A 56,421-nucleotide genomic window follows, 5' to 3' on the forward strand; every position below is an offset into this window, starting at 1 on the left:
GACAGGTCGCTTTTGCCAAAATGGCGGCGCTTGAGCTTGCTCAGTACAAAATTCGCGTAAACGTCATATGCCCCGGCGCGATCGAAACAAATATCGAGGAAAACACCGAGCGAACGCCGGAGCTGGATCGGGTAACGATCCCCGTGGAATACCCTGAGGGGGATCATCCGCTTGAGGACGGTCCCGGCAGCGCCGCACAAGTGGCCAATCTGGCTTTGTTTCTTGCTTCCGAAGATTCCAGTCACATTTCGGGCACAACCGTGTACATCGACGGCGCGGAATCCTTGCTGCGCGGATAAAGCCAGCACTTTTAAATTCCAATATCCGAAATAAAAAGGAGCGGGAGCCCATGTTCAAAGAATGCATGCATCACTCATCCGATTTAAAATGGGCCTATGCCTATGATTGCGATACCTTTCATCTCAGGCTCCGCACCAAAAGAGATGACGTCGAGGAAGCCGTTGCAGTAACCGGAGACAAATACGACTGGGAAAAACATTCGCTTGATATCCAAATGGAAAAAATCGCGGCAGATTCCTTATATGATTACTGGGAGGCTGTCATTAAGCCGGAGTTTCATCGTTTCTCTTACGGATTTCGCGTACGCAGCGGGGATGAAACCTTGTGGCTGATCGAAAATGGTATCTTTGATAAGCAGCCGACCCCAGCGGGCGGCTACTTTGAAGTCCCTTTTATCCATGCCGTCGATTTGTTTGACGCGCCTGAATGGGCAAAGTCCGCTATCTTCTATCAGATTATGCCTGATCGCTTCGCTAATGGAGACCCAAGCAACGATCCGGAAGGCATTCGTCCTTGGGGCGAAACGCCGGGCGGTGAAGACCATTTCGGCGGCGATCTGCAAGGGATCATCGATAAGCTGCAGCATCTAACCGATTTGGGCATCAATGCGATTTATTTGACGCCGCTCTTCACGGCACCGTCCAACCACAAATACGACACGATCGATTACAAGCAAATCGATCCGCAGTTCGGTGATGCCGAGCTTCTTAAGAAACTGGTAAAGGCATGCCACGAGCTAGACACTCGTGTTGTTCTGGACGCTGTCTTTAATCATACGAGCGAGCAATTCCCACCCTTCCAGGATGTCCTTCAAAACGGAGAAAACTCCAAGTACAAGGATTGGTTCCATCTGAACGGCTTCCCTGTCGAAGTTAAAGATGGCGCTGCAAATTATGCTACCTTCGGCTTTTACGGCAATATGCCTAAACTGAACACCGCGAATCCTGAAGTAAAGCAATACCTGCTCGATATTGCGGTATTTTGGATGAAAGAAGCCGACATCGACGGCTGGCGGCTCGATGTCGCTAATGAAATCGACCACGCATTTTGGCGCGAGTTCCGCACGGCGGTCAAAAGCGAAAAATCCGATGCCTTTATTATCGGCGAGGTATGGGGCAATTCCTTAAACTGGCTGCATGGGGATGAATTTGATTCGGTCATGAATTATCCGTTCACGAATCAGGTAACCGAATTTTTCACTTCCTCCGAAAGCGTTGGTTCGATTTTCGCCGATCAAATTAATCGTCTGCTCATGCGTTATCCGCAGCAAACCAATGAGGCCTTATTCAATCTCCTATCCAGCCATGACATCCCGCGTGCGGCAACAAGGTTTGGCGGCAGCAAAGAACGTCTCAAGCTTGCCATTGTATTCATGCTAACCTCGATGGGTATTCCCTGCATTTATTACGGGGATGAGATCGGCATCGACGGCGGCGATGATCCGGACTGCCGCAAATGCATGGAATGGGATACCGAAAAGCAGGACCGTGAGCTGTTTGATTTTTATCAGCTTTTAATCGCCCTTCGCAAAGAGCATACCGTGCTCCGTGACGGAAGATTCCGATTCCTGCATGCAGATAACGAGAGGGGTACGCTTCTCTTCGAACGATTGAATGGCAAGCAGCATTTTACCATTTGGATGAACAACACAGAGGAAACGGTAACACTTAAACATCCGATGAACGCTGACGATTGGCGCGATGCCTTAACGAATGATGAGGTCATAACCATCGATGATCAGCTTCAAATTGAGCTTGCCCCGCTTGACTTCAGAATTCTATATCGGAACATTTAAATGCATAAGGGCTCTTATCTTGTCATATTGACAAGGTATGAGCCCTTTCTTCGATTTGCTCCCTAGCGTAAAAACCTTCGTGAGATCTCCGCCTTTTTTTTCAAACAACAGTTTCAAACTCGTTTTTGAAGGTTAAAGATATTCAATATAATGAACGCATCTATCCAACATTAACCACACACTTATCGGACAGGGGGAAATTGAATTGAATAGTCATACTGAATGCATTGCCATGTTATTAGCAGGTGGAGAAGGACGTCGTTTAGCGCCGCTAACAAGTCAGACCGCCAAGCCCATCATCCCCTTCGGTGACCGCTATCGGATGATCGATTTTCCACTGAATAACTGTGCAAACTCAAATATCAAAACGATTGGCGTACTTACACAGTACTGTGCCGATAGTGTCCATAAATATATAATGACAAACAATAATGAACATCAAGTAAAAAATACGCCAAGCGGCGTTTCCATTCTTCCATCTTCGCGCAAATGCGCGGACGGGTATGCAGGTACCGCGGATGCCATTTACCAAAACATGGATTTTATTGATCAGCATAACCCCGAGCATGTGCTTATTCTCTCAGGCGACCATATTTACGAAATGGATTATACGCCGATGCTCGAATTCCATAAAAACCAAAGAGCTGCCGTAACCATTGCTGTCAAACAAGTAGCTTGGCGGGAAGCAAGCCGCTTCGGTATCCTCAAAACGGATGAGCAGTATCGCGTTAGCTCGTTTCATGAGAAGCCTGCAGAACCAAACAGCAATTTAGCTTCAATGGGCATCTACTTGTTCCGCTGGACGGAGCTGAAAAAATATCTTTTGGAGGATGCCGGTAACCCGAATTCCAATCATGATTTTGGCAAAGATGTTATCCCTGCGATACTTTCCTCCAAAGCAAATATGGTCGCTTATCCTTACGAAGGCTATTGGCGCGATGTCGGTACGATCGACAGCTTATGGGAAGCAAACATGGACCTCTTGGACGGCGAACTGAAACTAACCAGCCGTGACTGGAGAGCACAAACAGGTGTACATACAATCAGGGAGAAGCCTTACCTAAGCCCGAAAGCTGAGGTTACGGATTCCCTTCTTCATCCGGCCTGCATAGTGGAGGCAGATGTAACGCGTTCTGTCATTTGCACCGGCGTAACGATCGGCGCAGACAGCGAGGTTTACGAAAGCATTATCATGCCCGGGGCTAGAATTGGAAGAAATGTCACTATCCATCGGGCGATTATCGGTGAGGGAGCAGTCATTCACGACGGCGCGTTTATCGGGAAATTAAATGATGAGATATCGGTTGTTGGCCCAGGCGAAGCGATTACCGCTGTCGCTTCAACCTTGAACGACTACAATATGAAGCCGTTAGCCAGCTTGCTGAGCTCTGTCCCAAACCGGGTGCATAGCAACATCCTCGGATAAATCGTCGTTGAAAAAAATAAGGCAAACCGCGGGAGCCTCAGCTCCAGTCGGTTTGCCTTATTTTTAAGCCCTTCCAAAAGCTCTCTCTGCCGCATTTTTTTTATTCCAGCAGTTAGTTCTTCGACTAAAGCTCTTTCGACACAGCTGCCTCTGTCTCTCCCGCTTCGATAGCGCTCACGGCTTCGTCACTGCCTGCTGCAGGCAAGGTTTCAATTACCAGTTCATCAACTGCTTCCGTCTCTTCAGTGCCTTTGCTGCGAGCTCTCACGGTGCTCACGACATGACTTGCCGCTTGTTTCGTCTTATCCGCAATCTGAATGGCTTGATTACCGATTTGTTTGGCAATGCGTCCAGTCGTATCCCCCACTTGGCCAGCTACCTTAACCGTTGTGTCGCCTACCTTCTGAGCGCCGACTGAAATATCCTGACGCAGCTCCTTGCCCGGCTTTGGTGCCAATAACAATGCCGTAATCGATCCCACGACGCCTCCTGCTAATGCGCCAAGAAAAAATCCTTTAGTTTGTTTACGTGTTGACATTATTTTTGCTCCTTTCGTGTTTAGCGCGCTATTCGTTCGTCACAATTTGACTAGGTTTCCGATTCGAATACAGAGTCATGTTCATCCTCAGCAGTTGTTCCTGCCTTTCGGCTAGTTTGCCACAGCTGCCACGCAGCCATTCCTAGTTCAGCCCATTCAAGCGCTTCACCAACCTGCCGCTTCGTACTATAGCGCTTCGCGTGCTGCTCAGCCGATTCCGATAGTACGGACGTTATACGCTCGGCTGCCGATGTCGTATGCGCGATCGCCCCGCCAACCTGACCCGCTGCCTCAAACAGCTTGCTTGCCGCTTGGAGCTGACGATGTGCGGCACGGATCGTTTCCTCCGCCGGCTGTATAAGCCCGCCAAGCTCTTGGCTCAGTTTATGCAAATCCTGCCGCATCGCTTCTGCCTCTGCCTGCACTTGGCCTAGCCTCCTCAGTGCTGTCCGTAATGCTATGAGTATCCCTGCCACTAAAATGACAAATGCTCCCACAGCAATTCCCGCGATCCACGTCATGACCATGCCCGTATCCCTCCTCCTCCGTCAATTGCAGGGCCTTACGTTATAAAGCTCCTAGACGAATGCCCACTTGCGTAATGACAGTATAAGCAGCATGGGCTTGTCATGACACAACCGTGAATGAAAAATCATAATCGGAACGTGTAGATCGCAATCGGGGAGTTTCGGGAAACATTCGTGCAAAATACAAAAAGGCCGTCTTCGCAAATCTCATCCGATTTGCAAAGACGGCCTATATTCAGCTTAGTTCATTCGTTATCCAATACGGTAGCTGCACTTTCCTCCACCCTTAGCCAAGCACTCTGTCCGCTCAACGGGGACGTCAAGCAGAGACTTGAACAAGGAAAGCTCACAGGTGCAAGCTTGAAGGTATTTGCCGGCAACCTGTGCAATCGGACAATTATATTCATAAAGCATGTAGCTGCCGTCGGTCTGTGTTTCCACTTCCGCCATATAGCCTCCAGCATTTTGAATCGCAACAAGCTCGCTAACCTTTTGTTCCAAGCTCTTGCCCGCCATTCGCGGCTCATAGCGATCCAGCAGCTTTTTCTTGCGTCCTTCGAACATCCGGTCAATAAGCACTGCGGTATCCGGGTCATCCGCCAGCTCATCAAGCAAATCCAGCGCAAGCAAATGATAATTTTTCGGAAAAAGCTCATCCGCTTCAGCCGTCAGCTCATATGCATGGAGCGGTCTGCCCATGGCTTGACGCACAGACACAATTAAAACACTGCCTTCGCTCTCCAGCGCATACATATGGCGCCGTATCGCCATTTCCGTTAATCCCAATTCGCTGGACAAGTCGCCCGCATGCATTCTACCGCCCGTCTTCAGCAGCATCAATATGCGCTCACGCGTAGATTGATCTCCCCGCGATGCCGCTTTAACGACCGCATCGCTTGACATTTTCATCAGCTTCAACCCTTCACCACCTTCACAGGCTTGATAGCGTCATTGTAACGTATTTTAACTTTTTCGTAAATCAACTATACGCAAACTGCTGTCGCCGTCCTCTGCGGGATCTGCGGGATTATCAGTCGTTTCGCTTAGATAAATAAGGCCATTAATAGTGATAACGTATAAATTCTTATGCACCAAGCGTAAACGGCTGTCGCCGTCCTCTGTGGCAAAAGCTGTCGTTTCGCGGAAATATATAAGCTCATTTATAAGTGAAAACTTATAAATTCTTATATACCAAAAAAAACGGCTGCAGCCGTTAAATTGCGGCTGCAGCTCGCTTTGCTCGGAAAAAAGTAAAAACCGTTACAACTCGCGTTCCAAATAATCCTCAATCGCCTGCTTATAGGCAGGCAATAGCGTTGAGAGCGTCTGAGTGAGCGGATGAAGCACCGTTCTCTCCCAGACGTAATACTCCTGTACCAGCGGCTTGCGCAGCTTTACGAGCGTAATCAGTGTATCCTGCATATCAGCTGGAAATGCTCCTGCTTCGCCCGTAATTTCAATGATGTCCTCATAGCTGCTCGCATCACGCAAAATAAACCCGTCAATGAGGAAGCTTCCAACATCCGTCACCGTTTCAACGGCTAGATGCAGCGCTCTCTCCTGCGCCAAGCCCTCAAGCAGCGTGGCCTGCCAGTTAGAGGCAAGCATGTGAAGCGCAGATGCGATTTCGGTAATCGATTGGAGCCGTACTGCAATCTGTTCTCGATTCACATAATACATTAATCAGTCGCCCGCTTTCAGCCTTGTTTCTTTTTTTTCGACTTGCGTTTAAGCCATGCTACCATTATGATGCTGCTAAAAATAATAACCAGCAAATAGGTCATTATTTCATAAACGTCTCTCATGTCGCTCATTAATCGTTACCCTGCCTCTCAGCTTTCAAAATCAACGCTGACGGAAGCTTCGCGAACCTGCATCATATGCTCGATAACCTTTTTATGAACGGGATGCACCTGGTAAACCTCCAACGCTTCCAATGAATCGAATTTCGTAATAAGCGCTATGTCATAAGAGCGCTCAGAATGCAAAACATCGATCCCCACTTCAATGGATTTCAGCACTTCTATTTTGCCTTCCATATCTCTAAGCACCTGAGCGGTGCGCGCGACGCTTTCTTCGCTGCCATCCTTCAATTTAAAGAAAACAATATGTGTTAGCATTTGTTGTTCCTCCTCTGATCTCACTGTATAAATTTCAACCGTTTGTCACATAATAACCTATGCAGTCGCATTACGGCAATCTTTAACACGAAGGAGATCGGTACGTTATGCGCTATAGGGTTACGATTATCGCTACTTTGATTGGACTTGCCATTTGCTTGTTTAACTACACCGGCTACGACCCTCACAATTTTATTTTCTTCATGTTCAGCATCCCCTCATGGGTCGTCGATTTATTTGTCGACGTGCACGAGGTTAGCGTTCTGCTCATGTATGCACTTACCATTGTGACCTGGGCTTTGCTCGGCTTTATCGCCGATGTTCTCATTGCGCGCGGCCGTGAGAACGAACGTTATCCAAGGTCGGCGCGGTAGCTTCAAACCAACAAAAAGGAGCCTTTCGGCTCCTTTCGCGTTTTTACAGCACATTCATCAATGGGACATTAAGCAGCTTCAACGATAAGCGTAGATTCCATCGTTGTGTGTCCTTGCCCGCATGGAATGGAGCAATAGATCTTGTAAGTGCCTGGCTCCGTAAATTCCAAATCCGTTTCCGGATGATCGTTATCCAAAACTACTTTTAGCTCGTCAATATGTAGCCCGTGAATACCGCTTTTATTCGACAGTTTCAGTCTAACCTTGTCTCCAACCTTGACTTTGTACTCTTCTTGATCGAATACGAAATCGTTAGAAGCGACTACTTTCAGTAAACTCATACCCTCTGGCAGCGAGGCAGCCTCGTCAACCGGTTTAGCGGGCAGGGCGAATGTGAGCAAATATAAGCCCAGCAACGACGCCGCTGTAAATAACGTAAACATAATCCACTTGTGCATTGCTATGTGCTCCCCTTTGCGTTCATAATGTCTACCTCTTATATTACATAAGATTGTCCGAAGTTCTCAACCTTAAACTGCGGAAAGAGGAAAAGTTTTTTCGTTATTTTGACAAAACCATGAACAATTTCAAAATTAGCTGGACAAATACTGTTTTAATAACCGCTCAGACTCCGCCTTGACGAAACCCCACAGCATAAAAAAACGATGATGGTATCCTCTGCAGACATATTCGGCATGCAGACCGTCCGCCTGGCGCCTCTCCTCATAAACTTTGATGCCCGTCTCCCGAAACTGCCGTTTGATTGCGGCAAGGTCAAGCAGCACCCTGTCCTGCATGCCGCGCATCATAGATTCATAAAACCGCGGGAGCTTTATGGCCGATGTGCCGATCACACGTATATCATGATCCAAAATACGCATGACGATTCCCAGCAGCACAAAACGCTTTACAAGCTCAAGCTCCTCTTCGGTTTGTATCGGCGGACGTGCTGCCGTTTTAACTTTGCCGCGGGTTTCTTCCTCATTAGCGGCCATTGCTACCCCTCCAGATAAGAACATTTGTTCTTATTATAGCGATTTGCCATGATTTCATGCAAGCTAATTTAGTTTTATCCAAAAGTTACCGTTTTTCCTTTAGTACCGCGATAATCTTCCGGAGCTGTTCCGGGAGCGGAAAGCCGAGCCTGCCGTAATTTTCCGTAATGGAAATCAGCTCATTCGCCAAATAGAAATAAATGGCAGCGCCCATGGTCACATTATTGGTCTCCAACAATATATCTATTCGATGGGCGAGTAAAATAACAAGCAGCGACAACCCTTTGCGTGTCAGCCCCCACGATCCGATCACGCTGTTTAAACCTTTTCCTTCTTTAATGGCTGCGGCGACTCCCGAAACATAATCAATGCCCATTGCCACTACCAATAATGTAAGAGATTCCTGCCAGCTGCCGAAAGCAAACGTAAGGATAGAGCCCATGAGACCACAAATCGAGCATAACCAGATCAAGGACAATTTTCGCCACCTCTCCTTCATTTCCATGTATAATACTATATGCACAAAAACGAGTGGCTGTCCGTCCTCCCATGGCTCAGAGACCGTTTTCTATGAAAAAGGCTCTCATCTATTCTGTTTGCCATATTGGAAAATGCTAGAAAAGATAGTATTGTGTAAAAAGCAATATATCGAATGAGGGTGACAAGCATGCATTTCATTTTGAAACTTACCGATAGGCTTCTTCGTCTAAACAATTACTTTGTTTTCCTGCTTACGTTATTGCTTGTATTTATCAGCTCAACCATCGCTTTCCTGCTGGAGCCGGTCACCTTCGGACATTGGTTTAATGCTTTTTGGTGGGTCATGACGACGGTGGCGACGGTCGGCTACGGCGATTTTTTCCCCAAGACGATTCCCGGCAAGATACTCGCTATGCTGCTCTACGTGTTCGGTATTGGTTTGCTCAGCTTATTAATTGGTAAGATTATCGATTCCATAGCTGAACTCCAGCGAAGAAGAGAAGGTGGAAAATTGAAATTTCAAGGTCAGGACCACATCATCGTTATTAATTGGAGCAAAAAAGCGCAGCTGGCCGTAGAGGATTTGCTCGACTCGGATAACGGTATTGCGATAATTATCATTGATGACAGCGATAAGCATCCCTTTGACATACCTCGGGTGCATTTTGTAAGCGGCGATCCGACATCGGCCGAGGTGCTTGAGATGGCCGGCATTCGAAGCGCTCGTTCGGCGATTATTTTTGCCGATCCCCGCATTGAGGATACCTCGCTTATCGATGGAAAATCACTGCTCATCGCTTCCAGCATTGAGCAGGCCGCTCCCGCGGTTCATACGACGGTGGAAATCGTGCTGGAGAAGCATATTCTCAATTTCCGCCACGTACAAGTAAATGATTTTATTTTATCGCATGATGCCGTTTCCAGGCTGGCGGTAAGATCCGCATTAAAGGAAGGCAACGTCGATATCTTTATGCAGCTGCTTAGCAGAAAATATGGCGAGGACGTATTTGAAGTTTCCGTTGACCCCCGTTGGGGGACATATGGCGATGCCTTCCAAGCGCTGCTCAGCAAAGGGGCTACGCTCATTGCGGATCGCACCGATATGGGCATTAACCGCAAGCTTGAAGAAAAGATCCCGAACGCTGCCCGCTTGTTCGTGATCTCCAATGACGAGACCATCACCAAGATTAGATCAGAAAGGCGGTAATTGTAGTGAATAACCTGCTGACTTACCTGGAATGGTCCGAGCAGGATCAACGCGTCGAACGAACCATTACCGAAGCAGCCGTAACGCGAGATGATATTTTTGTACGCAAGCTGGTTAATGCGACCGTGTTCCGCAATGCTCTGTTCGAGCATACGGCCAATGAATGCGAGGACGGTAAGCGCCATCATATTTATGCGAAGCCCTACAATGAATTTGACGACACGGTATACGGTCAAGCCATTCGAAATGCCCTGCATGAGTATGTCACCGTCTCGCCTTATATGGAAGTCGAATATTTGCTTTGGAACGGTTACCGCTTTAATCCTTGCGCCCTGCCGCTTCTTGAACCAGCCAGCCCTTTGGAGTTTGCTCAGCTTCTGCTCGATCATTATATTGTGAGCGAACAGAAAACCTATGAAACGGTCTATACCGTCTATGATATGGACCGAAGCAAAATCGTTGTTTTTTTGAAAGGAGTGAACCTCTAGATGTTCGATGAGAAAGCAATGGCAGCCGGAGCCAAATTAAAAGCGAGGGGTCAGAAGGCGCTTGCCTTCGCTCTGATGCTCACTGTTCCCGTTGCGCTGAGCGGCTGCAATACGTCGAGCTCGCGTGTGTGCGTGGATAACGATAATGACGGCTATTGCGATGATGACGGCTCAAGCCGCGGCAGCACCTATATCTCAAACGGCAAAACATATAAAAAATCTTCAAGCTACAAATCCAGCTCCTCGAAGGGTTTCGGCAGCTCCGGCTTGAAGAGCAGCAGCGGGGGCTGATCTATGAAGCGTGTCATTCCGCTTTCATTAACGCATGGAGAATTGTTTCAAGGCGAGCTAGCCGAGCGAATCCCTTACCATCGTATGTATGGCAAGCAATACTGCCTGCCATCGGTAACAGGGTATACAACGGATGAATACGAGGAGCTCCAAGCCGCCTCTGAGCTAGTAGACCGCATTTACTGGAAAGCGCTGCGGTTTGTTCAGCGGCATTTGCCAGATGAGTTTTTAAAAGAACAATTAGGTATTCATCCCTCCCTTATTCAAGCGGCGCGCATCGAAACGCCTTGGCACGGGGTATCCAGGCAGGACTGGATCCTATCGGCGCAGGGCATGAAATGTATAGAAAATAATACCGATACACCGACCGGCATTCCGGAAACCGCCTTTTTGGGCAACGAGATCATTAGCCGCCACACCGCGCACCGCTCCGCTTCCACGGGAATGGACGAAGCGCTGGAGAAAGCTTTCCTGAGTCTGATTAATCATTATCAAAACGCAGGCTTAACCGGAACGATCGCCTGCACTTGCTATGATTGGCATGTCGAGGACAAATGCAATACGGAATATATCATGAATATAATCTCCAAACTTGGCTTTTCCGTTATTTTTGTCCCTCTGGACCAGCTCGTGATCGTGGAGGGTGACGGACTGTATGGAAACGGCGAACGCATCGACATTTTATACCGTCTTTATCCGCTTGAGTATTTGATTCATGATACCGAAGAAGAAACGGGACTGCCTGTCGGTGAAGCGCTTATAGCGCTTGTCGAGCAAGGCCGGCTGGCGCTGATCAACCCGCCGCAGAGCATCCTCACGCAAAGCAAAGGCTTCATAGCGCTTATTTGGGCGCTATATGAGAGAAACGAGCAATCCGCAGAGCTGCTTGGCCATCGGCTTTTTGGCGTGGAGGAACTGGAGACCATTCAAAAGTATCTCCTCCCCACCTATTTCGAGAATACCGTATTCGTACAGCAGCATATCCCTTATGTCGCCAAAAGCTACTGGGGACGCGAAGGAAAGGGAACTACTCTCTTCGCAGGTGACGGGACGCTTGAAAGCGAGGAATGGGGTAATCAGGAGGATGAGGACGAAGCAGAGGAAATCAAACAGTACTACGGCGAGCAGCAAAAAATTTATCAACAGCGCGTTATGATGGAGGAAGTCGAGGCACATACCGAAGCCGGCCTCCAGCAGGGGTACTTATTAACCGGAGCCTACGTCATTGGCGGCACTTTCGCAGGCCTGCTGCCTCGGGTCGGCTCCAAGATTACGGGTGACATGGCGTACTATTGCCCCGCCGCCATCGTGGAATAACAGTATGCTTTCGAAGCGAGTTTTGCTTCACAAAACTTTAAGCGTTTGCTTTCGAAGCGAGTTTTGCTTCACAAAACTTTAAGCGTATGCTTTCGAAGCGAGTTTTGCTTCACAAAACTTTAAGGAGGGTCAACAATGAATGAATTTTTGAAAAATGCCGGCAATGTCGGAATCGGACTTGTTCTCCTGCTCGTCATTTTAGGTGTCGGCGCATTTGTATTCAGTAAATTAACCCGTTACAACGATTCCGAAGAAATCAACAAAGGCAATCAGGCCGCAGGCATGTATATGGGCAGCAAGCTGCTTGGATTGTGTATCATCGTGGCGATGGTATCGTACAGCTCCGATTCTTGGGTTTCCATGTTGATTTGGTCCGCTATAGGCATCGTCATTTTATGCATCGTCTATGTTTTATTCGATTTCCTTACGCCGCGTTTTAAAGTGTGCGAGCAAATCGAGCAGGGTAACCTCGCAGTCGCACAGCTTCTTCGTTCCATCATCATTGGGGTATCGATTGTTATCGGTACGTTCTTAATGTAATTTGCGCTAATGAAAAAAAGGCAGCCACAAAGCAGTTTTCACTGCTGGACGGCTGCCCTTTTTTCATTTTCAAAACGTAAAACCCTTTACCCAGCCTCACCATACCTCTTTTCCCCCTTATAAATACAAAAGGAACCATCGCTGTAACTCGCGTGATTCCTTCGGTATTTCTTATTTAGTTTCGCTTGCTTCTCTTGTAAAGTGGGTGTTCGTTTTATCGTCGGATTGACGCCCTGCCAGCTGCCTCGCAGCGCATCCGGCGTCATGCGTCCTTGCTGCGCCAGCTTTTGCCTTGCTTTCTTTGCCTTGCTGATGGACATAGTTGTTACCTCCTAGAAGTTTGATTTTCGGTTTTGCGAATCAAAAACCGCTTTCCTCCTATTATACGCTGTAAGCCTTCTTTGCGAAAGGCGTTACAGCATATGGAAGAGTCTATATTCCTTTCGCAGCATGGAAAACCGCAGGATCTCCACGACATGCCCCTCCTCTAGCTCATATTCCCCCAGCTCGCTGTCTTGCTTAAAGCCCAGCTTTGCCAGCAGGCCGATGGAGGCCATATTAGCAGGGTCTACCTTTGCTTCGATGCAGTGTAATTTCATGCATTCAAATCCAAAAGCAAGAATCGGCGATGCTGCTTCGCTCATGACCCCTTTGCGCCAATAGCCGGGAGCCAGGTCATAGCCTATTTCGGTCCGGGCATATTCCTTTACGTAATGAAGAAATCCGCAGGTTCCGATGACCTTGCCGGAAAACTTATCCTCGATCAACCACCGAATGCCTACCTGCTGCGCGAAAATTTCAAGATGCCAATTCATTTCTTGCCAAGCTTCGTCATGATCTGAAAGCGGCAGCAGCGGCGTATATCTCACGACCTCTGGATCCGAATAAAGCTCATAAAGATCTGCGACATCCCGTTCCTCCGACTTTCGCAAAATAAACCGTTCGGTTTCCAGCCGAGGAAAAGTCTGAAATGAAAACGTCAATGCCATTCATCCAGCCCCTTTTTACGTTTGCAGCTGTCACCAGCTTTCTGCTGTGCTGCTGAATGCCGAAGCGACTCTTCTTGATCAGATACCGTAACACAAAACAAGGGGGAATGAAACATAATCTTGCTTCCACATCAAAGCTTCTACGATGAGCCTGCACAAAAAAACAGAACGGCACTCAGTCATGCCGTCCTGTTGTCATATGCTCATAAACGGTCGTTTGGTTTCTCCCTGCCGTTTTGGATTGATAAAGCGCTTTGTCTGCCATCTCAATCATTTCTTTAGCTCCCTCTGCCTTCCCGGCCGATACGGAAACACCGATAGAAACGAAGATCGGGCTGCCAGTCGGGCTCGCTTCGGAAGCTAGGGCCTTCCGCAAGCCTTCTGCCATTTGAACTGCCGCCGGAATCGTGCCGAACTTTATCAACACGCCGAACTCCTCGCCTCCGTATCGAAAGCATAGATCATGGGTTCCGGCAAAGTCTCTTATTTTCGAGGCTGTATAAGTCAAAACCTCATCGCCAATGAGATGGCCAAACTGATCGTTGATTTTTTTGAAATGATCAATATCAAGTAAAATTAACGCAAAAGGAATCGCGTCCGAAAGCCATTCCGTAATCGTCAAGTCAAAGGTCTTTCGATTCGCAAGGCCTGTTAATCCATCCAAACGAATCTCCTTGTTCAACAGGTTAAAATGGTTGTTTATGCTTTGGTCGAGCTGCCTTACTTCGTAAATATATGAGTTCGTTTTTGGCATTTTGGAGCGAATTGCCTTTGTGGACAAAATCGCTTCCTCTGAACTATCGTACAATGAAAATATAGACAGAGAAAAATATTCCCTTTGGAGGTTGTATGAGAAACACTGCCGCAGTTACCGCTCCACCTTTAATATCCGAGGAACGTCCTGCCTTTCGAGACAGTCTCGTCATTCCTCTTTTAGGCTTAACGATCATTATTGTCATCATGAACACGATGATGTTCAATTTGGCATTGCCTCAAGTAACGGCAGAATTCATGCTTTCTTCTTCAGCCGCTTCTTGGATTATAACCGGCTATTCGATCGTCTTTACCATATCATCCATTACCTTCAGCCGTTTATCCGATTTTGTGCCCATCCGGCTTTTGCTGACCATTGGGTTAATCGCGATGGGCGGAGCGTCTGTGCTCGGTTTTTTTAGTCACCATTATGTGCTGCTTCTTGTAGCCCGGCTCTTTCAAGCCTCAGGTGCCGGCTCAGTGCTCAGCTTAACCATTGTGCTCATCACACGTTTTATCCCGCTTACGAGACGCGGAAAAGCAATGGCGCTCATTACCTCGGCCGCTTCGCTTGGACTAGGGCTTGGTCCTGTAATCGGCGGCGCAATTACCCAGTACTTCGGCTGGAACGACCTGTTCATCGTAACCGGCATCTCGCTGCTTCTGATCCCGGTATTCTATCGTCTCCTGCCGGATGAGGCTTCAAACAAGGGATCCTTCGATGTCATTGGCGCAGCCCTAGTCGGCATCGGCTCCACGGGAGTTCTGCTCTTTATAACCAATCATTTTTGGCTTGCGCTTATCGTTGGAGTTACCGCACTTATCTTGTTTTGGATTCGAATCAATCGCGCTTTGAATCCGTTCGTCCAACCTACTTTATTCCGCAACAAGAGATATATCCGTTTGATTTCGCTCGGCATTATCTCGTATATTAATAACTTTGCAACGCTGTTCTTGCTGCCGCAGGTGCTCATTCACTTATTCAAGCTCACGCCCGGCCAAGCCGGCCTCATTATTTTTCCGGGAGCGCTTGTAGCCATGCTGGCCTCGGGCCGCATAGGTAAAATCATTGATCGTTACGGCAACAGTCTGCTGCTTCGTGTAGCGCCATGGCCTTTGCTCATAGCAGCCGTGTCCTTTGCCCTTTTCGCAGATCTCTCCATCTATGCTGTCATGGCCATTTATATTTTGATGAGCGTTGGCTTCTCCGCTTTAAATTCAGGCGTGTCCAACGAGCTGTCGAGAATATTGCCAGGCGAGCATGTAGGCGCAGGCATGGGCTTGTTCCAGCTGTCCCAATTCATTAGCGGTGCTTTTAGCGTCGCGATTAGCGGTATCATTCTATCCGCACGGAGCGAGCTGCCGCTAAGCCGTGCTTTCGCGAACATCTTCTGGGGAATGGGGATTATTGCCGTATTCGCCATCGCAGCCTCTTGGCTGTATTATGCTTCGACGAAGCAGCAGCTTGGTCAGCATAAACGGCTATAAGCCGGAAAAATGCTTCAAAGCCTCTTTCTTGCTGAGCGGCGAGAGCGAAGTTTCTTTCACAAACCGTTGCACGCAGGCAGCATCGGTTTTTGCATATTCACGAAGCGACCAGCCGATCGCTTTGCGTATAAAAAATTCACTTTCATCTTTCGTAAGACGTACATAATCGAATAAACGCTCCGTGTCAGTATGATGCTTGTATCTCAGTTGAAACAATAAAGCAGTGCGGCGCAGCCACATATTTTCCGATACAATCCATCTCTCCGTGTACGCTTCGATTAATTCCGGGTATTTCGAGAGTTGATAGCCGACTAAATGGGAAGCCACAAAATCGACCGTGTCCCACCAAGAATGCGTCGTTATCCAGCGCTCCAGCCGATCAATATGTGAAGGCAAGGACTCCTTGCCGTATTTCTCCAGCAAGCCCATCGCTGCGTAATGAAACTCACGCTCGGGCAGCTGCCACAAATACTCCGCTGTTTCAAGCAGCTCTTCTCCCTTCGGCTTGTCGTACTGCTTCCAAAATGCTCGCTGCAGCGCTGTCCTCTCCGGCGTTTTAATACCAAGAAATACGAATTGGCCGCGCATGTACGCCTCCATCGACAAAGCTTTTTCCGGATCGGCGTGCTCCCTAAAAAGAGCTTCTAAGGCTTTGGCAATAATCGTCATGAAAGCGGCCTCCTTTTCCTTGAACGATAACATAAAGCAGCCCCGGCCATCAATATCGGCCGGGGCTGTTTATCATTATTTTAAAATGCGTTCAATTAAGCCGCTTCATCATGCAAATATCTGTAGAACGGCTTATCAACCCAAAATTGCTTCGGTGTAACAACCACATTAGGATCAATCGCCTTAAAGCCCGCCACTACCTTAGCAGAATCCTCATTCAGGGAGAACGGATTCACGGTATAAGGGCTGTCTGGATCTGTAATGAAGTTATTCGTTATGATTTCATAATCCTTCAGCTCGGTTTGCGAGTAGTAAAGCGGCTGCCACCAGGATGCGGCAATCAGACCCGCTTGGCCCTCCTCGTTTTTCTTCGCATACGTCAATATAACGTTTTGGAACGCTTCTTTATCTGCCGCATTCGCAAATTCAAATTCAAGGTCATATTCTTTATCGTAATTAATGAAATTGCCGTTTTCAATTTGCACGACGTTTGGTCCCGGCGTACCCCATTCAGCTAAAAAGATAAATGCGGATGTTTTTGGCTCGAATTGCACCTTGGCGTTCAAGCCTTCGCTGCGGAGCAGGCCGATAAGCTGAATTGCGTGGTTAAAATCGGAATGCCCGTAGATAAGGGACAGGGAGTCAATGAAATTAGCATCGAAACGGGAGTCTTTGATATTGTAACCCGTAATTAAATCTTGCTTTAGCGCGGTATTGACAATGTTTTGCAGCTTAGGAGCGTTAATAATATCGGAAGTTGCGTACGCTGTGCTCAGCTTTGCATAAATATCGCTGTCGTTCACATAACCGAGATACTTTTTGTACAAACCTTTCGTAATTAACACTTTGCCGAGCATAGTATGGATCAATTGCTCGGTGGCTGCATTTTTTGGCTTAAAGCCGGAATATAAATCAGCAGTCAGCAGCCCTGTGTCCACTGCGGCTGCCACCTCTTGCGCGCCTTTCGTGCCAAGCGCGCTGCTTTTTACATTTAGCTTCGTTAATGCTTTATTCACCTTTGCGGCGGGGTATGTATACGCAAGCTCCTTCAGGTCTGCCGCCCTTACCGCGATCGCAACCGCTACGGCATTCGTAAGCACTTGCTCGCCTTGAATAGACGGTCCGGATAAAATTCCTTTTTCATACAATGCTGCAGCCGGTGCATATAGCTCGCTGCCAGGCTGCACATCAGAAAATGTTACCGCTTTGCCTGAGGGCTCGTAACCAAGAATGTCCGCCACTGCTTCAATGAACTCGCCTTTCGTCACTTTGCCGGATAAGCCGACATCAAATTTCTCCTTTAAAAACTGTTTGTACTGCGCTGCGCCGTCTTCTTGTGAAGCTAAAGCCGGTGCTGCCGCAGCTGCCGATGCCGCAAAGGCAGTGGATTGCGCAACAAGAATAGAAAAGGACAAGAGGAGTGCTGCCAGCAGTTTCGTGTAGGAAACTTGTGTTTTTCTCATGAACATGACCTCCGTGTTTTTATAATTCCGATGGATTTAATCGGGAATAGGTAATGTTCCATAGTATACCAACAGAAAAACATAAGTGTCAATGAATATATTCAGTGCTCCGAATACAAATGGTCATCGTCTGCGATGCTTTGAATGTCCTCTGAGCTGATGCTGATATAGCCGTAGCCCTCTGCCTGCTGCTTCTTTAATGCTTTTTCTTTAAAAAACTTCGGGCTGCCCTCGCCTGCATCCTCATCGTAAACGAGCAAAATGCCGTCCGTTTTGCGGAACAGAAGCTCGTCCCTGGCTGTAAACTGCCATATGCCATTGTAGGGCTGGTTGCTGACCGACGCGTAATAATCGACTCCTCTTAAAACCTGCTGATAAAATTCCTTTTTATCGTCTTTCCACTTCTCTTCCGGATTGCTATAAGCTGAAATAATAGAAAGCCTCAAATGAGGATAGATGTCCTTGAGTGCGATTACCACCTCGCAAGCCCACAAATCGACCCCGTATTGGCCGGGCGTAATCACCCATTCCAGACCGTCCTCAACAAGGGGAACCAGCTTGCCCATCAGCGCTTTTTTAATATAAACGATGCCCTCATGCTTTTGGCTAAAAATATTAAGCTCATGGGCGCGATAGCCTGTAATGAGTAAATTTTTCATTTTATTCAACGCCTTTTCGGATAATTATGGTTTACATCTCTCCAGTGTATGCTATAGTAGAAAAAATACAAATTGAATATCGACCTAATTAATTCACTAGGGGAGTCTAACGGCTGAGATGGAGCACATGCTCCGGACCCTTGGAACCTGATCTGGATCATTCCAGCGGAGGGAAGTGGAGCAGAAGCATTCATTCATGCGCGCAAGCCTTGTTGAACGTCAGACCCGCTCATTTTCCTTCGGAAATGGGTGGGTCTTTATTGGTTTACGGGGGGAATGCGTATTACCGCGATATTATCGCTTCATCAGTTAAGCTACTCGTTCACTTCAACCTCAGAGAAACCGATCTTAACCAATTTGTCACTAGAAGCCTATCCGGGGGAATTCGTATCGATTATCGGCGCGAGCGGCTCAGGCAAAAGCACCCTCTTCAAGCTGGTTGCCGGATTGCTGCAGCCTGGGCATGGCGAAATCAGGCTGCACGGCGAGCCTGCGCCGGATCGGCTGGGCAAGATCGCCTATATGCCGCAGCAGGATCTGCTTCTTCCATGGAGAACCGTACTTGAGAATTGCCTGCTTCCGCTTGAGCTGGCACGGGGGAAGCAGCCAATTAGCATCACCCGCATCACGGAGCTGCTGGATCACTTCGGACTCGCAGGCTATGAACAAGCTTATCCGGGCGAGCTGTCCGGGGGCATGCGGCAGAGGGTTGCTTTCCTGAGGACCCTCGTGACCGGTCAGGAACTGCTGCTGCTCGATGAGCCTTTCGGAGCGCTGGATGCCATGACCAAACGCGGCATGCATAAGTGGCTGCTTGAGCTTTGGGGCAGTCTGCAAAAGACAGTCCTCTTCATAACGCATGATCTAGAGGAAGCTATTTTGCTCAGTGACCGCATTTATTTACTTTCCGAGAATGAACCTCAGGGCGTTCAGGAAATCATCGTCAAGCTGCCGAGACCAAGACATTATGAGCAAAATTACGAGCCGGAATTCGTAATGCTGCGACAAGATTTGGAGCGAAGGCTGCATGCGCAAACATCTTTTTAAAAAATGGCTGAGCGATTACGGCCTCTTTATCCTGCTGCTTGCCAGTCTGCTCATGGCTTGGCAATGGATTGTGCGCCTAGGCTTTGTTCCGGCCTTCATCCTTCCTTCTCCGACCTCCATCGGCGGGGCATTGATCGACGACAGCGAACTTCTGCTCGGTCGGCATATGCTCGCTACGCTGCGGGAAGTCGCGTTAGGTTTTCTCTTATCGGTCTTTGGCGGCATCCTCCTCGCTTCAGGCATGCATGCGTTCCGAACGCTGGAGAAGGCGCTGTATCCGTTCATTGTCATCAGCCAGACGATTCCGCTCATCGCTCTTTCTCCGATTTTCATCATGTGGTTCGGATACACGGTTTGGAGCAAGGTCGCCGTCGTTTTCTTAACGGCCTTCTTCCCGATCGTTGTCAGCACGTATGACGGGCTTAGGAAAGGCGACAGAGAATACCGGGAATTGCTGCTGACGATGGGCGCGACGCGCTGGGATATTTTCCGAATAATTCAGATCCCGATCGCACTGCCCTCTTTTTTTTCGGGACTGAAGCTGTCGATCGTCTATTGCGTCGTTGGCGCTACGATAGGTGAGTGGCTTGGAGGCAATGAAGGACTTGGCTATTATAGCCGCAGAATGTCGGGCAATTTGAACGCCGACTCGATGTTCGCTGCGGTATTCCTGTTATCCCTGATCGGCATCGTTTTATTTGCTGCCATCGTGCTTTTGGAAAAATCGATAGTAAAGAAAAGAGGAAAAAAGAAATGATCGCAATAACAAAATTGAAAGCGGCGGCTCCGCTATTATTAGCGGCACTCTTGTTCATCAGCGGCTGCGGCGGCGAAGCTGCCACAAACAATATGGAAACCTCTGCGTCTCCCGCCCCCGCTGCTGAAACGAAGCTAGAGAAAATCAGCATTATGCTCGACTGGTACCCGAATGCCGTTCATTCCTTCCTATATGCCGCGCAGAAGAATGGCTATTTCGAGCAGCAAGGGCTTGAGGTGGATATTCAGATGCCTGCTGATACAAACGATGCGTTGAAGCTCGTAGCGGCTGGTAAAATCGATTTGGCCCTCAGCTACCAGCCGCAGGTGTTAATGGCTCGCGGCGAGGATATTCCTGTAAAATCGATCGCTGCAATCGTCCGGCATCCGCTCAATCATCTTATGGTGCCGGAAGGCGGAGATATCAAATCGCCCAAGGATCTGGTCGGCAAAAAAGTCGGCTATTCCTCCATTCCGCTATACGAAGCCATGATGCGCACAATGATCAAACAGGATGGCGGAGATCCGCAGAATGTCGATTTGATCGATGTAGGCTTTGACTTTATTCCGGCTATTGCCACTAATAATGTGGATGCCATCATAGGCGGATTCATCAATCATGAGCAATTGCTGCTGGCCAAGGAAGGTCATGTCATGACGGCAATCAACCCTACCGATTTCGGCGTGCCTGACTATTACGAGCTTGTGCTCGTTGCCAGCGATCAAGGACTTAGCGAAAAGCAAGCGCTGTTCCAAAAATTTCTAGCCGCGATAACTGAAGGACAGCAATACGTTTCCGAGCATACCGAGCAAGCGCTGGCCATCTTGTTCGAGCATGAAGACCAAACGTCTCCGCTCGATAAAGAAATTGAAACGAAGAGCTTGGACATCCTGCTGCCGCTTATGGATGCGGGAGATCAGGCGTTCGGATACCAGGATCCCGCTTCGTGGGCCAATGTCAAGGATTGGTTAAGCGAGAATGAGCTGCTGCCGCCAGACATAAAGGCTGAGGATGCATTTACAAATTTATAAACGAGGAGATGAGTCGATGAAACGATATAAAGCGCTAACGATTGCAGGCTCGGACAGCGGCGGCGGCGCAGGCATCCAAGCCGATCTAAAAACCTTTCAGGAGCTCGGTACGTATGGGATGTCCGTCATTACCGCTGTTACTGCCCAGAATACACTTGGCGTTCAGGGCGTTTATCCGATGGAAGCCGCAGCCATTCGAAGGCAGCTTGATTCCATTGGCGAAGACCTCACGCCCTCAGCCCTTAAGACAGGCATGCTGTTCAGCAGTGAGATCATCGAGATCGTGGCCGCCAAAATCAAGCATTACGGTTGGCAAAACTTGATCATCGATCCTGTTATGGTAGCTAAAGGCGGCTCCCCGCTGCTTCAGCAGGAGGCCGTACGAACGCTGATTAAGCATCTGCTGCCGCTCGCGCTTGTGACAACGCCTAACATTCCGGAAGCAGAGCTGCTCGCCAAAATGCCGATAAGAACACTCAGCGACCGTGAGGAAGCCGCCAAGATTTTGTTTCAAATGGGCTCCCGAAATGTTGTCATCAAGGGCGGTCACAGCTCCGCTAACGAGCGGCTCGTTGACCTGCTTTTTGACGGAGACCGATTCGTCTATTTAGAGAGCAAACGCATCGATACCCGCCATACTCATGGGACCGGCTGCACTTTCTCTGCGGCGGTAACCGCCGAGATTGCGCAAGGCAAATCAGTGCCCGAGGCGATTAGGACCGCCAAATCCTTTATACAAGCAGCCATCGAAGATCAGCTGGGCTTCGGTGACGGGCATGGGCCTACGAATCATTTTGCCTATCGAAGCCATCTTACGAGCTCACGAAACGCGTAATCCCCATAAACATAGCAGACGCCGCTTCCCTACTCGGAAAGCGGCGTCCATTTTTTATTAGCGAAGTCGCATGATTGAACCTTCATCTCCGTATTTCTCAATCGAAGATTCAATGAATCGATCTATTTGGACATACTTAGCTTGCTCCGACTCGTCCTCGGCTGCATACACTCGTTCAGGCACCACGCCATAACTCGACAACGCCGCGGCAATCGTAAAAAGCAATACTGACATACATAACACGTTTCGAATCATCGAATGTCCACTCATTTGCTCACCTGCTCTTTTTCTTTAATAAAAATAAGTATAGGTGATTTCATTCCGAATGAAATGGACTTCGGGAAGGACATGACACTGGACTTTAGGCTGGCAAGAAGAGCCTATAGCTAGCGATTATCCACTTTTTCCGGGTATAAGTCATGATTCATGAGGCGATGCTCTGCCATTTGCTCATATTTGGTGCCTGATTTGCCCCAGTTGCAATACGGATCAATGGAGATGCCGCCGCGCGGCGTGAATTTACCCCATACTTCAATGTATCTTGGATTCATAAGCGCGATCAAATCATTCATAATGATGTTCATGCAATCCTCGTGAAAATCACCGTGGTTGCGGAAGCTGAACAGGTACAGCTTCAACGACTTGCTCTCTACCATTTTGTGATCCGGAATATAGGAGATGTAGATAGTCGCAAAATCCGGCTGCCCCGTCATCGGACAAAGGCTCGTAAATTCCGGACAATTAAACTTAACGAAATAATCCCGGTTCGGATGTTTATTATCAAACGCCTCCAAAATATCCGGGGTATAATTGAACGCGTATTGTGTTCCTTGGTTGCCTAGCAGCGTTACGCCGCTCAGCTCCTCCTTGCTTCTTCCTTCCATGATCCCTTCCGCCCTTCCTGCTTATTTAGATTAAACGCCCTTCTTATTGCCCCATACCCAGGTATGCAGCTGCGGGAGCACATGGACCCGCTTCAGCTCCGCATTTCCCATCACCTGTTCGATCAGCCATTCATAACGCTCTAACAAATATGGAAGCATCCGAACGGGTTCCGTTTCCTGCAGCTGGCCGTTCCCTGCTTGCAAATAAAAAGGGACCAGCGGGTAACGCTGATGGACTGTGGTAGCGTATTCGAGATCCGCTTCGTCAAATACGACTGTTTTCAAAGAAAAGCTTGTTTTTCCCGCTGTTAGCTTGGATACGATGTCATCAAGCACCGCCCAATCCGTTTGCATCCCTGAGCTAGGCGGCTTTGGCGACAAGGTCAGCTCGTCGATCGACCAAAACCAATCCTGCCAGCGGCTGCCCTGTGTCTCCAGCGCAACGCTTATCCCCTGCTCATGGAGCGCATCAATCAAAACGTTCAGCTGCGGCAGCAAAGCAGGATTTCCGCCGGAAATCGTCACATGCTCAAAGACGTCTCCTCCGGTATGCTTCAATTGCTCTATAATTTCATTTGCCGTCAGCATGCGTATATCTGCTTTGGCACTGCCATCCCACGTAAATGCCGAATCGCACCAGGAGCAGCTGTAATCGCAGCCTGCGGTGCGGACGAACATCGTTTTTCGGCCAATGACCATGCCTTCCCCTTGAACGGTTGGCCCGAACACTTCTAGAACGGGAATCCGCTTGTTAGCTGCCATCATTACCCGCCTTTCTCTTCGGACGGTAAATGCAATAGCTCGTCGGCGTTTCCCGCAAATAAACCTGAATACACTGAGGCTTATTCATCGTGCCGTCCAAATGCCGCTGCACGATTTCGGAAATCGTTCGCGCCACCACTTCCGTCGTCGGAAACCGATCGGGCTGATCCTCGCTGAAGCTCTCCTTGTCGTTATTAAGCAGCGAATGATCGAACCGATCATGAATAAGCCGCTTAATAATCGCAAAGTTGACCAGAAACCCTGCCGAATCAAGCTCATCGCCCGCAATCGTTACGTTCGCGTAATACGTATGTCCATGGAGCTGCTGGCATTTACCCGCTTCCTCGGCCGGCACGAAATGGGCAGCGGCAAAATGAAAATCTTTGTTCAGCTCATAGCAATAGGGGTGCTGGGCTGCTGGATAGACCTGCTGCAGCATCATGATTGTACTCCCTGTATGCGCTTGGCCAGATAATCATCCAGTCCTTTTCTCCGAAGCTGGCACGCTGGGCATTCCCCGCAGCCGTCAGCTATAACGCCGTTGTAGCAGGTCAATGTCCGCGAACGTACAAATTCGAAAGCGCCAAGCTCATCTGCAAGCTCCCAAGTTTCAGCTTTATTCAGCCACATCAGCGGCGTATCGATAACAAATGGATAATCCATCGATAAATTTAGTGTCACATTCAGTGATTTCACGAATACATCCCTGCAATCCGGATATCCGCTAAAATCCGTTTCACATACGCCCGTCACGATATGCTTCGCGCCAAGCTGCTTGGCAAGGACAGCCGCAAAGGTAAGAAATAAGAGATTTCGTCCGTCAACAAAGGTGGACGGAAGCTCCCCTTCCTTATGCTCAATCGCGATATCATTTCTTGTAAGCGCATTGGGCGCCAATTGATTAAGAAGGGACATATCCAGAACGTGATGCTTAATATTGAGCTCCTTGGCAATATCCGCCGCGCAATCCAGTTCCTGCTTATGCCGCTGCCCGTAATTAAACGTAACGGCCTCTACCTCCGAGAACCGTTCCATTGCCCAGAACAAGCAAGTGGTGCTGTCTTGGCCGCCGCTAAACACGACAACCGCCTTTTCTTTTTTCATGCTGCATCTCCCTCTCTGGTTTGAGAAGATCGAGATCGCCTGACATCCTTCATCGCTGGCTAAAAAACTAAAGAAACAGCGCGAAGCGGCTCGAACCGGTTCACGCCGAACGCAAAAACGACGATGTCACCTGACGGGACAATCGTTTCGCATAGTTTTTTATAGAGGGAGTTCGCGAACCTCTCCCGGCTGCTAATCTCATCAATGGACATAGCCCCGGAGTTTCTTCTTTAGTTGGTTATTCTCAAGTACTATAGCATAGCTTTGGTTATATGAATACAGACAGTATTTTACTGGGAAAATCAAGAAAATATTAATTTCCCCAAATCTGCTTATCCCGCAGCCTCATCCAGCTTCATTAACGTTTGCAGCATATGCTTAATCAGCTCGGGAATGTCATCCATTTGGTCCTCGCTAATTTTCCTGTTAAAGCTTAGCTCGATTACATTCGAATAGATCGGCGTTTCTGTGCCGTATACGTAACTGATCGTCTGTGTAGGAATCGTATCTGGCTCCCATATGCGCTGCATGATTTGCTCGACCTGCTTACATTGCCCGTCAATGTCATGCATCTTCATATAGAAACGCAAACGCAGCGCACATGACGGCGTCTCCCCTTTCAGCTCCAAAATTTCGGCTGCCAATTCCTTCAGGGAGGCCGTAAGCTGAATTTCTGCCGACACGGTAAAGCGCTCCGCAAGTTTGAATTGAAGCGCAAATTCCCGTGACATAACGGCCAGCTCCAAACGGTCTATCCGATTAATAATATCAATCTTCCGATCAAGCGTGTCCAAATCGTATAGCTGGTTTTCAAAGGCTACTTTTAAGTTCTCGAATACGGTTGGATCAAACATCTCTGCTTCCTCTTTTCACCTGCAATATAACTCTTTGCTATTGTAGTTCAAATTCTACGTCGAATCGAGCCTTCTGACGTTTTTTTTCATAATTATGCTATACCAGGACGTTTAAATGTAATATTATTACAGGATGAAAGGTGGGTGCCGCGGCGATGAAAATAGCTTTTATTTTATTTGATGGCGTTACTTTTTTGGATTTTGTCGGCTTTTATGATGGGATAACACGCTTAAAGTATTTCGAAGCGACGAAAGATTTCACCTGGGATATTTGCGCTCTTCAAGATGAGGTTACGGATGAGCTTGGCATGACGATAAAAATAAATAAAATCAAACCTGCGTTAGCTGAATACGATATTATATTCATCCCGGGCGGGTTTGGGACGAGGGCGCTCCGCTATGATGAATCATTTATGGCTTGGATCAAAGAAGCAAAGGATGCGCAGTATCTCATCTCCGTTTGCACAGGCTCCTTACTTTTAGGCGCAGCCGGATTTTTGGAAAATAAAAAAGCAACGACGCACCCTTACGCTTATGATTTATTAACGCCTTATTGCCAGGAGGTAGTCCATGCCCGCATAGTAAAGGACGGCAACGTGATTACCGGCGGCGGCGTAGCCACTTCCATCGATTTGGCTCTTTACGTCAACCGCTTATTCCTCAGTGAGCAAGACTTGCAAAACATAAAAAAACAAATGGATTACCCTTATGACATGCAGAATATGATAACCTTTTAAATAATCCATCACGCATGCAGCGAAAAACAAAAAAAGAGACCGATCTGTAAAACCAGACCGGTCTCTTTTTCTGCTCGACTTATCTTAAATATAACTGAAGCGGTGACAAGCCGAGCTCCCGTACGCCTTCAGCAACCAAACCGGCAATTTGGATGCCGCCGAGCTCTTGGAAATGCGTATCATCCTGCGCACCGTTTGGAAAATGAATAAATTCGCCCGGGTACGCCCACATGAACAACGCCTTCGAGGGCTCATCGCCTAGCTGCTCATATAAAGCTTTGCTCTTGGCAGCCAAATCGATGAGCGGAACGTCCAGCTCTGCCGCAAGCTGCTTCATTCCAAGCAAATAATCGCCATGCGTATCGATAATCCGGCCTTCTCCGTCAAACTTGCGGCGATGCATCGGCGTGATAAGCACCGGGATTGCGCCGCGGGCTCTAGCTTCTTCCACATAGACAGCCAGCATCTCCTTATAGCTGCCAAACGGCTCCGTTGCACGCTCCTCGTCCGGTTTCTCGTCATTATGACCAAATTGAATCCACAAATAATCGCCGGGCTTGATTTGTTCCAATATAGCAGCCAGCCGCCCTTCATTAATGAAGCTTCTTGAGCTTCTGCCCGATTTGGCATGGTTGTCAATCGCAACATCCGTCTTAAAATATAGCGGCAGCATCTGCCCCCAACCCGCATAAGGAAAAGTATCCTGATCGGTCACGGTTGAATCGCCTGCCAAATAAATGGTCGTTGCCTGCTTGGCTTCAACAATCTGCAGCGCATTAATACGCGGCGCAATGCCGGAGAACGCAAGCCGCAGGCAGCCGTCTGTCACTTTAACCGTGAAGCTGTGTACCGCGTACTGTCCAGCCGAAGTAACCGCCTTATTGAGCACGATGCGTCCAACGCCATATTTTAAAGTCGTTGAAGTCGGAGCGATCGCATCGCCCATTGTGGCAGTAATCGTGTATAAGCTATTGGGGAGATCAATCCTAAACACCGTATCAAGCGGAATGCAGAATGCACCTCTCAGGCGGTCCTGCTCATCGCGGTTACGTGAGGTGACATGCTCATTCGACTCAAAACCATAGCCTGGAACCTCGCTGTAAACCGAGCCGGGCAGCACCTGTATATGCGGGGAAGCCGGCGCGCTGCCGATTCCGAAATCAAATTTGAACGAAATAGTCATGAATACACCATCCTATACGATTATTGTCCTATTGCTAGAATAACAAAACATGCGAAAATAGGAAGTCAATAATTCGGCTATATTGTGCAAAATTCAGATCCGCTGCAAATCGAAGACTGGCGGCGAGCACATGCCGCTCTTCTACCGACGCAAATGGCAGCGTGTAACCGGATACGACAAATGAACGCTAGAATACGTCAAAATTTGCGTTAACCGCGGAATTCCGTATACTAATAGATAGGAATCATATAGGAGCTACTTACTAATTGAGGTGACACGAGTGGACGAGTTAAAACAAGCCTATGCAACGATGGGGCTGCCAGAGCTTGCTGCCAAAGAGGAAGTGGAGAAGCGTTATACGACGCTTATGCGCCAAGCCCGCTCCAGAACGCAGAAGTTGAAGGACAACGCAGAAGGCTCGGAGGATTCTTTTGCAAAGATTACGCAGGCGTACCGGCTTATTTTGGAGTATGAGGATCGCAAGCTGACCGATGCTTTCAATGAGCAGGAATACGGCAAATACAAAAAGATGGCTGGACAAGCCCAAAAAATGGATCATTTTTGGCGCTATTACAAATTCCACACGCTCGGAGCTATCGCAGCAGTCGCACTTATTATTTACGGGGTTATCAGCTTTATGAACTATCGCGAGGAACAGGAACGGCTCGCCAATCTGCCGCCTGTCGATTTGAATGTCTCCTTTATGGGCAATTATATGCTGAAGGAGGATGCGCCGAAAGAAGAGCCGATTGAGACCGCGCTTTTGACAGCGTTTCCCGAATGGAAGAGATTCGTAGCAAGCGTTACCATGGTTCCTTCAGATGAGCAGGCACAATATGCCTATATGCAAAAGGCCGTACTCGTCTTAGCGACCGAGCATCCGGATGTTTATATCATGGACAAGAATATTTTTGAATGGGTAGGCATGCAAGGCGTCCTTATGAATCTTGATGATGCTGTGAACGGCGATCTCGGGCCTCTTATGAAGGACGGCGTCGCGAAAAAGCTGAAAACCGACGAAGATACCGAAGAGCATGTATACGGCATCGATCTTAGCAGCAGCGCGCTCGTGGATCAAGTGCCGCTTTATAAAGAGAGCATGATTATCGGCATCCGGCTTGACAGCAAAAACCCAAACAAAGCAAAGGAATTTATTAAAAAGTATTTAGCTACGATAAAATAAAAATAGCACTCGAAAGCCCGAATACGGTACTCATTGTCATGATGAATACTGCGTTCGGGCTTATTTATTTTTTAAAAATAAGAGAGGCTTCAGCCGGTATTTTTTGGTAGAATAATGATGTAGCGATGTTTCTGAATATATTAAACATGCAGAGGAGATTGCCCCGGATGGAAGCGAATGGAAAACGTTTGGAAATAGAAATGGCCGATATTTCCGGCTCCAAATTTCATATGGTGAACGCGGAAGCTTCGGTTTTTGACGATGTCAATTTAGCCAAAACGCAAATACATAACGTCAACATGAGCAGCATGGTTTTGGATGATGTCAACATGTCCCATATCAGCATTTCGAATGCGAATTTATCCGGTTTAGAACTTAAAAATGCGAATCTGAGCCATGCCGTGTTTGATCATATTCATTTATTCGGAACCGAATTTCGAAATGTAGTCCTTCCAAGTGAAGAATTTGGTAACTATAGCCCTGACGGGGTATACAAACCGGTCGTTTTCCAGCAATCCGATTTGAGCAACGCGCAGTTTATAAATTGCAATTTATCCAACCTGGATCTTCGTGACTGCAATATCGACGGGTTGAGGATCAATGGAGTATTGCTTGAGGATTTAATCAAGGCACAGCAATAATCAAAGGTTCGATCTGAATACAAAAAGGCTGACATCGTAGGGCTTCCAGCCTTCTGTGTCAGCCTTCTATTATGATGTCACCTTAAAGCTGCCGCTAATTTAGCTTTCGCCCAAGTGTTTCAAGACAATCCGCTCAATATGCTGCAAATGCTGCTTCATCCGTTCCGCTGCGAGCTCTGAATCCCGCTGCACAATCGCCTCAAAAATCGCAGAATGCTCCTTATAAAGGCGTTCCGCGACAGCTGTGCTTGCATACAGCTCCACCCGCCGAATATCGTGGATCGCCGTTTCGATATGATTCATGATCGACTCAAACAGACGCACCATGATCGAGTTATGCGTAGCCCTCGCGAGCGTCAGATGGAATTGCAGATCCAGCCGTTCACCTTCCGCCTCATTGCCTGCGCTGCGCTCCATTTCCTCGATGAGTGCTCTGAGATGATGACTATCCGCCTCCGTATGCTTAACCGCTGCAATAGCCGCGTTCGATACTTCAAGCGATTCGCGAGCCTCTAACAGCTCCAGCACCGTCTTACGGTTCATGCGAAGCGACTCCAGCTCAGGCAGCTCCATATCCGCCGGAACGCTGCGAATGACGCGACAGCCGCCGCCTTGGCGAATTTCAATCAATCCCATCGCTTTAAGAGCACTTAACGCCTCCCGGGTTGTCGAGCGGCCAACGCCGAATTGCTCGGACATTTGCTTGGTTGAGGGAAGCTTATCTCCCACCTTCAGCTTGCCCTCTATAATAAGCCGTTTAACCTGTTCGGTAATTTCCTCGTAATGATTTCGTTTCGACAGCTTCTCTACTTCTAATGGCGGCATAGCCTGTCACCTCCTAAGCGTCAACGGCCGACTTAGCCCTCATGCAGATAAAAAGTCCGTTTCGCACCGTCATACTTCTCCACCCATGCGTTTACCCAACTAGCAGCGCATACACGATTCCCGGCCCGTGAACGCCGATCGTTAGATCATTTTCAATATCAGAGGAACGGCTCGGTCCGGAAATAAAGTGAATGCCTGCCGGAAGCTGCTCTCTGCCTGCTTCATCAAAAGTAACGAGCACCTCGCCGAGTCTGGTTTTCAATCGTTCAATCGGGATAATGATAATGAGTACGGTTGGCAGCAGACTGACCGAACGCCCTTTATTCGGAGCCGATAATACGGTAACCGAACCTGTATAAGCGACGGCATGATCCGCAACGACGATGCCAAAATCCGCTTCAGCCGCGCGCGCTCGCCAATATTGCTCATCATCCGTATTCCACGTCGAGACCTTTGCTTCGGTCAGCGAGTCTTCCAATGCTAGCGCATCCAGTTCCGGCTGGTTCTGGCGAATGACATATTTGGCACTCATCTCTTCCGCCTTTTGAACGATAAACGCCTTTGCCTCTTCCATCGATGGAAGACGGGCTATATGACCGCCTACCGATAGGAAATTGTCCGTAAAGGCTTGGATTCGCTCCTCTTCCGACCATTCGAACGCGTTCCAGAAATCAGGCGCTCCGCGGAACGGATGCTGCGGCTTCTCGTACATTCTCGGATGTCTCAGCTTAGCGGCTATGCCGTTCATAAACTGTTCCTGCTTCGCTTTCGATTCCGCTTCAAGCTTCTCAAGCCACTGCTTATGCGTATCAGCCATGACCGTGTCCTCCTTTGCCCTGCTTCTCATCCAGCTCGCGCTTTCGCACTAGCTCCTCCATCCGGTTTTGCATGGACGGCTCCATCTGCTTAAGTCCTTGCTTCAGCTCTTGGTCAAGCGTCCCCCAGCGATCGCGGAACGATTCCTTAGGCAGGCTAGGCGTCACGCGATAGGTGTTCCAGCCTTTAAGCGGTCCAAGCTTTGTCTTGATGACTCCGCTGCGCACGACTAGCTTTTGACCGAGTTTCCCTAATCGCAGCACACCGCCAAGACGCGAGGAATTTCCCATAATAGTGGCAAAGCCCTGCATGCCGATCGATTCCATTTTGCTGCCGTTACCGCTTTCTACCTTACGTCTGCGCAAATAAACGAGCATATCGTGAAGCGGTATTTTGACCGGACAAGCCTCATAACAAGCACCGCATAAGCTGGAAGCGTTAGCGACATCATCCCATTCGGCAATATTTTTATTCAAAGAAGGCGTCAACACGGCTCCAATCGGGCCGCTGTAGGTGCTGCCGTAAGCATGGCCGCCAATATGGCGATAAACCGGGCAAGCATTTAAGCATGCGCCGCAGCGGATGCAATTCAGCAGCTCTTGAAATTCAGGGTCGCCTAGCTGGAGCGAGCGTCCGTTGTCGATGATGATGATATGCATTTCATCAGGTCCGTCAGCATCCTCGGAGCGGCGCGGCCCGGTAATGCCGGACATATACATCGTCAGCTTTTGGCCAGTCGCCGAACGGGGCAGCAAGGTCGCCATCACCTCGAGATCAGACCAGGAAGGGATGATGCGCTCCATGCCCATCAGCGTAATTTGTGTTTTTGGAACCGTGCTAACCATGCGCGCATTGCCTTCGTTTTCAAAAAGAACCATCGATCCGGTCTCCGCAATCGCGAAGTTGCAGCCGGTCATGCCAATCTCAGCATCGAGGAACTTCTCGCGCAGCTTCTTGCGTACAAAGCCCGCAAGGGCCGTCGTATCAGGTGGAAGCGTGTAGCCCGCTTCTTTGGAGAGCAAGTCGGCGATTTGGTAACGATTTTTGTGAATAGCCGGAATAACGATATGGGAAGGCATTTCTCCCGCAAGCTGAATGATATATTCACCCAAGTCGGTTTCTACCGCTTCTACGCCGATGGATTCAAGCGCCTGATTGAGATGCAGCTCCTCGGACACCATCGATTTTGATTTTACGACTGATTTGGCGCCCGCATGCTCAGCAATATCCAGCGTTAGCTTAACGGCCTCCTCCGTCGTATTCGCAAAATGCACATGCACCCCGTTCGCCCGCGCATTGTTTACAAACAAATTCAAATAATAATCCAAGTGCGCAATGGTATGAAGACGGATCTGCTTGCCGCGTTCCCGCCACTCCTCCCAATTTCCATGCTCTTCTGTCGCTTTTTTCTTCCCATTGCGCAGCCGCTCAGTTGTAAACCGCACTGCTTTGCGTAAAAATTCGTCATTGAGGGCGAGATCCGCTCTTGCTTTTACGGTAGCCTCTGTTTTTGCACCAGCCATGCTTATTTCACCCCTTCGTATAGAAGCTCTGCCAAATGCATAACGCGAACGGGCTCGTTGCGATAGCGCAGATTGCCGGCAATATTAAGCAAGCATGCCATATCCAGCCCTACTAATACCTCTGCTTCCGTCTCAAGAACGTGATCAACCTTCTCTGTCACCATTGCACCGGAGATATCGGCCATTTTGACCGCGAACGTTCCGCCAAAGCCGCAGCAATCCTCTGCGAAAGGCAGCGGTACGAGCTCCAGCCCTTTCACATTTTGAATGAGCGCGAGCGGTTCATCCTTTACGCCCAGAATCCTGCTTCCGTGGCAGGATGGATGATAGGTCACTTTATGCGGAAACGCCGCGCCTACGTCCGTGACGCCCAGCACCTGCACCAAAAACTGAGTAAATTCAAATGATTTGCTCTCCAGCTTATTTGCGCGCTTCAGCATGACCGGATCATCTTCGAACAGCTTCGGATAATGATGAATCATTCCCGTACAGGAGCCGGATGGTGAAATAACGAAATCGCTGTCCTCAAAAGCATCCAAAATCGTTTTCGCGGATTCCCTCGCTTCCTTCCAATAGCCGCTGTTAAATGCAGGCTGCCCGCAGCAGGTTTGGACCGTAGGGAACTCCAATGAAACCCCATACTTCGCGAGCAAGCGCACCATCGCTTCACCGACCCTTGGATATAGCGCATCGCTTAAGCAAGTAATAAATAATGAGACCTTCACACCCGCACCCCTCTCGTAATTCTTACACTTATTTTATCAGGTTGTCAGACAAGTTTGAATAAAAAAATTACTAATTGATGTGCTGCGTATCCTATCCATTAGATTGGAAAGCTCTTTATTCCGCATGATGTACCAATGAACAACGGCGCTGCGCTTCTGCTGAAGCCAGCGCCGTCTATGCTCTAAACTGTTGTCACGGTAATTTGCTTGTCACTAAGCTGGGTGAGCAGCTCGGGTGACAGGCGTCCGTCAGTAATGATTGTGTTGACATCGCTCAAATCAGCGACATGCGTAAACGCTTGAACGCCGAATTTGCTGGAGTCGGCGAGCAGAATCACCTGATCTGCCATGCCGACCATTTTGTGCTTAATGCGTGCTTGGAGCTCGTTCGACTCGCTGATGCCGCGCTCCAAATGAACGCCCTTGCACGAGAAGAAAGCCTTATCCACATGATACGCATCGAGGGAACGCTCTGCTAACGGACCGACATAGGACAAAGAACGCGAGGCTAAAATACCGCCAGTCGAGATCACTTCGATCTTTTCCTTGCTGCTCAGCTCCATCGCTACTTTAATCGAGTTAGTTAGCACCGTAAGCGGAATATCCGGCATGCTTGCCGCCATATACCACGCTGTCGTGCTGGCATCGAGCAGAATACGATCTTTGGGCTGAATCAGCTTAATCGCTTCCTTAGCAATCCTCTTCTTCTCGTCCGCTTGCGCAATCTCCCGCTCAAAATAAGGAATTTCCGGCTGCTGATCCTTCACGCTAACCGCACCGCCATGGGAGCGGCGCAAACGACCGGCTTGCTCCAAGCGGTCGAGATCACGCCGGATCGTTTCCTCGGTCACCTGACATAGCTCGCTCAGCTCCGTCACCCGAATGCTGCCTCTCTCATTAACCAGCTGTACAATTTTGTCGTATCGTTCCTGGGCCAGCATAGCGTACCTCTTTCACACTTATATTTGAATTCGCCCGTTAAGCGATTCCTGTCTTGTCTTTAAATAATACGTAAGCCTGCTCCCAAGCTTCTTTTTGCTCAGGCTCGTAAACGTCAACCGGGAAGGACTCCCTAATGGCCTTGCGCGCTTCCCAGATATCCGCAAGCTCGCCGCTGGCAATCCACTGTACGACCATGTTGCCGATCGCGCTTCCTTCGACAGGGCCTGCCCATACCGGCTTGCCGATTGCATTTGCCGTCCACTTGCACAGCAGCGTATTCTGAATGCCGCCGCCCACCATATGCAGACCGCCAAAGGTTTGCCCGGACAATTGCTCGGTTAGCTCAAGCACATTACGATATTTCAATGCTAAGCTCTCCAAAATACAGCGAACAATCGCTCCTGCATCCGAAGGTGCCGTTTGCCCCGTACGCAAGCAATATTCCGTTATTCGAGCCGGCATATCGCCAGGATGAAGAAACAAAGGATCATCCGGATCGATGAATGCCGCGAACGGAGCCGCCTCATCAGCTAGCCTTACTAATTCGGGGAAGGTATACGAAATTCCTGCACGCTCCCACGAACGTCTGCATTCCTGCAAGATCCATAAGCCCATAATGTTCTTCAGCAGGCGATAAGTGCCGTAAACGCCGCCTTCGTTGGTGAAATTCAGCTGCTGGGCTTGCTCATTGATAACAGGAGCATCAACCTCCGTACCCATTAGCGACCAAGTGCCGCAGCTCAAGTACGCGAAAGACCGGTCAAGCGCAGGCACCGCCGCTACCGCTGATCCGGTATCATGCTCCGCCGCCGCATAGACAGGAATGGATTCAATACTCAGCTCCTCGCAAAGAGAGGCCCGCAGGCTCCCAACCCTTGCGCCAGGCTGAACCACCTTGCCGAACAAGTCCGGCGATATGCCGATTGCGCGGATCAGATCTTCATCCCAGCTGCCCGTTACTGGATTATACAGCTGGGTTGTCGTCGCATTCGAGAACTCGTTGTACATTTCGCCGGTTAGGAAATAGCGGAGTAAATCCGGAATCATTAGGAAATGCTTCGCATCTCTTAGCAAGGGCGAATCCGCCTTCTTCAAAGCTGCCAGCTGATAAATCGTATTGAAGGAAAGAAATTGAATGCCCGTCTTCTCGAAAATATCGGATGCCGTCAGCTCGCCCACAACCTGCTCCATCACGCCGTCCGTGTGATGATCGCGGTAATGATAAGGATTGCCAAGCAGCTCGCCGTTGCTTCCGATCAAACCGAAATCGACTGCCCAGGAATCAATCGCGACGCTGTCCAGCTTAATCTCGCGATGCTTTACTTTAAGCAGCCCCTGCTTGAGCTCATGCAGCAGCCGTAAAATATCCCACTGCAGCCGATCTCCGACCTGAACCGGATCGTTAGGGAAACGGTGCAGCTCCTCAACCTCGATCTTGCCGTTATTCAGTCGGCCGAGCAGCGCTCTTCCGCTGCTCGCGCCGAGATCAAAAGCGAGAATCGTCACCAGCTGGCACCGCCCTTGCCTCTCACTAATATGTCTTTGCCGTAACTGCTGCTGAGATATGCTTTCATCGGATCAAGCGGCAAGCCCTGCTCTTCACGGATCGCGTGAAGCAGCGGCGTTACGTCAAATTCAAATACGCGGCGAACGGCATCCTCTGCGCCGAGAACATCATTGCGCTCAGCGGCTTCGTTTACTTCATCGTGGTTAATCAGAAGCGCCTTAGCGAATTGTGTTTGAACATTTAGTACGGAACGCAGCATTGCCGGAATTTTTTGTTCGATATTATGCGATTGGTCGATCATGTAAGCGATATTCTCCACATTGCTGCGGATAGCAGCATCCGAGTCGCCTGCCGCGCTTAAAATTTGATAGAAAATTAAGAACAGCTCGTATGGATTAACGGAGCCTACGATTAGATCATCATCCGCATATTTGCGGCTGTTGAAGTGGAAACCTCCAAGGCGTTTCTCATCGATCAAATAAGCCACGATGTGCTCGATATTTGCCCCCGGCAGGTGATGGCCCGTATCCACTAGCACTTCAGCTTGCGGTCCAAGCTTTTGTGCGAGGTTATAAGCCATGCCCCAGTCCGCAAGATCTGTGTGGTAGAAAGCAGGCTCAAAGCATTTATATTCAATGAGCATCCGCATTTGCGGCGTCATTGCATTGTACATTTCAGTTAGTGCCTCTTGCATCCAAGCCTTGCGCTTACGGATATGCCCTTGGCCCGGGTAATTTGTTCCGTCAGCGAACCATAAGCTAATATCGCGTGAGCCTGTTTCCTTGGCAATGTCAACGCATTCGAGTAAATGGTCGGTCGCTTTCCGGCGTACGGCGGCATCCGAATTCGTTACGCTTCCGAGCATGTATTCCTCATCTTGAAATAAGTTCGGATTAACCGCCCCAATGGAAAGCCCGAGATTCTCAGCATGGCTTCTAAGCTTGCTGTAATCCTCAACTTTATCCCATGGAATATGAATAGCTACCGATGGAGCAAGACCTGTCAGGTTGTGCACCTGGGCTGCATCCTCGAACTTCTCGAACGGATTGCGGGGAACGCCTTCTTTTTGAAACACCTTAAAGCGAGTACCGGAGTCCCCGTAGCCCCAAGATGGCGTCTCAATTTTGAGCGCTTTCAATCTTGCTTTCACTTCATCTAAATTAATACCTCTCGCTTGCTGCTGCTCTTCGAAAAACGCGTATGCGCGGTCGGACATATCGAACACCCTTTCATGTTTGGTTAATTATTTCAAAGGATAAGCCATCGTAGACATCAACGTGTTTTCTGCCTGCGTAGAGTCTAGTCGGCTGTATTGTACAATGATCGGGATATCGCTCTGCACCTCGATGGCATAAGGAACGCCGATTGGAATCGACGCCCCCTCCTTCATCAATGAGCTCGTACGGATATGCTTTGTACGTCTGCCTTGAACGACAACCAAAATTTCTTCAATCGGCTCGCGGTCCTCAAAATAAATCGTGATACGGATAAGTGCTTCTTCCGAGGAACAGTTCAGTACGCAAATCGATTCATGGCTCGTGAGCGCGCCCGTGCTATCCGGCGGAATGTAGCCGTCCGGAATGTACCAATTCTTTTCTCCCCGTGCTTGAAACATATCGCAGCACTCCTCCTAGCGGGTGAACGCAGCAGGTACGCCGCCGTCAATAGTCAGCATGCAGCCTGTCGTTTTATCTGCTTTAGAGGATGCGAAGAACGCAATGCCTTCCGCGATGTCGCGCGGATAAATATTCACAAGCAGCGTCGTGCGTTTGCGGTAGTATTCTTCCAGTTGATCCGGCTCAATACCGTAAGCCGCGGCACGCTCATTGCGCCAGCTGCCGTTCCAGATCGCCGAGCCCTGCAAAATCGCATCCGGCAAAATCGTGTTCACGCGGATTCCAAATTCGCCGCCCTCAGCTGCGATGCAGCGTGCCAAGTGAGCCTCTAGCGCTTTTGCCGCGCTGTATGCGGATGCATTTTTTCCTGCATATACCGAGTTTTTCGAGCCGATGAATACCATGTTGCCGCCGATGCTTTGCTGTTTCATCAATTTAAATGCTTCGCGTGCCACCAAGAAATAACCTGTGCCCAGCACGTTCATGTTCAGGTTCCACTCTTTAAGGGAAGTCTCGTCGAACGGACTTGACGTCGCAAGGCCCGCATTGTTTACGATAATGTCCACACCGCCGTAAGCAAGCGCCGTTTCAGCATAAGCAGCCACTACCTGCTCTTCGCTTGTTACATCCATTTTCACGGCTGTCGCGCGGTGATCGCCGAATTTCTCGTTGATTTCAGCGGCAACCTTCTGCGCGCCTTCCAGGTTAAGGTCAGCAAGCACGACATGCGCGCCCTCTGATACTAAGCGGCGTGCCGTTTCGCTGCCAATGCCGCCTGCGCCGCCGGTAATGAAGGCAACCTTGCGGGAAAATTCGGTTTCAGCGGGAGCAAGCGACAATTTGTAGAGCTCAAGCGGCCAATATTCTACGTTGTATGATTCATTCTCGCTAAGCGAAACGAAATCTCCGAGCGCCGTTGCGCCGCGCATAACGGCAATCGCACGGTGATAAAGCGCGCCGCTGACTTGTGCCATAGCCCAGCTCTTGCCTGTATTGATCATGCCGATACCCGGGATAAGAATAACACGGGGCGCAGCTTCGAACATAACGTCGCCTTCGTTCTTATTGCGATCGAAATACGCTTTGTACTGCTCTTTGTAAGCAGCAATTCCCTCAGCCAATTTCGCTTTCAAGCCTTCGATATCCTCTGCGTTCGGCGTCCAGTCAATAAACAAAGGAACAACTTTCGTATGCACGAGATGATCCGGACATGCAGCGCCAACCTGAGACAATTGCGGGGAATCTTGTCCGCTTACGAATGCAAGCACATCCGCCTCGTCATCAAAAGTCAAAATCATTTTTTTCGCATCGCTGACTGCGCCGCGAATCGTTGGCATAACTTGTGCAGCAACGCTTCTGCGCACATCTGCTTCAAGCACCTCGTGCTTTACGCCGCCAAATAGGGACGCTTCGTCAAAGCGGGATTCAATGAAGGCTTCCGCTTCAGAAATGATTTTGATCGTTTGCGCGTAACATTCCTCGCTCGTTTCACCCCAAGTAACCAGTCCGTGCTTCTCCATAAGCACAAGCTCTGCATTAGGATTAGCCAGAACGCCTTCCGCGATCATTTTCGATAGATTGAAGCCGGGACGAACATAAGGTACCCATACGAAGCGGTCGCCAAAAATTTCTTTCGCAAGCGCTTTGCCGTTATCTGCGCAGCACAAGCTAATAATAGAATCCGGATGCGTATGATCAACATGTTTAAATGGAAGAAAAGCATGCAGCAGCGTTTCAATGGATGCGCGCGGGTGCTTCGAATCGATCATGCAGTTGACAAGATAAGCAACCATCTCCTCGTCCGGCATTTCAGAGCGTTCGAATAACGGGCGGATATCATCCATGCGGAGACCTGTAAAGTTGCCTGCTTTCATTGAAGCAAGGTCCGAGCCGCTGCCCTTCACGTACATCACTTCTACGTCGCGTCCGCGGAAATCTTTCACGGTTGTTTTGCTTGACGTGTTGCCTCCGCCGTAATTACAAACGCGGCGATCTGCGCCGATGATATTGGAGCGGTATACCAGCTCGGCTAATCCGCCTTCAAGCTGCGATGCTTTTTCGTTTTCCCATAAACTTTGTACCATGGATATACCTCCGAATGTTGTTTTGTATTTGTTTGAATTGATAATAACATATTTGTTTTCTTTTGAATATACATTTTTCAAACACAAACAGAAATGATTTCGGAAGTAAATTGATCTCACAAAAATAAACAAACAAATAAAAAGAATATCTCACGTTAGATGAAAATAAAGTGTTAGACTAAAAAATAAAGTTGTTAACAAAGAAAATAAAATTCAGACTGCCCGGAAGTCCACATATCCTATACAATAAAAGCATTCGGTTCATTCATTCAGGAGGCCAAGCTTATGAGGTCATTTTCGAAGGAAGAAAAAAGCTGGATGTGGTACGACTGGGGCCATTCCGCCTACTCCATCATCATTTCTACAGCCGTCTTCCCGCTCTTCTACAAAGCGGCGGCTGAGGATGCTGGCGTTAGCGCCGCGAATTCTACGGCTTACCTGGGATATGCGATTGCCATTTCGACGTTTATCCTCGCCTTGTTAGGCCCAATCATGGGCACGATTGCCGATTACCAAGGGTTCAAAAAAACGTTTTTTGCCGGCTTCAGCTTGCTCGGTATCGTCGCCACCGCGCTGCTCACGTTTATTCCGAACGAAAGTTGGGAGCTGCTGCTCGTCTGTTATATGTTCATCGCGATAGGCTCGGCGGGCTCCAATGTGTTCTACGACGCCTTCCTCGTGGACGTCACCGATGACAAACGGATGAACAAGGTGTCTGCCCGCGGATTTGCCCTCGGGTATATAGGGAGCACGATTCCTTTTATCATCAGCATTGTGATCATTCTTCTTGCTGGGCAAGAGGTTCTGCCCATCTCCGTCACGGCGGCGAGCCAAATCTCGTTCTTCATTACGGCCCTCTGGTGGGGTGTCTTCACACTGCCTATGCTCCGCAACGTACACCAGAAGCATTACTTGAACCGCGAGCCCCGCATCGTCGCGAACAGCTTCAAGCGCCTCTACGAGACCTTAAAGCAAATCAAGCAGCATCGCGCGATTTTCCTATTCTTGCTCGCTTATTTTTTCTACATCGACGGCGTCGGTACGATCATTACGATGTCCACCGCCTATGGAACCGATCTCGGCATAGAATCGACGGATCTGCTCATCATATTGTTCGTCACGCAAGTCGTCGCTGCTCCGTTCGCGTTGTTGTACGGGCGTCTGGCGGATCGGTTCTCGGGCAAAATCATGCTATACGTCGGCATCTGCGTCTATATCTTCGTATGTATCTACGCGTATTTCATGAAGTCGGCATTCGACTTCTGGGTGCTTGCGATGCTGGTCGCCACCTCGCAAGGCGGCATCCAGGCGCTGAGCCGGGCTTACTTCGCGCGGATGGTGCCAAAAGAGAACGCAAACCGGTTTTTCGGGTTTTATAATATTTTCGACAAGTTCGCTTCGATTCTGGGCCCCCTTCTCGTCGGTGTAACCGCGCAGCTCACCGGCCACACGAGCATGGGCGTATTCAGTCTCGTCATCCTGTTCATCGTAGGTATCGTCATTCTCATGCGAGTGCCGGAGCCGATGACCATGAATAAGGTAGATAAACCTGGATGAAGATGATCATTTGTTTTTTCATGAACATCAGTTAAGGGCTGTAAAAAAACAATCTCTTTTATTGAAGTAACGGGGAACGAGAGCCTGGTAAAGATAAAAGGAGCAAGCGCCTTGGCAGCGATTGCTCCTTTTATTGAATCACGAATCGGTAACGCACTTCACTACGCTGAATTTTTAACCTCTAAGTTTGGCCGGGTTAAATAAGATATTACTGACAGCGCAGCGTCACTTCGATATCTTGGTTATAGTTGCCGAACCCTTTGCCGAACAAGGTAACGCCGCCGCAGTTTTTCGCAGTGGTGCTGCATGAAATTCGGAACAATATTTCTTTGTCGTAAGCCAGCATTAACTGTTCAATCGTAACATCAGACACCTGGATCCCGTCAATAAACGATCCCTGCCTGTTCACGCGAATCGTCTTGATTAAACCGTGCTGGATGTTTTTATGCCACCATTCGGGTGTATACAAGCCTCGTGTGCTGCCGAAATCTCCAGGATAGGTCCATACCCCAACCCCGACGCCGTTTATCGTAAAAGAAATGTCCGACGGCAAATGATTGACGCTGCAAGGCGTTTCCGAGCAAATCTCCAACGCAATTTCAAGCGATTCCGGCGTTTCATTATTTACCATATAATTAGGAATCCGATATTCGACAAAACCGGAACCGAACCACAGCACCTTGGCGTGCACATGCTCCGGATCGGCAAAATAACGAGGATCATCGCACATGCCGATCATTTGTGTATCCGACGCAAGTCCGCAGGTAGGCTTGATTTGATAGGACGAATAATGACCAACCGGGAGCGATACCTCATAACGTTTTGCTTCATCAATGACCGGCGAGCTTTTGAATAACAGCATCGTCTTCGTGAGCTGGAGATGGCAAATCTTCTGCATTCCGCGCTTGCCTGCCACGCTCTCGCAGCGAACAATGCCTGCTTCCTCCAACATATGAATATGCCTGGTTACTATAGGAGACTTTATGTCTAGCGCCTCAGACAAGCTTTTGATATTCAGCGGTTGTACGCCCAGCAGTTCGATCATTTTAACCCGTGTCAGCGATGAGAGGCATTCAAAAAACTTTATGTTGCGACTGCTTACTTCGACTTCCATTCCGGCTTCCCCTTTATCTCTAGCTAATTGCCAATCATTATATAACTAAAAAGTTATCCTTTCAATGCTTATCTCCCGTTCAACTTGACAAGTTAATGCGATATCACTAAAATAAACGGCGTATACATAACTTTAAAGACATTTAGTTACCTGTTTGGTTATCTAAATAACTTTGGGAGGTTCAGCATGAACTCATTTCAATTTGTAAACCCGACTCACATCGTTTTCGGTGAAGGCACTGCAGATCAAGTAGGTAAGCTTACTTCTAAATACGGAAAAACGGTCCTGCTCGTTTATGGCTCAGGAAGCGTTAAAAAAACCGGATTGTACGATAAAACCATCGGCCTCCTTCAAGAAGCCGGCATCACCGTGCACGAGCTTCCTAATATTGAACCAAACCCGCGCCTGACTACCGTGAATAAAGGAATAGACCTTTGCCGCGAGCATGGCGTTGATTTCATTCTCGCTGTCGGCGGCGGCAGTGTCATCGACGCTTCCAAGGCTATTGCTGCAGGGGTTCCATACGAAGGCGATGTTTGGGATTTCTTCACAGGCAAAGCTGTAATCGAGAAGGCGCTGCCGATCGGCACTATTTTGACACTGGCTGCAACCGGCTCTGAAATGAACGGCAATTCCGTCGTTACCAACTGGGAAGAAAAACTAAAGCGTGCTTTTGGCAGCTCTCATACCTATCCTAAGTTCTCCATTCTCGATCCGACGCTTACCTATACGGTGCCGCGCAATCACACCGTTAACGGAGCTGTCGACATTATGTCACATGTATTCGAACAGTACTTCAGCTTAACGGAAAACACGCCTCTGCAGGAGCGCTTCTGTGAATCCATCCTGCAAACGGTCATTGAGAACGTGGAGATCGCTCTAGAAAACCCAGAGGATGCCGCTGCCCGGGCGAACCTTATGTGGTGTGGTACTATGGCATTAAACGGCGGTATGATCAGCGTCGGCATGGCCAATGACTGGGCTTCCCACGGCATTGAGCATGAAGTAAGCGCGATTTATGATATCCCGCACGGTGCTGGCCTCGCGGTTATTTTCCCGAATTGGATGAAATACGTCCATGAGGAGCGGATCGATCGTTTCTTGCAATATGCAACTCGCGTATGGGGCGTAAATCCGGAAGGAAAATCGGACAACGAAATTGCGCTTGAAGGCATTCAAGCAACACGTGACTTCTTCACGCGAATCGGAGCCGAGTCACGTCTTGCCGACTTCGAGATCGGAAGCGAAAAGCTGGATCGCATGGCTGAAGAAGCGGTTCGTTACGGCGCTATCGGTTCATTCAAACGTTTGGAGAAACAAGATGTTAAAGCCATTTTGGAATTGTCACTTTAATGGGAGGGTGTATATAAATGACCAAAGCACTTATTGAATCCACCATATTAAGCAACGGCGTTAAAATGCCTTGGCTAGGCCTTGGCGTATGGAAAGTAAAGGATGACGGCGAGGCAGAAAGAACGGTTGCCTCCGCAATTGAAGCTGGTTACAGAAGTATTGATACTGCAGCCGCTTATAACAATGAAACGGGCGTAGGCGCGGGAATTCGCAACAGCGGTATCGCGCGGGATGAAATATTTGTAACGACAAAGATTTGGAATGCCCATCAAGGGTATGAATCCACGCTTACGGCATTTGAAGACAGCAGACGGAAGCTTGACATTGACGTTGTTGATCTACTGCTCATTCACTGGCCTGTCAAAGAAAAATACACGGAAACCTGGCGCGCACTTGAGAAGCTTTACCGTGACGGCTACGTACGGGCGATTGGAGTCAGCAATTTTCAGATTCATCATCTGCGCGATGTCATTACCTCCGGAGAGTTTGTTCCGATGGTCAATCAAGTGGAATATCACCCGCTTCTCACACAAGCGGAGCTTCACCAATTTGCAAAAAGCAGCAATATCCAGCTGATGGCATGGAGCCCGCTTATGCAAGGAAACCTGGATCATAGCATTCTTGTACAGATTGGCGCGAAATACGGCAAGTCACCTGCTCAGGTAGTGCTTCGCTGGGATCTCCAGAATGGAGTCGTTACGATTCCAAAATCGGTTAATCCCGTTCGCCAGAAGGAAAATGCGGATATTTTCGATTTTGAGCTGAATGCAGATGAGGTCGCTCAAATCCGCGCGCTTAACCGTGATCACCGCTTTGGTCCTGATCCGGACAATTTCAACTTTTAATCCGGTTACTATACATTAAAAACACGATAATTAATAAAAAGCGGCAATCTAAAACATTTGAAATGTTTTAGACTGCCGCTTTTATTTAACTATGCAACGCCCTTCCTCCGATTCAATTATTTCTATGAAGTATGCAATATGAGATCGGGATGTCCCGTCCGGTGATTGATATACCGGGCAGCCACGAACAGCAAATCAGATAAGCGGTTTAAATAAGGCAGGACAATCGGATTGATTTCCTCCTCCTGTTGAACCTCTACGGCCGTTCTTTCCGCTCGCCTTACGATAGTTCTTGCTGCATGAAGCGAAGCAGCGCATACATGACCACCCGGTAAAATGAAATTGGCTAACGGGGGCAAATTTGCCTCCATATCGTCAATTTGCTCCTCCAGATAACGAACATCCTCTTCCAAAATCGACCATGCGACCTTCTTGCCTCGAGGAGTTGCCAATTCTGCCCCCACATGAAACAGCTTTGTTTGAATAACATGAAAGAGCTGCCGGAAAGAAGTCCATTCTTGCTCCTGCCCCAGGTAAGAAAGTGCCAAGCCGATCATCGAATTCGCTTCATCGCATGTCCCGTAGGCATGGACCCGAGGGGAATGCTTCGACACCCGCTGCCCGTAAACTAGGCTGGTTTGGCCCTTGTCTCCCGATTTCGTGTAGATTTTCATACAATTCCTCCTCTTTTGAACTTACATATTCCGGCGGTATTGACCCCCTATTTCATATAAAGCGCTTGTGATCTGTCCAAGCGTGGCTGATTTTACGGCTTCCATTAACGCTTCTAACAAATTACCGTCTTCCAGGGCGACCTGTTTCAAACGGTTAAGCGCAACGTCGCAATGGTCCTGATGCTGAAGTCGAAAGGCATTCAAATTATGGATTTGCCTCTGTTTTTCTTCTTCCGTCGAACGGGCTAGTTCAATATCGTAGCGATTCTCGTTTGGGTCTGGATGAATAAACGTATTCACGCCGATAATAGGCAGCTCGCCGGAGTGTTTCTTAAGCTCATAATTTAACGATTCCTCTTGAATTTTCCCCCGTTGATACTGGGTTTCCATCGCGCCAAGCACTCCTCCGCGATCGTGAATGCGCTGGAACTCCTCGAGCACCGCATCCTCAACAAGGTCCGTCAGCTCATCAACGATAAAGGAGCCCTGGAGCGGATTTTCGTTCTTCGCCATTCCAAACTCCTTATTTATAATCATTTGAATCGCCATCGCCCGGCGTACGGAATCTTCCGTAGGCGTCGTGACGGCCTCGTCAAAAGCATTCGTATGCAAGGAATTGCAATTGTCATAAATCGCAATCAGCGCCTGTAAGGTCGTACGGATATCGTTGAAGTCCATCTCCTGTGCGTGCAAGGAACGGCCGGAGGTTTGGATATGATATTTCAGCTTTTGACTTCGTTCATTACCCCCGTATTTATGCTTAACAACCGTAGACCATATTCGCCGGGCGACCCGCCCCATGACGCTGTATTCAGGATCTAAGCCATTACTGAAAAAAAACGACAGGTTCGGGGCAAAATCATCAATCCGCATACCTCGGGATAAATAGTATTCGACGAAAGTGAATCCGTTCGCCAGCGTAAAGGCCAATTGCGTTATCGGGTTTGCTCCCGCTTCAGCAATATGATAACCGCTGATACTGACCGAATAATAGTTGCGCACCTTATGATCGATAAAATACTGCTGAATGTCTCCCATCATCTTCAGGGCAAACTCGGTCGAAAAGATGCACGTATTCTGCCCTTGGTCCTCTTTGAGAATATCCGCTTGAACCGTGCCGCGCACCGTTTGAAGCGTTGCAGCCTTAATTGCCTCGAATTCGGCCTCATCCGGTTCCCGTCCGTTATTCGCCTTGAACTTATCGACCTGCTGATGAACGGCCGTATTCATGAACATCGCCAAAATGACTGGCGCCGGACCATTGATGGTCATCGATACGCTGACGGAGGGATGGCACAGGTCAAAGCCGTCGTACAGCTTCTTCATGTCGTCTAATGAACATACGCTCACGCCGCTATTACCTATTTTCCCGTAAATATCGGGGCGTTCATCTGGGTCCTGCCCATATAAGGTTACGCTGTCGAAGGCGGTAGACAGCCGCTTGGCTTCGTCATTTTTGCAGAGGTAATGGAAGCGTCGGTTTGTTCGGTCCGGCGTTCCTTCCCCGGCGAACTGTCGTTTTGGATCCTCATCAGCCCGTTTGAATGGGAATACACCCGCTGTATAAGGGAAATAACCGGGCAAGTTCTCCTTAAGCAGCCACCGCAGGATTTCTCCTGCATCTTCGAACTTTGGCAAGCTGACCCGCGGAATCCTGCTGCCGGACAGTGATACGATATACAAGTCCGTCATCGTTTCCTTATTACGAACCTTCGTGACCAGCCGATCCTTTTTGTAGGCTTCGCGGATTTCCGGCCACTCTTCCAACCGCTTTTTACAATCCGAATGCAGGCTGGTTTCGTAATATGCGAGCATTGCATCCAGCTTCTCCACGAATATTTCCGCCTCGGATTTAGAAAGAAGCTGTCCTCTGTCGGATTCAACCAGCAGCTTGGTTCCCCTCAAATGGTCCAGCTTCCGGGCGACCGTGACCTGCTCTTCCGTAAATTTCTTGTACTCACGAACGGTATGAACGATCTCGCCCAGGTAACCTGTTCGCCCCTGCGGAATGATCCTATTTTTATTTGGCAATTTCGTAAGCATTGTATTTTGTTGCAACGGCCAGCTTCCGCCTGTTTTCGCATTAACGATCTTCATAAGATTGGCAAAGAGCACCGTGGTGGCCTGATCATTAAATTGGCTTGCGATCGTCCCGAACACCGGTAACTCCTCATCAGGCACATCAAACATTTGACGGCTGCGCTTGAATTGCTTGCTCACATCGCGAAGGGCGTCTTCGGATCCTCGGCGATCAAACTTATTGATGACGATTACATCTGCAAAGTCGATCATATCTATTTTTTCCAGCTGGGTAGCTGCACCAAATTCACTAGTCATGACGTACATAGCCACATCACACAGGTCTATGATGGCAGCTCCGCCTTGGCCGATCCCGCTTGTTTCGATGATGACAAAATCGTAGCCAGCAAGCTTGACGATATTGATTGCGTCCTTCAAAGCCTCGCTTATCTCGGACTTGGATCCTCTTGTCGCCATGCTGCGCATATACACTCTGGGATTATGGATCGCATTCATCCGGATGCGGTCACCGAGCAGCGCCCCGCCCGATTTCATCTTGGACGGGTCAACAGAAATTACGGCAATCGAACGGTCTGGGAATTGAGCGAGATACCGGCGAACCAATTCGTCAGTCAACGAGCTTTTCCCCGCACCTCCGGTTCCTGTAATTCCGAGTACCGGAACATCGGGGACTTCTGCATGCAATTTCTTCAGAACGGCTAATTCGGAATCATCCAAGTCAGCCTTAGACACATGTTCTTCGGCTAGCGATATCAATTTGGCAATGGCTCCCCAGTTTCTATCCTTCAATGCCGCGAAATCCCGTTCCGCCTGCTTCGGTGCCGGATAATCGCATTCCTTGATCATGTGATTGATCATGCCCTGCAGCCCCATTTCACGCCCATCGTCAGATGAAAATATCCTGGCAATCCCGTACTGAAGCAGTTCCGTAATTTCCGCAGGAACGATTACGCCGCCCCCGCCTGCGAAGATTTTGATGTGGCCAGCCCCCTCCTGCCGGAGCAAGTCAAACATGTACTTCAAATATTCGACATGACCACCCTGATAGGAGCTGATGGCAATTCCCTGCGCATCCTCTTGGATCGCTGAACTCACCACTTCATAAACAGAACGGTTATGACCCAGGTGAATGACCTCGACACCGGAAGCTTGAAGAATACGTCTCATAATGTTTATGGAAGCGTCATGACCATCGAATAAAGCAGCAGCTGTAACAAAGCGTACATGGCAGTTCGGGCGATAAACTTGTGTTTGCATGGTTGATTCCGCCCTTCCATCGATTTTTATCCCGCTGATTCTTAAACCAGGTAGAACCGGAAATCCTTCTTCTCTTTAATACAATATTCGCTTTCTAGGCAGAGATACCGCATCATTCGAATGCTTGAAGCTGTCGCTTTCATTATTGGATATCATCGGGAATGGGGTAATTTTTTTGACATCATCCCATGACTAGAACTTTGCCTCATAAAACAAGCGTAAACGGCTGTCGCCGTCCTCAGTGGCAAAAGCTATCGTTTCGCGGAGATATATAAGCACATTTATAAGTGAAAACTTATAAATTCTTATATATCAAAAAAGCCGCATGATATGCGGCTTTTAATGGGATATTCTTGTGCTATACCAACTCCGTGATCCGCCCTCGAATCTCAGCCAGATCGGGTAAAACGTTTGATTTGTGATTCAATATGATTTTATCCCCTTCAAACAGAATGCTGCTTGTTATGGCGAATGGCGTTTCGATAAACCTCATGGTCAGCTGAAGCATATCCTCCTGCTGCCAGGTAAAGCTTGAAACCACGCGTTTATCTTCTTCCTGAAGCAGCCGCGTGGTTCCCTCCACCCCTTCGCCCCGGCCGAGGGTAATACTGTATTCATGATCCGGCTTGCTCAGTAGAACAACTGCTTCATTCTCTTCAAAGGAAATGGACAGGCTCTTCCAATGCTGATCATTGTCTTCGAGCTCATATTCCTTGCCTGCGACGGTTGCTTCCAGAGGCGAATCCAGCTGCAGCCGCGGTAAGTTTATGGTCAGACCCTCCAGCTCCTTCGCCAGCTTCGCATGCGAATCCTGATCCGGGGAAAGCGACGACGGCTGCATTGCCGGGAGCAAGTAATCCCACACGGCATTCATGACACCCTGTAGATCATTAGTTCCGCTTGTCATAGCCAGCACCGCATCCTGCTCCGGCAACACGATGCAAAATTGACCAAACGCGCCATCACCGCGGTACGCTCCGTGCCGGCATCGCCAGAACTGGTAGCCATAGCCTTGAGCCCAATCACTAGCTCCGCCGTCGCCATTGGTTATTTGACCAGAAGTTGCTTCCTCTACCCACTCCTCCAGCAAAAGACGCTGCCCGTTCCACACGCCTTTCTGCAAATACAGCTGACCAAACTTAGCGATATCCTCCGTGGTAACATTTAACCCCCAACCACCGACATTAATCCCCTGGGGACAGTTCTCCCATGTCGCACCTACGATACCAAGCGGTTCAAACAAACGAGGCTGCAAATATTCAAGCAGCGTTTGGCCGGTCACCTTCTGCAGTATGGCTGAAAGCATATATGTAGCTCCACTGTTGTAGACAAAATGAGTACCGGGAGCATGCTCGACTGGCTCTTGGAGAAAAGCCTTGACCCAATTCCCGTCTACGCTCTGGTGCATATTGTTTGTGGTATCCTTATCATGGCCAGTTCCCATCATCAGCAAATGGCGAATGCGCATAGCCGATAAATTCGGCTCTATTTCATCTGGGGCATCATCCTGAAAGAAAGATATGACCGCATCTTCCAGCGACAGCTTCCCTTCCGAAGCGGCGAAACAGATGGCGGTTGAGGTAAAGCTTTTGCTTAGTGAGAACAGCATATGCGGGATATCTGATGCGTAAGGCTTCCACCACCCCTCTGCTACCACCTGTCCGTGTCTAAGCAGCATAAGACTATGCAGTTCCAAATGACGTTCTTGTACAGCATTTAAAAATTCAATTACGGCTGTAGAGGGAATTCCTTGTGCTTCAGGCTGACTTCTAGGTAAATGCAGATTTGACCGTTCCATCTTTTCATTCCTCCTTCATACTACTAACTTACTGCAACTATGAAAGACTGGCAAGCAATTTTGTGAGCGCTCTCATAAACAAATAAACGATCCGTTTCACATGAATAACCTTCTGATGATGACCAGCTATTTTAACGCAGCCACAACCTAAAGATTTTCAATCATTTCCATTTTCCCAACTTACAAACTGCCATTTTTTCAAATCAAGCGTAAACGGCTGTCGCCGTCCTCAGTGGCAAAAGCAGTCGTTTCGCGGAGATATATAAGCACATTTATAAGTGAAAACTTATAAATTCTTATATATAAACAAAGGCCCTGCCTCAAGGGGCAGAGCCTTTGTATAATCATCTTTTCTGAATATTAGGAAATTCTCCGATTCGAAGCTTGGCGCTGCCATAAGGAACTAGCACAAGCTCCTGCTCCTCCTGCTCCCTCGTGTCCGCCCGCAGCGGCGGGGAATCGGCATTATTGCCATCCATCCGCCAATTACGCACTAAGCTGCCCGTTGTACGCAGCCGCACAGGTGCTTGATTTGCCAGAAAAGGCTGCTTTGGAATATCCGCCAGCTCTACGGAGAAGCCAGCACCATTCAGCAGACCATAACGCCAAGACGTCGTAGGATAAATCTCCCAGTCACTAAAACGCTCACGCTTCACGTGCAGCTGCCAGGTCTCGCCAATCGGGTGGACATAGACGAGCGGACCGCGTTCCACGCTGACCGCGTAAAGATTTCTCTGGATGGTTCGGGTCTCCATTGGCAGCTTCAGCTCAAGCGTATCGCCGTCCGACCAATCACGCTCGACTTTGGCATAACCCTTATTGGCATGAAGCTCTATGCTCTCCCCATTAACCAAAAGCGCCGCATCTGAGCACCACTCCGGAACCCGCAGATGAAGCGCGAACCGCTTGGTCTGCCCGAGTGCCAGCTTCATCGACACCGATTCCCGGAACGGATAACCTCCGCTTACTTCAAGCGTTGCCAGCGTACCGTCCCCGTCTCCTACCTTCGCCTTCACGATGCAAGGGGCATAAGAGATGGCTGAAAGCCCCCCATTGCCATCCGACATCCACAGATGCGCGGCGAATTTAGGCCAGCCCTGATGCATGTTTGCCGTGCAGCAGCCGAAATTGGGCTCTAGCCCAAACAGGTTCGCTTCATCATTATTGCTCCAATTCCGCTTTGCTACGTTGCATATGATCTGATTTACCTGTTGATCGTACTGGTGCGAAGTCCAGTCCGCCGATATCGCAGCAGGCAGTGCGTTAAATGCCACTTTTTCAAGAATATCTCCGTACTGGCCATCTCCGAACACCCGCACCAAATGCTCCATCGTAAACATGTATTCGACAACCGCGCATAGCTCAACGCCCTGACTCGGATGGGTGCCGGACAACCATTCATCGCCGGAGAACATCCCGTGCGACTGTCCGTGGTACGTCATCAAGCTTCGAATGCCGCGGCGAACGGCGTCTTCTTCCTTAGGATCGCCTGTCAGGTCATAACGAATGGCCGGCGTTTTTACGCCCATTGCTACATTTACGACATGGGTGCGGTGATCCCAATGCTCCACCTTTCGCCAGAACGGAAAGTCGTGCAAAATACCGGTCCAGTCCATCGTTTGCTCCGCAACCTTCTCTGCCAGACCCAGCAGGAACTCCTCTTTCGTACGCTTATACGTCCAGTGGATGGCGAGCAGCATTTCTGCCCCGCGCGCTTCCGCCCAGTCCTTTAGGGGCATCCGGTCAATCGTAACTGATACATAACGGAAAAACCTCGTCAGAAACGGGATGATCCGCGTGTCGCCAGTCGCTTCCTCATGCTGGATCAGCACTTTAAGCATAATCATAAAATGCCACCAGTCATGGCCCTTGTCGATGTCATTGTTGACGGTCTTAATCCGTTCCGGTCCGAAGGAGCCGTCTGGCTTCTGACTAGATAGCGACCATTCAACCCACCTGTTCGCCTTCGCAATGAGAACCTCGTCCTCCAGCAAATGCGCGAGCGGCAGCAGCCCATCCAAATAATAAGGCCCGCGTTCCCAGCTCTCGCCGGAGCCGCCGATCCACCCGTTTTCCGGGCCTACGTCTTCCCAATGCTCCTCCAGATGCCCCGTCAATCCGTCTGCCTGAATCCGTAGCTGGTCCTTCAGCCAGCCGCTTGGCTTGACGCTTCCGAGCGGAAGCGCTTCGAATGCGGTGTGCCGCAACGATTGCTGCACTGTCATCGTTCAACATCTCCCCTAACATAGTTTGAAACTAGCATTTTATGGTGGAACTAATGCGAGTAAAGAAACCTTGCGTTTGCTTCCTTTATCCACACCTGCATGAAGCCAGGCTCTCGATTATCCCAGGCGTAATATGGAATAAACGTGCATGCGGCGCCTTCTTCGGTTCTCCCTTTCAAAGTGACGATACCGCCCATTACTTCGCCCGCGTAATCTACCGCCAAAGGTTCATCCGCGGAGAAAGAGAAGGATTGATAGGCGATTTCTTGGTTATCCGCCTGCTCCACGCAATAGACAATCGGTCCGCGCTGAATGGCAACCATGCTCCTATTTTCTTCCACTTTCGGATCGGCGCGAACAACCTCTACCGGCATGTCGAGCGCAAGCGTAACATTGTCTCCCTCGGACCATGCTCTCCGAAGAACGATATATCCTTTACTGACTTCCGCTTCTGCTGACAGGACGGGCGCTCCGTTCACTGAAAGCTTGTAGCCCCTGCACCAACCCGGAATCCGAAGCCGGATCGCAAACGAGTCTGTTCGTGCCGGTTCAACCGAAAGCTCTATTTTGCCGTTCCAAGGGAACTCTGTTCTTTGCTGCAAACGTACAGCCGTAGCGCTAGAACCTGCCGTCAGCTCGCAAGTTCCGTTCATATATTGGTTTACCGTAATACCATCCTCCGAACGGGCATATACGTAATTTCCAATCGAAGGCAGGAAACGCGCCATGTTCGTTGGACAGCATGAGCATCCGAACCATTCCACACGGTGATGCTCGCCTTGCGAAGCCAACGGATTAACATAGAAAAATTTATCGCCTGACAAAGACAAGCCTGCAAGTGCCCCATTGTACAGTTCACGTTCGACGATGTCAGCATATTTGGCTTCTCCAAACAATAGATTCATCCGATGATTCCAGAAAGCCATCGCGATCGCAGCACAGGTCTCGCAGTAAGCGCTCTCGTTAGGCAAATCGTAATCTTGGGTAAACCCCTCATTATGCTTTGACTGGCCTATGCCTCCGGTAAGATACATGTTGCGCTCTACCGTATGCGACCATACGCGCTGCAAAGCATCGACATACTCCGTGCTTCCGGATACGCGCACAACGTCCGCCATTGCCGTATACAGGTACATGGCCCGTACGGCATGGCCTTTTACATGACTAATCTCTTTAACGGGAACGTCATCCTGGCAGTACGCCGGCCCCCACTCCTCATTATCCCAGAACACTCCAACGCCATGTCCATGCCCCCGCTCCTCAAGAAGCCATAACGCCAATTTCCAATAACGCTCTTCATTGGTTGCTTGGTACAGCTTGATCAGCGCAAGCTCGATCTCTTCATGGCCTTCCACCCAGTGGAGCTTGCCGGGACCAAACATATGATCATAGTGGTCTGCCAGCTTGCATGCGACATCAAGTAGAGAACGTTTCCCCGTCGCTTCGTAGTAGGCTACCGCTGCCTCCATGAGATGGCCGCCGCAGTACATTTCATGCTTCTCCATATCCGTCCATTTAAGGTCAGGCTGCTGCAGCGTGAAAAACGTGCATAAGTAACCATTCGGCTCCTGGGCAGCTGCAATGAGCTCGATAATCCGGTCGATCTCCTCTTCCAGTTCGGGATCGCGTTCGTGCATGAGGGCGTAAGCGGCCCCTTCCAGCACTTTGTACACATCGGAATCATCGAAATAAATGCCTTGGAACTCTCCTTCAAGCAGACCAGCTGCCTTGGCGAAATTATCTATGCGACCGGTTTCCTCGCATTTTTCCAGGCAGGCCGGCAGCGTAACATTTTTCAGCAGCTCCAGACGCGGGCCCCAGAACTCATTCTCGATCTTTACGCTGGTAAACGGTACGCTTTTCCAATTTTGCAGCTGCTGTGATTTAATCGTATTCATTCGGCTACTTCCCCTTTGCGGTATGGTGATTATCCTTTTATGCCTGTTAGCGTAATGCCCTCGATAAAATAACGCTGCCCGATAAAAAACAATACGATAATCGGGGCGACAATTGCGGTCGAAGCCGCCATCAGATAACCCCACTGGGCGTTGTACATCCCCCTGAAGGAGGCAAGTCCCAGCGCCAGCGTAAATTTGTTGCCGTCGCTCAGATAAATGAGCGGACCGAGAAAATCATTCCACGTACCGATGAACGTAAAGATAAGAATAACGATCAATGCAGGTTTGGAGAGCGGTAGCATGATCTTCCACAGCACCGTAAGCGGGCTGGCACCATCCATGTAAGCAGCCTCATCCAGATCCTTCGGGATCGTGCTGAAAAATTGGCGCAGCAAAAAGATATTGAAGGCGCCTCCGCCAAACCACGCCGGAACAATGAGAGGCCAATACGTATTGATCGCTCCTAGCGATTTCCAAAGGACAAAGGTCGGGATAAGCGTAACCGCATAAGGAAGCATCAGCGTGCTGAGCAAAAGTCCAAACATGAGATTGCGCCCCGGCCATTTCAGCCTTGCAAAGCTGTAACCTGCCATTGCGCTCGTAATAACAACGCCGGACACGACGGTAACCTCGATAAGCATGGTGTTCAGAAAGTAGCGAAAGAATGGCACGACGGTCAGCGCATCACTGTAATTGCTCCATTCAAACGGCTTCGGAATCCATTCCGGCGGAAAAGTAAAGATTTGAGCCGTGGACATGAGCGAGCTCCGAATCAACCAAGCAAACGGAAAAATCATGGCAACGCTGCCTGCTATGAGAATGAGATAGATGACGAAACGATGAACTATTTTCGCTGTGCTGACGCTCATGTTTTCCCCTCCCCTTCGTAATAGACCCAGAAGCGCGAAGACCGGAACACAAGGGCGGTCAATGCCATAATGATTAAGAACAGCACCCAAGCAAGGGCCGCAGCATAGCCCATTTGAGCTTCGGCAAACGCTTTGCGGTATAGATAGAAGATATAGAACAGCGTCGAGTTATTGGGTCCGCCGTTCGTCATGACGTAAGCCTGATCAAACACTTGGAGCGTGCCGATCATTCCCATAATAATGTTAAAGAAAATAGTCGGGGTCATCGAAGGGAGCGTGACATGCCAAAACTTGCGAAGCATGCCGCCTCCGTCCACTTCAACCGCTTCGTATAGATGCCCAGGTACACCCTGCAAGCCTGCCAGGAAAATAACAGCAGCATTGCCCACCCCCCATGTACTCATTAGAATGAGTGAAGGAATCGCAGCCGTTTCACTGTAAATCCACTGCGAACCAGATAGCCCAATGCTTCTGAGCATGGAGTTGAACAAGCCGAAATCCGGGTTGAACAGCCACAGCCAGAGCATGCTGTTCGCGATGCTGGGCACGAGTACCGGCAGATAATAGATCGTTCGAAAAAAAGGAAGGCCCCTCACCTTCTGGTTCAGCAGCATCGCGATCAAGAAGGATGCTAATATGCCGAGCGGCACGCTGCCAAGCGTATAATACAGGGTGACAAACAACGACTTGCTAAAGAGCGGATCGCCTGTCGCCATCTTCTGATAGTTATCCAATCCGATAAAATGAACGTCCGCCCCGATATTCCAATCCGTAATGCTGAAAATAAGGGATGCGACCATCGGACCAAATACGAATATGATAAAACCTAATATGGCGGGAAGCGCGAACAACACTCCCCAATTCCGTTCCATTCTGGCGATACCGGACATTTTGGGTCTATAAGAACTTCCAACGACCGTGGAAGGATGTTTCTCAACGACATGTTTCATGATCATTCCTCCGTAACCACAGTTTCAGGTCCGTTCCGGTGAGCAAAGGAAGAGAGCCCCCGTGGACAAGGGCTCTCCATGGCATTTTATTTATTCGGCGTCGTATTTGCCCTGAAGCAAAGGCTGAACTTCTTTTTCCATGTCTTTCAACACTTTTTCGGCGGGATCCTTATTGGTCCAGATCTTATCAAGCGCTGCATTGATTTTGGGTTCAATCTCAACAAAGTTTTTCAAGGAATAAGACGGTGAGCGCCCTGCAAAATTCAGTGTATAATCGATAACGGCTTCCTTATATTCCGCAGGATGAGCATCGTTCTTGATCCATGAATCAATTTTGGCAGGTTCGTTGTAATACGCTTCTTCCAG

59 protein-coding genes and 2 riboswitches (2 of these 61 running past the window's edge) are annotated in these 56,421 nt (G+C 49.1%); of the genes, 20 read left to right on the forward strand and 39 right to left on the reverse strand.

Annotated features, from left to right (window positions below):
• The 3 genes from RCO25_RS17550 to RCO25_RS17560 all read left to right on the forward strand — a co-directional run.
• Positions 1-299: the final stretch of an SDR family oxidoreductase gene (locus tag RCO25_RS17550; protein ID WP_308997440.1), read on the forward strand. 508 nt of this gene lie to the left of the window's left edge; 299 of the gene's 807 nt are visible here — the last part of the coding sequence; the start codon falls outside the window, past its left edge; it ends in the stop codon at positions 297-299.
• Between the two features lie 50 nt (positions 300-349).
• Positions 350-2,095 (forward strand): alpha-glycosidase, encoded by a 1,746-nt coding sequence (locus RCO25_RS17555; RefSeq protein ID WP_308997441.1) that lies wholly within the window; start codon positions 350-352, stop codon positions 2,093-2,095.
• 205 nt (positions 2,096-2,300) lie between these two features.
• Positions 2,301-3,521, forward strand: a complete 1,221-nt coding sequence (locus tag RCO25_RS17560) for a glucose-1-phosphate adenylyltransferase (RefSeq protein ID WP_308997442.1) — start codon at positions 2,301-2,303, stop codon at positions 3,519-3,521.
• 124 nt (positions 3,522-3,645) lie between these two features.
• On the opposite strand, the gene RCO25_RS17565 is transcribed toward RCO25_RS17560, so the two are convergent.
• From RCO25_RS17565 to RCO25_RS17585, 5 genes are all read right to left on the reverse strand, one after another.
• Positions 3,646-4,059, reverse strand: coding sequence for a YtxH domain-containing protein (locus RCO25_RS17565; protein ID WP_308997443.1), 414 nt, complete (start codon positions 4,057-4,059; stop codon positions 3,646-3,648).
• 50 nt (positions 4,060-4,109) lie between these two features.
• Entirely contained in the window at positions 4,110-4,586 is a 477-nt protein-coding gene (locus tag RCO25_RS17570; protein ID WP_308997444.1) for a DUF948 domain-containing protein, read from the reverse strand.
• A 252-nt stretch (positions 4,587-4,838) separates the two neighbouring features.
• Positions 4,839-5,495, reverse strand: coding sequence for a helix-turn-helix transcriptional regulator (locus tag RCO25_RS17575; RefSeq protein ID WP_308997511.1), 657 nt, complete (start codon positions 5,493-5,495; stop codon positions 4,839-4,841).
• Positions 5,496-5,846: 351 nt separating this feature from the next.
• Positions 5,847-6,266 carry a DUF86 domain-containing protein gene (locus RCO25_RS17580; RefSeq protein ID WP_308997445.1) on the reverse strand — a complete coding sequence of 140 codons (420 nt, stop codon included), beginning with the start codon at positions 6,264-6,266 and terminating at the stop codon, positions 5,847-5,849.
• A 152-nt stretch (positions 6,267-6,418) separates the two neighbouring features.
• The gene (locus RCO25_RS17585) at positions 6,419-6,706 is read right to left on the reverse strand and encodes a Dabb family protein (RefSeq protein ID WP_308997446.1); all 288 of its coding nucleotides are present in this window, start codon (positions 6,704-6,706) and stop codon (positions 6,419-6,421) included.
• Between the two features lie 107 nt (positions 6,707-6,813).
• Between RCO25_RS17585 and RCO25_RS17590 the strand changes: the two genes are divergently transcribed.
• On the forward strand, positions 6,814-7,080 hold the full coding sequence (locus RCO25_RS17590; RefSeq protein WP_308997447.1) for a hypothetical protein: 267 nt from the start codon (positions 6,814-6,816) through the stop codon (positions 7,078-7,080).
• 68 nt (positions 7,081-7,148) lie between these two features.
• Here RCO25_RS17590 and RCO25_RS17595 read toward each other — a convergent pair whose 3' ends face one another.
• The 3 genes from RCO25_RS17595 to RCO25_RS17605 all read right to left on the reverse strand — a co-directional run bounded on the left by RCO25_RS17595 (position 7,149) and on the right by RCO25_RS17605 (position 8,517).
• Entirely contained in the window at positions 7,149-7,538 is a 390-nt protein-coding gene (locus RCO25_RS17595; protein ID WP_308997448.1) for a cupredoxin domain-containing protein, read from the reverse strand.
• 135 nt (positions 7,539-7,673) lie between these two features.
• Positions 7,674-8,075 carry a YhjD family protein gene (locus tag RCO25_RS17600; protein ID WP_308997449.1) on the reverse strand — a complete coding sequence of 134 codons (402 nt, stop codon included), beginning with the start codon at positions 8,073-8,075 and terminating at the stop codon, positions 7,674-7,676.
• A gap of 85 nt (positions 8,076-8,160) precedes the next feature.
• Positions 8,161-8,517: a phage holin family protein gene (locus RCO25_RS17605; RefSeq protein ID WP_308997512.1), complete on the reverse strand. Its 357-nt coding sequence runs from the start codon at positions 8,515-8,517 to the stop codon at positions 8,161-8,163.
• A 225-nt stretch (positions 8,518-8,742) separates the two neighbouring features.
• Between RCO25_RS17605 and RCO25_RS17610 the strand changes: the two genes are divergently transcribed.
• The 5 genes from RCO25_RS17610 (at position 8,743) to RCO25_RS17630 (ending at position 12,398) form a co-directional block, all read left to right on the forward strand.
• Positions 8,743-9,762, forward strand: coding sequence for a potassium channel family protein (locus RCO25_RS17610; protein ID WP_308997450.1), 1,020 nt, complete (start codon positions 8,743-8,745; stop codon positions 9,760-9,762).
• A 5-nt stretch (positions 9,763-9,767) separates the two neighbouring features.
• The gene (locus tag RCO25_RS17615; RefSeq protein ID WP_308997451.1) at positions 9,768-10,250 is read left to right on the forward strand and encodes a hypothetical protein; all 483 of its coding nucleotides are present in this window, start codon (positions 9,768-9,770) and stop codon (positions 10,248-10,250) included.
• Positions 10,251-10,541: a hypothetical protein gene (locus tag RCO25_RS17620; protein ID WP_308997452.1), complete on the forward strand. Its 291-nt coding sequence runs from the start codon at positions 10,251-10,253 to the stop codon at positions 10,539-10,541.
• Positions 10,542-10,544: 3 nt separating this feature from the next.
• Positions 10,545-11,858: a glutathionylspermidine synthase family protein gene (locus RCO25_RS17625; RefSeq protein WP_308997453.1), complete on the forward strand. Its 1,314-nt coding sequence runs from the start codon at positions 10,545-10,547 to the stop codon at positions 11,856-11,858.
• A 135-nt stretch (positions 11,859-11,993) separates the two neighbouring features.
• Positions 11,994-12,398 carry a DUF350 domain-containing protein gene (locus RCO25_RS17630; protein ID WP_308997454.1) on the forward strand — a complete coding sequence of 135 codons (405 nt, stop codon included), beginning with the start codon at positions 11,994-11,996 and terminating at the stop codon, positions 12,396-12,398.
• 86 nt (positions 12,399-12,484) lie between these two features.
• On the opposite strand, the gene RCO25_RS17635 is transcribed toward RCO25_RS17630, so the two are convergent.
• The 3 genes from RCO25_RS17635 to RCO25_RS17645 form a co-directional block, all read right to left on the reverse strand.
• Entirely contained in the window at positions 12,485-12,718 is a 234-nt protein-coding gene (locus tag RCO25_RS17635) for a hypothetical protein (protein WP_308997455.1), read from the reverse strand.
• A gap of 93 nt (positions 12,719-12,811) precedes the next feature.
• Positions 12,812-13,387, reverse strand: a complete 576-nt coding sequence (locus RCO25_RS17640; protein ID WP_308997456.1) for a GNAT family N-acetyltransferase — start codon at positions 13,385-13,387, stop codon at positions 12,812-12,814.
• Between the two features lie 175 nt (positions 13,388-13,562).
• Complete coding sequence (locus RCO25_RS17645) at positions 13,563-14,168, reverse strand: GGDEF domain-containing protein (protein WP_308997457.1); 606 nt, start codon at positions 14,166-14,168, stop codon at positions 13,563-13,565.
• Between the two features lie 68 nt (positions 14,169-14,236).
• Between RCO25_RS17645 and RCO25_RS17650 the strand changes: the two genes are divergently transcribed.
• The gene (locus RCO25_RS17650) at positions 14,237-15,628 is read left to right on the forward strand and encodes an MFS transporter (RefSeq protein WP_308997458.1); all 1,392 of its coding nucleotides are present in this window, start codon (positions 14,237-14,239) and stop codon (positions 15,626-15,628) included.
• Here the strand turns inward: RCO25_RS17650 and RCO25_RS17655 are convergent.
• The 3 genes from RCO25_RS17655 to RCO25_RS17665 form a co-directional block, all read right to left on the reverse strand.
• Positions 15,623-16,297, reverse strand: a complete 675-nt coding sequence (locus RCO25_RS17655) for a DNA alkylation repair protein (RefSeq protein ID WP_308997459.1) — start codon at positions 16,295-16,297, stop codon at positions 15,623-15,625. The genes RCO25_RS17650 and RCO25_RS17655 overlap by 6 nt on opposite strands.
• Before the next feature lie 95 nt (positions 16,298-16,392).
• A complete protein-coding gene (locus RCO25_RS17660) occupies positions 16,393-17,760 on the reverse strand; it encodes a hypothetical protein (RefSeq protein ID WP_308997460.1) in 1,368 nt (455 codons plus the stop codon).
• A gap of 101 nt (positions 17,761-17,861) precedes the next feature.
• Positions 17,862-18,419, reverse strand: a complete 558-nt coding sequence (locus RCO25_RS17665) for an SLOG family protein (RefSeq protein ID WP_308997461.1) — start codon at positions 18,417-18,419, stop codon at positions 17,862-17,864.
• 88 nt (positions 18,420-18,507) lie between these two features.
• Positions 18,508-18,610: riboswitch (TPP riboswitch) on the forward strand.
• An 85-nt stretch (positions 18,611-18,695) separates the two neighbouring features.
• Between RCO25_RS17665 and RCO25_RS17670 the strand changes: the two genes are divergently transcribed.
• Genes RCO25_RS17670 through thiD form a run of 4 tightly spaced genes read left to right on the forward strand, consistent with a single transcriptional unit; the run spans position 18,696 to position 22,089 of the window.
• The gene (locus RCO25_RS17670; protein ID WP_308997462.1) at positions 18,696-19,466 is read left to right on the forward strand and encodes an ABC transporter ATP-binding protein; all 771 of its coding nucleotides are present in this window, start codon (positions 18,696-18,698) and stop codon (positions 19,464-19,466) included.
• Complete coding sequence (locus RCO25_RS17675; protein ID WP_308997463.1) at positions 19,447-20,223, forward strand: ABC transporter permease; 777 nt, start codon at positions 19,447-19,449, stop codon at positions 20,221-20,223. The genes RCO25_RS17670 and RCO25_RS17675 overlap by 20 nt, the downstream gene beginning before the upstream one ends.
• A complete protein-coding gene (locus RCO25_RS17680) occupies positions 20,220-21,254 on the forward strand; it encodes an ABC transporter substrate-binding protein (RefSeq protein WP_374992125.1) in 1,035 nt (344 codons plus the stop codon). Before RCO25_RS17675 ends, RCO25_RS17680 begins: the two co-directional genes overlap by 4 nt.
• Before the next feature lie 16 nt (positions 21,255-21,270).
• Complete coding sequence (gene thiD / locus RCO25_RS17685; RefSeq protein ID WP_308997464.1) at positions 21,271-22,089, forward strand: bifunctional hydroxymethylpyrimidine kinase/phosphomethylpyrimidine kinase; 819 nt, start codon at positions 21,271-21,273, stop codon at positions 22,087-22,089.
• Positions 22,090-22,146: 57 nt separating this feature from the next.
• Here the strand turns inward: thiD and RCO25_RS17690 are convergent, their stop codons facing one another.
• The 6 genes from RCO25_RS17690 to RCO25_RS17715 form a co-directional block, all read right to left on the reverse strand.
• Complete coding sequence (locus tag RCO25_RS17690) at positions 22,147-22,359, reverse strand: hypothetical protein (RefSeq protein WP_308997465.1); 213 nt, start codon at positions 22,357-22,359, stop codon at positions 22,147-22,149.
• Between the two features lie 116 nt (positions 22,360-22,475).
• Positions 22,476-22,973, reverse strand: coding sequence for a preQ(1) synthase (queF, locus tag RCO25_RS17695; protein ID WP_308997466.1), 498 nt, complete (start codon positions 22,971-22,973; stop codon positions 22,476-22,478).
• 30 nt (positions 22,974-23,003) lie between these two features.
• Positions 23,004-23,738 carry a 7-carboxy-7-deazaguanine synthase QueE gene (gene queE, locus RCO25_RS17700; RefSeq protein ID WP_308997467.1) on the reverse strand — a complete coding sequence of 245 codons (735 nt, stop codon included), beginning with the start codon at positions 23,736-23,738 and terminating at the stop codon, positions 23,004-23,006.
• On the reverse strand, positions 23,725-24,174 hold the full coding sequence (locus RCO25_RS17705) for a 6-pyruvoyl trahydropterin synthase family protein (protein WP_308997514.1): 450 nt from the start codon (positions 24,172-24,174) through the stop codon (positions 23,725-23,727). The genes queE and RCO25_RS17705 overlap by 14 nt, the downstream gene beginning before the upstream one ends.
• Positions 24,174-24,839 (reverse strand): 7-cyano-7-deazaguanine synthase QueC, encoded by a 666-nt coding sequence (gene queC, locus RCO25_RS17710; RefSeq protein WP_308997468.1) that lies wholly within the window; start codon positions 24,837-24,839, stop codon positions 24,174-24,176. The genes RCO25_RS17705 and queC overlap by 1 nt, the downstream gene beginning before the upstream one ends.
• 145 nt (positions 24,840-24,984) lie before the next feature.
• A riboswitch (PreQ1 riboswitch) is annotated at positions 24,985-25,028 on the reverse strand.
• A 143-nt stretch (positions 25,029-25,171) separates the two neighbouring features.
• Entirely contained in the window at positions 25,172-25,693 is a 522-nt protein-coding gene (locus RCO25_RS17715) for a hypothetical protein (RefSeq protein WP_308997469.1), read from the reverse strand.
• A gap of 155 nt (positions 25,694-25,848) precedes the next feature.
• Here RCO25_RS17715 and RCO25_RS17720 point away from each other — a divergent pair, with 155 nt between their 5' ends.
• Entirely contained in the window at positions 25,849-26,430 is a 582-nt protein-coding gene (locus tag RCO25_RS17720; RefSeq protein ID WP_308997470.1) for a DJ-1/PfpI family protein, read from the forward strand.
• A 79-nt stretch (positions 26,431-26,509) separates the two neighbouring features.
• On the opposite strand, the gene RCO25_RS17725 is transcribed toward RCO25_RS17720, so the two are convergent.
• The gene (locus tag RCO25_RS17725; protein ID WP_308997471.1) at positions 26,510-27,613 is read right to left on the reverse strand and encodes a rhamnogalacturonan acetylesterase; all 1,104 of its coding nucleotides are present in this window, start codon (positions 27,611-27,613) and stop codon (positions 26,510-26,512) included.
• A gap of 280 nt (positions 27,614-27,893) precedes the next feature.
• Here RCO25_RS17725 and RCO25_RS17730 point away from each other — a divergent pair, with 280 nt between their 5' ends.
• Together RCO25_RS17730 and RCO25_RS17735 are read left to right on the forward strand one after the other, a co-directional pair.
• Positions 27,894-28,796 carry a J domain-containing protein gene (locus RCO25_RS17730; protein WP_308997472.1) on the forward strand — a complete coding sequence of 301 codons (903 nt, stop codon included), beginning with the start codon at positions 27,894-27,896 and terminating at the stop codon, positions 28,794-28,796.
• Between the two features lie 167 nt (positions 28,797-28,963).
• Entirely contained in the window at positions 28,964-29,437 is a 474-nt protein-coding gene (locus RCO25_RS17735; protein WP_308997473.1) for a pentapeptide repeat-containing protein, read from the forward strand.
• A gap of 99 nt (positions 29,438-29,536) precedes the next feature.
• Here RCO25_RS17735 and RCO25_RS17740 read toward each other — a convergent pair whose 3' ends face one another.
• From RCO25_RS17740 to RCO25_RS17780, 9 genes are all read right to left on the reverse strand, one after another.
• Positions 29,537-30,262, reverse strand: a complete 726-nt coding sequence (locus RCO25_RS17740) for a FadR/GntR family transcriptional regulator (protein ID WP_308997474.1) — start codon at positions 30,260-30,262, stop codon at positions 29,537-29,539.
• A gap of 91 nt (positions 30,263-30,353) precedes the next feature.
• Complete coding sequence (locus RCO25_RS17745; protein ID WP_308997475.1) at positions 30,354-31,079, reverse strand: LutC/YkgG family protein; 726 nt, start codon at positions 31,077-31,079, stop codon at positions 30,354-30,356.
• A complete protein-coding gene (locus RCO25_RS17750; protein WP_308997476.1) occupies positions 31,072-32,601 on the reverse strand; it encodes a LutB/LldF family L-lactate oxidation iron-sulfur protein in 1,530 nt (509 codons plus the stop codon). Before RCO25_RS17750 ends, RCO25_RS17745 begins: the two co-directional genes overlap by 8 nt.
• A gap of 2 nt (positions 32,602-32,603) precedes the next feature.
• Positions 32,604-33,326 (reverse strand): (Fe-S)-binding protein, encoded by a 723-nt coding sequence (locus RCO25_RS17755; RefSeq protein WP_308997477.1) that lies wholly within the window; start codon positions 33,324-33,326, stop codon positions 32,604-32,606.
• A gap of 182 nt (positions 33,327-33,508) precedes the next feature.
• Positions 33,509-34,267 (reverse strand): DeoR/GlpR family DNA-binding transcription regulator, encoded by a 759-nt coding sequence (locus tag RCO25_RS17760; RefSeq protein WP_308997478.1) that lies wholly within the window; start codon positions 34,265-34,267, stop codon positions 33,509-33,511.
• Positions 34,268-34,304: 37 nt separating this feature from the next.
• Entirely contained in the window at positions 34,305-35,774 is a 1,470-nt protein-coding gene (locus RCO25_RS17765; protein WP_308997479.1) for a rhamnulokinase, read from the reverse strand.
• Entirely contained in the window at positions 35,771-36,991 is a 1,221-nt protein-coding gene (rhaI, locus tag RCO25_RS17770) for an L-rhamnose isomerase (protein WP_308997480.1), read from the reverse strand. The genes RCO25_RS17765 and rhaI overlap by 4 nt, the downstream gene beginning before the upstream one ends.
• A 27-nt stretch (positions 36,992-37,018) precedes the next feature.
• Complete coding sequence (locus tag RCO25_RS17775; RefSeq protein ID WP_308997481.1) at positions 37,019-37,390, reverse strand: sensory rhodopsin transducer; 372 nt, start codon at positions 37,388-37,390, stop codon at positions 37,019-37,021.
• A gap of 15 nt (positions 37,391-37,405) precedes the next feature.
• Complete coding sequence (locus RCO25_RS17780; protein WP_308997482.1) at positions 37,406-39,475, reverse strand: bifunctional aldolase/short-chain dehydrogenase; 2,070 nt, start codon at positions 39,473-39,475, stop codon at positions 37,406-37,408.
• A gap of 285 nt (positions 39,476-39,760) precedes the next feature.
• Here RCO25_RS17780 and RCO25_RS17785 point away from each other — a divergent pair, with 285 nt between their 5' ends.
• Complete coding sequence (locus tag RCO25_RS17785) at positions 39,761-41,032, forward strand: MFS transporter (RefSeq protein ID WP_308997483.1); 1,272 nt, start codon at positions 39,761-39,763, stop codon at positions 41,030-41,032.
• Positions 41,033-41,240: 208 nt separating this feature from the next.
• Here RCO25_RS17785 and RCO25_RS17790 read toward each other — a convergent pair whose 3' ends face one another.
• Complete coding sequence (locus RCO25_RS17790) at positions 41,241-42,146, reverse strand: ArsR/SmtB family transcription factor (RefSeq protein ID WP_308997484.1); 906 nt, start codon at positions 42,144-42,146, stop codon at positions 41,241-41,243.
• Positions 42,147-42,332: 186 nt separating this feature from the next.
• On the opposite strand from RCO25_RS17790, the gene RCO25_RS17795 reads away from it, so the two are divergent.
• Entirely contained in the window at positions 42,333-43,499 is a 1,167-nt protein-coding gene (locus RCO25_RS17795) for an iron-containing alcohol dehydrogenase (RefSeq protein WP_308997485.1), read from the forward strand.
• 17 nt (positions 43,500-43,516) lie between these two features.
• Positions 43,517-44,344: an aldo/keto reductase gene (locus RCO25_RS17800; protein WP_308997486.1), complete on the forward strand. Its 828-nt coding sequence runs from the start codon at positions 43,517-43,519 to the stop codon at positions 44,342-44,344.
• 122 nt (positions 44,345-44,466) lie between these two features.
• On the opposite strand, the gene RCO25_RS17805 is transcribed toward RCO25_RS17800, so the two are convergent.
• The 8 genes from RCO25_RS17805 to RCO25_RS17840 form a co-directional block, all read right to left on the reverse strand.
• Positions 44,467-45,018: a cob(I)yrinic acid a,c-diamide adenosyltransferase gene (locus RCO25_RS17805; protein WP_308997487.1), complete on the reverse strand. Its 552-nt coding sequence runs from the start codon at positions 45,016-45,018 to the stop codon at positions 44,467-44,469.
• Between the two features lie 21 nt (positions 45,019-45,039).
• On the reverse strand, positions 45,040-48,315 hold the full coding sequence (icmF, locus tag RCO25_RS17810; RefSeq protein ID WP_308997488.1) for a fused isobutyryl-CoA mutase/GTPase IcmF: 3,276 nt from the start codon (positions 48,313-48,315) through the stop codon (positions 45,040-45,042).
• Positions 48,316-48,673: 358 nt separating this feature from the next.
• Complete coding sequence (locus RCO25_RS17815) at positions 48,674-50,113, reverse strand: serine hydrolase domain-containing protein (RefSeq protein WP_308997489.1); 1,440 nt, start codon at positions 50,111-50,113, stop codon at positions 48,674-48,676.
• 344 nt (positions 50,114-50,457) lie between these two features.
• Positions 50,458-52,338: a beta-L-arabinofuranosidase domain-containing protein gene (locus RCO25_RS17820; RefSeq protein WP_308997490.1), complete on the reverse strand. Its 1,881-nt coding sequence runs from the start codon at positions 52,336-52,338 to the stop codon at positions 50,458-50,460.
• A 50-nt stretch (positions 52,339-52,388) separates the two neighbouring features.
• Complete coding sequence (locus RCO25_RS17825) at positions 52,389-54,236, reverse strand: glycoside hydrolase family 127 protein (protein WP_308997491.1); 1,848 nt, start codon at positions 54,234-54,236, stop codon at positions 52,389-52,391.
• 29 nt (positions 54,237-54,265) lie between these two features.
• Positions 54,266-55,105 carry a carbohydrate ABC transporter permease gene (locus RCO25_RS17830; protein WP_308997492.1) on the reverse strand — a complete coding sequence of 280 codons (840 nt, stop codon included), beginning with the start codon at positions 55,103-55,105 and terminating at the stop codon, positions 54,266-54,268.
• A complete protein-coding gene (locus RCO25_RS17835) occupies positions 55,102-56,055 on the reverse strand; it encodes a carbohydrate ABC transporter permease (protein ID WP_374992126.1) in 954 nt (317 codons plus the stop codon). The genes RCO25_RS17830 and RCO25_RS17835 overlap by 4 nt, the downstream gene beginning before the upstream one ends.
• Before the next feature lie 90 nt (positions 56,056-56,145).
• On the reverse strand, positions 56,146-56,421 hold the 3' end of the coding sequence (locus tag RCO25_RS17840) for an ABC transporter substrate-binding protein (protein ID WP_308997493.1). The gene runs 1,137 nt beyond the window's last position; 276 of the gene's 1,413 nt are visible here — the last part of the coding sequence; the start codon falls outside the window, past its right edge; its stop codon occupies positions 56,146-56,148.

It is taken from the genome of Paenibacillus sp. LHD-38 (assembly GCF_031157315.1).
Classification (GTDB): Bacteria; Bacillota; Bacilli; order Paenibacillales; family Paenibacillaceae; genus Pristimantibacillus.

What these genes read in the sequence shown, in the direction of transcription:
- RCO25_RS17555 (WP_308997441.1), top strand. Translation starts at nt 350, where the DNA reads ATGTTCAAAGAATGCATGCATCACTCATCCGATTTAAAATGGGCCTAT.
- RCO25_RS17565 (WP_308997443.1), bottom strand. Translation starts at nt 4,059, where the DNA reads ATGTCAACACGTAAACAAACTAAAGGATTTTTTCTTGGCGCATTAGCA.
- RCO25_RS17570 (WP_308997444.1), bottom strand. Translation starts at nt 4,586, where the DNA reads ATGGTCATGACGTGGATCGCGGGAATTGCTGTGGGAGCATTTGTCATT.
- RCO25_RS17575 (WP_308997511.1), bottom strand. Translation starts at nt 5,495, where the DNA reads ATGAAAATGTCAAGCGATGCGGTCGTTAAAGCGGCATCGCGGGGAGAT.
- RCO25_RS17580 (WP_308997445.1), bottom strand. Translation starts at nt 6,266, where the DNA reads ATGTATTATGTGAATCGAGAACAGATTGCAGTACGGCTCCAATCGATT.
- RCO25_RS17585 (WP_308997446.1), bottom strand. Translation starts at nt 6,706, where the DNA reads ATGCTAACACATATTGTTTTCTTTAAATTGAAGGATGGCAGCGAAGAA.
- RCO25_RS17590 (WP_308997447.1), top strand. Translation starts at nt 6,814, where the DNA reads ATGCGCTATAGGGTTACGATTATCGCTACTTTGATTGGACTTGCCATT.
- RCO25_RS17595 (WP_308997448.1), bottom strand. Translation starts at nt 7,538, where the DNA reads ATGCACAAGTGGATTATGTTTACGTTATTTACAGCGGCGTCGTTGCTG.
- RCO25_RS17600 (WP_308997449.1), bottom strand. Translation starts at nt 8,075, where the DNA reads ATGGCCGCTAATGAGGAAGAAACCCGCGGCAAAGTTAAAACGGCAGCA.
- RCO25_RS17605 (WP_308997512.1), bottom strand. Translation starts at nt 8,517, where the DNA reads ATGGGCTCTATCCTTACGTTTGCTTTCGGCAGCTGGCAGGAATCTCTT.
- RCO25_RS17610 (WP_308997450.1), top strand. Translation starts at nt 8,743, where the DNA reads ATGCATTTCATTTTGAAACTTACCGATAGGCTTCTTCGTCTAAACAAT.
- RCO25_RS17620 (WP_308997452.1), top strand. Translation starts at nt 10,251, where the DNA reads ATGTTCGATGAGAAAGCAATGGCAGCCGGAGCCAAATTAAAAGCGAGG.
- RCO25_RS17625 (WP_308997453.1), top strand. Translation starts at nt 10,545, where the DNA reads ATGAAGCGTGTCATTCCGCTTTCATTAACGCATGGAGAATTGTTTCAA.
- RCO25_RS17630 (WP_308997454.1), top strand. Translation starts at nt 11,994, where the DNA reads ATGAATGAATTTTTGAAAAATGCCGGCAATGTCGGAATCGGACTTGTT.
- RCO25_RS17635 (WP_308997455.1), bottom strand. Translation starts at nt 12,718, where the DNA reads ATGTCCATCAGCAAGGCAAAGAAAGCAAGGCAAAAGCTGGCGCAGCAA.
- RCO25_RS17640 (WP_308997456.1), bottom strand. Translation starts at nt 13,387, where the DNA reads ATGGCATTGACGTTTTCATTTCAGACTTTTCCTCGGCTGGAAACCGAA.
- RCO25_RS17650 (WP_308997458.1), top strand. Translation starts at nt 14,237, where the DNA reads ATGAGAAACACTGCCGCAGTTACCGCTCCACCTTTAATATCCGAGGAA.
- RCO25_RS17655 (WP_308997459.1), bottom strand. Translation starts at nt 16,297, where the DNA reads ATGACGATTATTGCCAAAGCCTTAGAAGCTCTTTTTAGGGAGCACGCC.
- RCO25_RS17660 (WP_308997460.1), bottom strand. Translation starts at nt 17,760, where the DNA reads ATGAGAAAAACACAAGTTTCCTACACGAAACTGCTGGCAGCACTCCTC.
- RCO25_RS17665 (WP_308997461.1), bottom strand. Translation starts at nt 18,419, where the DNA reads ATGAAAAATTTACTCATTACAGGCTATCGCGCCCATGAGCTTAATATT.
- RCO25_RS17670 (WP_308997462.1), top strand. Translation starts at nt 18,696, where the DNA reads ATGCGTATTACCGCGATATTATCGCTTCATCAGTTAAGCTACTCGTTC.
- RCO25_RS17675 (WP_308997463.1), top strand. Translation starts at nt 19,447, where the DNA reads ATGCGCAAACATCTTTTTAAAAAATGGCTGAGCGATTACGGCCTCTTT.
- RCO25_RS17680 (WP_374992125.1), top strand. Translation starts at nt 20,220, where the DNA reads ATGATCGCAATAACAAAATTGAAAGCGGCGGCTCCGCTATTATTAGCG.
- thiD (WP_308997464.1), top strand. Translation starts at nt 21,271, where the DNA reads ATGAAACGATATAAAGCGCTAACGATTGCAGGCTCGGACAGCGGCGGC.
- RCO25_RS17690 (WP_308997465.1), bottom strand. Translation starts at nt 22,359, where the DNA reads ATGAGTGGACATTCGATGATTCGAAACGTGTTATGTATGTCAGTATTG.
- queF (WP_308997466.1), bottom strand. Translation starts at nt 22,973, where the DNA reads ATGGAAGGAAGAAGCAAGGAGGAGCTGAGCGGCGTAACGCTGCTAGGC.
- queE (WP_308997467.1), bottom strand. Translation starts at nt 23,738, where the DNA reads ATGATGGCAGCTAACAAGCGGATTCCCGTTCTAGAAGTGTTCGGGCCA.
- RCO25_RS17705 (WP_308997514.1), bottom strand. Translation starts at nt 24,174, where the DNA reads ATGCTGCAGCAGGTCTATCCAGCAGCCCAGCACCCCTATTGCTATGAG.
- queC (WP_308997468.1), bottom strand. Translation starts at nt 24,839, where the DNA reads ATGAAAAAAGAAAAGGCGGTTGTCGTGTTTAGCGGCGGCCAAGACAGC.
- RCO25_RS17715 (WP_308997469.1), bottom strand. Translation starts at nt 25,693, where the DNA reads ATGTTTGATCCAACCGTATTCGAGAACTTAAAAGTAGCCTTTGAAAAC.
- RCO25_RS17720 (WP_308997470.1), top strand. Translation starts at nt 25,849, where the DNA reads ATGAAAATAGCTTTTATTTTATTTGATGGCGTTACTTTTTTGGATTTT.
- RCO25_RS17725 (WP_308997471.1), bottom strand. Translation starts at nt 27,613, where the DNA reads ATGACTATTTCGTTCAAATTTGATTTCGGAATCGGCAGCGCGCCGGCT.
- RCO25_RS17735 (WP_308997473.1), top strand. Translation starts at nt 28,964, where the DNA reads ATGGAAGCGAATGGAAAACGTTTGGAAATAGAAATGGCCGATATTTCC.
- RCO25_RS17740 (WP_308997474.1), bottom strand. Translation starts at nt 30,262, where the DNA reads ATGCCGCCATTAGAAGTAGAGAAGCTGTCGAAACGAAATCATTACGAG.
- RCO25_RS17745 (WP_308997475.1), bottom strand. Translation starts at nt 31,079, where the DNA reads ATGGCTGATACGCATAAGCAGTGGCTTGAGAAGCTTGAAGCGGAATCG.
- RCO25_RS17750 (WP_308997476.1), bottom strand. Translation starts at nt 32,601, where the DNA reads ATGGCTGGTGCAAAAACAGAGGCTACCGTAAAAGCAAGAGCGGATCTC.
- RCO25_RS17760 (WP_308997478.1), bottom strand. Translation starts at nt 34,267, where the DNA reads ATGCTGGCCCAGGAACGATACGACAAAATTGTACAGCTGGTTAATGAG.
- rhaI (WP_308997480.1), bottom strand. Translation starts at nt 36,991, where the DNA reads ATGTCCGACCGCGCATACGCGTTTTTCGAAGAGCAGCAGCAAGCGAGA.
- RCO25_RS17775 (WP_308997481.1), bottom strand. Translation starts at nt 37,390, where the DNA reads ATGTTTCAAGCACGGGGAGAAAAGAATTGGTACATTCCGGACGGCTAC.
- RCO25_RS17780 (WP_308997482.1), bottom strand. Translation starts at nt 39,475, where the DNA reads ATGGTACAAAGTTTATGGGAAAACGAAAAAGCATCGCAGCTTGAAGGC.
- RCO25_RS17785 (WP_308997483.1), top strand. Translation starts at nt 39,761, where the DNA reads ATGAGGTCATTTTCGAAGGAAGAAAAAAGCTGGATGTGGTACGACTGG.
- RCO25_RS17790 (WP_308997484.1), bottom strand. Translation starts at nt 42,146, where the DNA reads ATGGAAGTCGAAGTAAGCAGTCGCAACATAAAGTTTTTTGAATGCCTC.
- RCO25_RS17795 (WP_308997485.1), top strand. Translation starts at nt 42,333, where the DNA reads ATGAACTCATTTCAATTTGTAAACCCGACTCACATCGTTTTCGGTGAA.
- RCO25_RS17800 (WP_308997486.1), top strand. Translation starts at nt 43,517, where the DNA reads ATGACCAAAGCACTTATTGAATCCACCATATTAAGCAACGGCGTTAAA.
- RCO25_RS17805 (WP_308997487.1), bottom strand. Translation starts at nt 45,018, where the DNA reads ATGAAAATCTACACGAAATCGGGAGACAAGGGCCAAACCAGCCTAGTT.
- icmF (WP_308997488.1), bottom strand. Translation starts at nt 48,315, where the DNA reads ATGCAAACACAAGTTTATCGCCCGAACTGCCATGTACGCTTTGTTACA.
- RCO25_RS17815 (WP_308997489.1), bottom strand. Translation starts at nt 50,113, where the DNA reads ATGGAACGGTCAAATCTGCATTTACCTAGAAGTCAGCCTGAAGCACAA.
- RCO25_RS17820 (WP_308997490.1), bottom strand. Translation starts at nt 52,338, where the DNA reads ATGACAGTGCAGCAATCGTTGCGGCACACCGCATTCGAAGCGCTTCCG.
- RCO25_RS17825 (WP_308997491.1), bottom strand. Translation starts at nt 54,236, where the DNA reads ATGAATACGATTAAATCACAGCAGCTGCAAAATTGGAAAAGCGTACCG.
- RCO25_RS17830 (WP_308997492.1), bottom strand. Translation starts at nt 55,105, where the DNA reads ATGAGCGTCAGCACAGCGAAAATAGTTCATCGTTTCGTCATCTATCTC.
- RCO25_RS17835 (WP_374992126.1), bottom strand. Translation starts at nt 56,055, where the DNA reads ATGAAACATGTCGTTGAGAAACATCCTTCCACGGTCGTTGGAAGTTCT.